Source organism: Bacillus sp. Marseille-Q1617 (assembly GCF_903645295.1).
Classification (GTDB): Bacteria; Bacillota; Bacilli; order Bacillales; family Bacillaceae_B; genus Rossellomorea.
Genome location: NZ_CAHJXM010000001.1, coordinates 1,348,026 through 1,405,070 on the forward strand (window position 1 = coordinate 1,348,026; position 57,045 = coordinate 1,405,070).

The window sequence follows — 57,045 nt, forward strand, 5'->3', positions numbered from 1 at the left end:
GGAATAAACGGATGTATGAACGGAAATGCCTCCGGCGAATTAGAAAATGTAGGTTTACTGGTTCCTGAAACAGTCAATGACGGAGTCTGGGGGACAAAAGGATACAAAGGGTTATTAAAAATACAATCAAATCACGATGTAGACGTATTTTATAAAGAGAGCATGAACAATGATACATCAATAGAACAGGCAATTCTGGAATATGAAAATGACGATGTTAACTTAGTTTTTGGTCACGGAAGTGAATATGCAGAGGTTTTTAATCGCATATCAAATGAATATCCGGATATCCATTTCGTGAGCTTTAATGGTGATGCTTCCGAAAAGAATACAACCAGTTTGAAGTTTAAAGGCTATTCCATGGGATTCTTCGGTGGAATGACAGCGGCCAGTCACACGAATACGGATAAAGTTGGTGTGATTGCTGCATTTGATTGGCAGCCTGAAGTACAGGGATTTATTGATGGAGCGAAGTATCAGAATAAGGATATTGATGTAATCGTTGAATACACAAGGAACTGGGATGACAAACCAAGAGCTTTGGATCGGTTGAATACAATTGCAAATAAAGATGCGGATGTTGTATATCCTGCCGGGGATGGCTATAATGTAGCTGTAATAGAAGAACTTAAAGAACGGGGTTTGTTTGCGATCGGGTATGTATCTGATCAGTCGGATCTGGGAGAGTCCACGGTCCTTACAAGCACCGTCCAGCATGCGGATAAGCTCTATGAAGTAGTGGCTGATAAGTATTCTAAAGGGGAGTTATCATCGGGGGTCCTGGAGTTTGATTTTAAAGACGGTGTTATTTCAATGGGGAAATTCAGCCCCTTGGTCCCGGAAGATTTCCAAACCACTATGAATCAGCATGTAAGAACCTATATTGAAACAGGAAAATTACCAAACGGGAAGGAAGCAAAGTAATGAATCAAGACAAATCGATGGAATTTATGCAGATCGCAATGAAGTATTTACCACAAGCTAAACAGACGCTGGATGAAGCGGGCATCGAACTATCCCCGGAAATGCTCCAGCCTTTTATGACTCTTTTCACCCAGGTAATGGGGGAAGCATATGAATTAGGCAAAAGGGATGCCGTACATAACGAACAATAGAGAAGAAGACTGCTCATTAGCTGGGCAGTCTTTTTTATGCTCTCTAATATGAATTTTAATCCTTCCTACATCATTATTAGTGACTCTATTTGATAAACTTCATTCAAAAGCGCAGCCATCTATTCACCTCCCGGTAAAGAGGCTTAAGTTTATCAAATGTCAATAAAATGGTATCAAGATGTGAAAATGGATCTGAAAAAGAATTACGCTCCTTTTTAGGGGCGCGGTTGACCCCTCCAGATCTGCGTTCACCATACATTAACTTATCCAGTGGATGCATCTCATTCGGCTCTCCCATCATTCCACCTCCTTCACTCAGTAATAATTTATGAAGAAAGGGATTGTACGAGTATGGACGTATGTGTAGATTTAAGGAAATCATAAAAACATTGCACAAATAACCGATTTTCGATAAAATTAGTACCAAGTCATAATAATTGATAATAAACTTATTGTATAGGGTGAACGAAAACTAAAGAAAGCAGGGGATGCCAGTATGAATACAGGAATAATCGGAATTGGGCGTTACCTTCCAGAGAAAGTTTTGACAAATGCAGATTTAGAAAAAATGGTCGATACTTCTGATGAGTGGATTCGTACACGTACAGGTATTGAGGAAAGACGTGTAGCCGGGGAAGGAATAGATACTTCTGATATGGCTTATGAGGCAGCTAAGAAAGCAATCGCTGATGCGGAGATCACTCCAGAGGAACTTGATTTAATTCTCGTTGCCACTGTAACACCGGATCAGCCTTTTCCTTCGGTAGCCTGCCTTTTGCAGGATAGACTGGGGGCCAAGAGAGCTGCAGCCATGGATATCAGTGCAGCATGTGCAGGGTTCATGTATGGTATGATTACGGCAAAACAATTCATTGATAATGGGGTTTATAAAAACGTTCTGATCGTCGGAGTTGAAAAGCTATCGAGGATTACAGATTGGGACGATCGAAATACCGCTGTATTATTTGGAGACGCTGCAGGTGCTGCGGTTCTTGGGCCTGTATCTGAAGGAAAAGGTATTCTTGCCTTCGAACTTGGAGCAGATGGTTCTGGGGCCAAACATTTGTATCAAGAAGAAAACATCGTCATGAACGGCAGGGAAGTATTCAAGTTTGCTGTCCGCCAAATGGGTGAATCCAGCGTAAATGTTATCGAAAAAGCCGGATTAAAAAAAGAGGACGTGGACTTCCTTATCCCTCATCAGGCAAACATCCGCATCATGGAAGCTGCCAGACAGCGTTTGGAACTTCCGGTTGAAAAGATGTCGAAAACGGTTAATAAATACGGCAATACATCAGCAGCTTCCATTCCCGTATCACTGGTAGAAGATCTGCAGGAGGGAAGGGTCAAGGAAGATGATATCGTAGTCATGGTAGGTTTCGGCGGCGGCCTGACGTGGGGCGCGATCGTCATGCGCTGGGGTAAATAAACTGTAACTCTTCTATAATTTTGCTTAAAAGGAGATGGATTCAATGAACAATAAACGAGTTGTCATTACTGGCTTAGGAGCTGTAACACCATTAGGGAATAATGTAGAAATAACCTGGAGCGGCATTTTGGAAGGAAAAACCGGAATCGGCCCATTGACCAGGTTGAACGCCGATGATTACCCGGCAAAAGTGGCGGCGGAGTTAAAAGATTTTGATATAGAAGAATACGTAGAGCGTAAAGAAGCAAGAAAAATGGACCGCTTCACTCACTATGCAGTTGCAGCTTCCGTGATGGCCGTCAAGGATTCGAAATTAGATATTACGGATGAAAACGCCCATCGGGTAGGGGTGTGGATCGGTTCCGGAATTGGTGGAATGGAGACATTCGAGAACCAATATGAAACCTTCCAAAAACGCGGTTACCGCCGCGTAAGTCCATTCTTCGTGCCGATGATCATCCCTGATATGGCAACCGGACAAGTTTCGATCATGCTGGGAGCCAAAGGCGTTAACTCATGTACCGTTACAGCTTGTGCAACGGGTACTAATTCAATCGGAGATGCGTTTAAAGTCATTCAGCGCGGAGATGCCGATGTCATGATTTCAGGCGGAGCGGAAGCACCGATTACAAAAATGTCCGTTGCCGGTTTCTGTGCCAACACAGCACTTTCAACCAATACTGATCCAGAGAAAGCTTCACGTCCATTCGATGCCAATCGAGATGGGTTCGTCATGGGGGAGGGAGCCGGAGTTGTGGTATTGGAGGAACTGGAACATGCTTTAAAACGCGGAGCAACCATCTATGCCGAAGTGGTTGGATACGGCAGCACGGGAGATGCCTACCATATAACAGCACCGGCACCTGCCGGGGAAGGCGGCGCCAGAGCAATGAAAATGGCACTTGAAGATGGAGGTGTTCGTCCGGAGGAACTTGATTATATCAACGCACACGGTACGAGTACTCCTTACAATGATAAATACGAAACGATGGCAGTCAAAGAAGTATTTGGCGAACATGCTTACAAGCTTGCCATGAGTTCCACTAAATCAATGACCGGGCACCTGCTGGGGGCTGCCGGAGGAGTGGAGGCCATCTTTACTGTATTGGCAATGAAAGATAGTGTCCTTCCACCGACCATCAACCTGGATACAAAAGATCCGGATTGCGATCTTGATTATGTAGCAAATGAAGCCAGAAAGCGTGAAGTGAATGTGGCGATGAGTAACTCACTTGGATTCGGCGGCCACAACGCCACACTGGTGTTCAAGAAATATACAAAATAATGGACTTGGGGAGCGCACGGATCAATATCTGTGCGCTTTTTATTATTTTAGGGACGGATTCATCGGTTACTAAATTCTCTTTTTCTTCATATATATTAAAAAAAGAGAAAGAGGGATGAATGTGACAATCGCTCCGACTGATGAATGGCTGGCCGAATCGCTTGATAATCCATTGGCGATTCTGAAGAAAACAAAACAAGGAAGATCTGACGATGTGGAATCCCTGTATCATTACCTCATGAAACATGGGATGTACCGTCCGGCAATGGCTGCTAAAAAGATCTATGAGTCGATGAAGGAAAACAAACTTTGGGATTTATATATGAAGATTGAAAAGCTGTACAGGAAAAGATGGGATGGACCCAATGTTCCTGTTTATCTACTGCCAGTGCAGGAGAAAAGAGGGCTTTTTCAATCTTCCATGAAGAAGTCAGGGGTGTGCTTCAAAGATGAAATTTATTTATTTTTGAAGGAACAGGAAGATATAAAAGAATATGAAGCGTTATTTGTTCATGAGTATCACCATTGTGTGAGGATGGACAGATTGAACAAGAAAGATGAAGACTACACGTTATTAGATTCGATCATATTTGAAGGGCTGGCTGAACATGCTGTTCGAGAGTACTGCGGACAAGAGTATGTGGCGGCATGGACAAAAGCCTATAGAGAAAAAGAACTTTCTCATTATTATGAAAAGTGGATTAAACCCAACCTTAACATTACGCGTGTAAATCCGCTCCATGATCATTTACTTCTTGGTCAAAAAAGCTATCCTAGAATGCTTGGTTATGCAGCAGGCTATTATCTGGTGGAAAAAGCCCGGAAGAATAAGAAAGAAGTGACGAATCTGTTCATAGAGAAGCCATCTGCCTTTTTTTTACCTGAAAAAAAGGTCCCGACCTCCATTGAATTGCAATAGGTAAATACCCGTTTTCGTCATATATCCTTCCGCTGCACATAAACTATAGTATAAAAGGACAAGCAAAAAGAGGGTAGAGGCGGAAGGCATGGTGTTTCGTATGTTCGTAATGTTTATTGGTTTTGGACTGGCTGTTTCCGGCGGGGTAAGCATGATCATCTATCTGAACCTCCTTACAACAGGAATGACCATGACTGAATACTTACTATTTATATGTACACGGGTGGAGTGTTATCTTTTCCTGGTCGGTATTCTCATCATTACCTTGACGATCTACTTACCTCGCAGGAAAAACAACAACTATCTATAAAAGGTGCAGGTTCAGGAATATTTTTACTCTTTTCTGCCTATACTGATTGACAAATAAGATTGTAGCAAAGCGAGGGGTCAATCATGTTATATCTTCATGATGTATGGGTAAATTGGTTCGAAGGCGAAGAAAATGGCTACAATGTGTGTCATTTTCACGAATGGAGAAAAGAGGATGTCATTGAGTTGTTAGATCAAGTCCCTTTAATTAAAGTGGATACTGCACTTTTTCACTACATCGAGAATGATTTATCAGAATTACCTCAACAACTGCTGAATGATGTATATCAAAAAGCTTATTTAAGAAAAAACCATGAGCGGATTCAGCTTGATTACTGCTTTATCGTCACGGATGGGACAGGGATAATGGCGGTCGATACAATCGGATATACCGTTCCAATCCGAAAGAGCAGACTTATACCAAGACAGGAACAGCTGGTTTATGAAATGGTGGAAGGTCACGAAGCGACTCGGTACTCTCTGGAACATGGCCAAAAACCTGAGAACGCCTATCATATTCTTTCACCGAGTCCACATATGATGAATGGTTTGACAAGGAAGGAAAGGCAGCTTAAACAACTGCTGTTCATGGCTCTTGATCAACTGCACGGTTCGAAAAACACGGCTGAAATCCGCTACTGGTATACAGAATGGGCACCTGAACAATATAGGGTCATTCAGGATATGGATTTTGAAGACGTATGGAATATGCTGTATGAAGAAACGAAATATGGATGGTCAGAAAAGCATCTCACCCTGTGTGAGAACCTGATTAAGGGGCAGCCATTCTTTGAAAAGCTGTGGGAAGTTGAGAATCGTCCTAAAGTGAATTGAGCCAGAATCCCCAAGTCTACTGTAGACTTGGGGTTTTTTTGTGCAGAAAAAATGCTGAAGCCTTAATTGGCTCCAGCACTTCATTTGTCATTTTCTTTTTCTTTCTTTACGGCCCAGTCCCATGGCCTTTTCCATTTTCTTTAGCATCTTGCCCGCAGCACGATTGGCTTTTTCAGCTCCCCTGTCGAGAATACCATCCAATTCATCGGAGTCGATCAATTCATAATAGCGGTCCTGAATCGGTTTGATGGCATTGATTACTACTTGAGCCAGGTCACCTTTGAACTCCCCATACCCTTTTCCATCATATTTATGTTCGAGCTCTTCTATTGTAGTGCCCTCGAGGATGGAGTAAATCGATAACAAATTCGAAACACCGGGTTTGTTTTCCCTATCGTATTTCACCACGCCGTCTGAATCCGTGACCGCGCTCTTGATTTTCTTCTCGATTTGTTTTGGATCATCAAGTAAAGTAATGAATGCTTTTTGATTGGAATCGGATTTACTCATTTTCTTTAACGGGTCCTGCAGCGACATGACGCGTGCGCCGACTTTAGGGATCCGGACTTCAGGAACAGTGAAGATATCATTGTATTTATTGTTAAAGCGCTCTGCCAGATTACGGGTCAATTCCAGATGCTGTTTTTGATCTTCGCCTACAGGTACTAAATCAGTACCATACAGCAGGATATCGGCTGCCATTAATGGCGGGTAAGTCAAGAGTCCGGCAGAGACAGCTTCCTTACCATGGGATTTATCCTTGAATTGTGTCATTCGCTCAAGCTCGCCGATATACGTTACACACTGAAGGATCCATCCAGCCTGTGCATGGGCAGGTACTTCAGACTGTATGAATAAAGTGGATTTTTCCGGATCGATTCCGCAGGCGATATAAAGCGCTGCAAGGCTTTTGATGTTTTTGCGAAGCTCCATTTTATCCTGTTGTACTGTAATTGCATGCTGATCAACAACACAGAAGTAACAGTGGTAATCATTTTGCAATTCTGTAAACTGCTTCATTGCCCCGATATAATTACCAAGAGTAATTGTACCGCTTGGCTGTATTCCGCTAAATATGGTCTTCATTACTTTTCCTCCTAAATTTACACAAAATAAAAACCCACTCATCCTTATAATATAGGGACGAATGGGATTGTATCCGCGGTGCCACCCTAAGTACCCATGAATAGGGGTCAGCTTAGTCCATGCCGCCAGCATGGAACCTCTTTAACGTGAGGTAAATCCGTTATTCGCTACTGACATTTCACAAATAAGGCTCAGAAGTCCATTCGCTAAAAAATGATTACTTGTTTACAGCTGCCACAAGCTCTCTTGAAATCACTTTTTAGTTACTACTCTTCATCTACGCCATGATATTAGTATCCCTATTATAGTGAATTAACAGTTTTAATTCAAGTGTATAGGAGATAGGAGAGACCCAAAGATATGACGAGGAGGGAACTTCCTATTATAAGAAGGGAGCGGGTAATCTTATATGAACGGACTACAGTAAATTCTTTGTGGGCTTCCTGCGTCGAATCGATATCATCAAACTGGGAAAGGAACTTCCCCTGGACGGTACTTTTTCGAAATCTCTTTAAAGCATATACAATCCCGTTAAAGAATCCTTTTTGAAAGATATACAAGAAAGCCCCGATTATTAAATAAATCATCCCTGTAATAAATAAGCTGTTAAGAATGGAAAGAATGACCGGATCACCCTGAACAAGTGAAAACACCAGTGAGATGATCAGGATCAAGCCTGCAATCAAATAAATAGTTAACATACGCTTCATAATACTCCTTTATACCTTTTTTTATAAAAGTATACATGAAGCGGACGATGAATTTCAATTGCATTTCATATATATACAATACCTGATACCTGTGCGGCTCAAAAACACAATCATCTGCAGCCAGTACACACTTTGAGGGCTGGTGGAATTCCTGCTCTATTTAAGAAAAAGAGACAAATTGTATATATATTATAAAAAAAGCAACAAAATTTATAATTATAATAGAAACAACTTTCAATCTAGTTAATATCAACAGGTATTGATGATGGAGGAAAATAAATGAAAACGGATTATTGTAACAATTGTAATAGGACAAACACCCTAAAACTTAATGTAAAAATCCTTATATATCAACGTTTTACTATCATATGACCTATTAATCTGATAATTTTGCAAAAAAACTGTTAAATTAATATTGCAAAAATATCTCTATCATGTATAATAAGTAACAAATCTTCTGAAAATTAGAAGATAAATAAATATGAGATTTACGAGGAGGTCAATTTCAAGATGAAGAAAAAGTTTTCATTCTTGCTGGTTCTTCTTCTGGCTCTAAGTACATTCTTAGCTGCTTGTGGCGGCAACGAAGGTGCTGAAGGCGGAGAATCAGGTGACAAAGGCGGCGACAAGCCTGCTGAAGGTAAAGAGCAAGTACTTAACTTGATCGAGAGTTCTGAGATCCCATCAATGGACTCTACACTAGCTACTGACTCTGTTTCATTCAACGTAATGAACAACGTATTCGAAGGTCTTTACCGTTTAGGTGAGAACGACGAAGCAGTACTAGGTATGGCTGCTGAAGAACCACAAATCAGTGAAGACGGTCTTACTTACACGTTCAAACTGCGTGATGCTAAATGGTCAAACGGAGATCCCGTTACTGCTAACGACTTCGTTTACGCTTGGCAAAAAGCTTTAAACCCTGACACTGGTGCAGAGTATGCGTACATCATGTACGATATCAAAAACGCTGCAAAAGTTAACGCTGGTGAAGTTCCAGTTGAAGAATTAGGTGTTAAAGCAATTGATGAGAAAACGTTAGAAGTTAATCTTGAAGGCCAAGTACCATACTTCAAAGCATTACTTTCTTTCGCAACTTTCTATCCTCAAAACCAAAAATTTGTTGAAGAACAAGGCGATCAATATGGTCTTGAAGCTGACAAAGCATTATATAACGGTCCATTCACACTTTCTGAGTGGAAGCACGAGCAAAGCTTTAAATTAACTAAAAACGATGGTTACTGGGATGCAGAAACTGTCAAGTTGAAAGAAGTTAACTTCAATATCGTTAAAGATACTGCAACTGCAGTTAACCTTTATGAAACTGAAAAAGCAGATGTAACTGGTCTTTCTGCTGAATTCGTTGACAAGTACAAAGATGATCCAAACTTCAAAACTCTAGCGGATACTGCTGTATACTTCCTTCGTTTGAACCAAAAGAACGAATTAATGGCTAACGTAAACGCTCGTAAAGCAATCGATGCTGCTTATGACAAGCAAGGTATGGTTGACGTTCTTATGAACAATGGTTCAATGCCTGCTTACTACCTAGTACCAAAAGATTTCGTTTCAGGTCCAGACGGAGCTGAATACCGTGAAACTGTTGGCGATTTCGGTGGTTACGATGTGGAAAAAGCAAAAGAACACTGGGCTAAGGCAAAAGAAGAGCTAGGTAAAGATACGTTCGAAATCGAACTATTAAACTATGACTCTGAAAGCTCTAAGAAAGTCGGAGAATTCATTAAAGAACAATTAGAAACAAACCTTGAAGGTTTAACTGTTTCAATCAAAGCACAACCATTCAAGCAAAAGCTTGAGTTAGAATCTAAAGGTGACTATGACTTCGCATTCGCTGGTTGGGGTCCTGACTATCCAGATCCGATGACATTCATCGACATGTTCGTTACGGATGGAGCTCATAACCAAATGGCTTACTCTAATCCTGAGTATGACAAGTTAGTTGAGCAAGCTAAAGGTGAACTAGCTGATGATTTAGAAGCACGTTGGCAAGCAATGATCGACGCAGAGAAGATTCTTTTCGAAGATCAAGCAATCAGCCCAATGTATCAAAGAGGTAGTTCTTACCTAGAGCGTCCATATGTTAAAGGTATCCTTCGCCATTCATTTGGTGCAGATAATTCTTACAAGTGGGCTTCTGTTGAGTAATTCATAGCTCAATGACAAACCTTAAAAAGGGAGAGTGTATGCATTGGCATACGCTCTCCTTTTCCACTGATTGTCGAAAAAAATCAAAAGATTAAAAATAGATTGAAAATTTGTCGAATATCTATATAATTATCTATGTAATAAAAAAATAGACAAAAAAGGGGGGCTAAAGAATGGTCAGATATACAATTCAACGACTCGTTTATATGATCATCACTTTGCTTATCATTGCTACCGCTACTTTCTTTCTGATGAAGCTCCTGCCTGGATCTCCACTACAAAATCAAGAAAGGCTGTCTCCGGAACAACAACAAATCATTTTGGATAAATACGGCCTGAATGATCCTCTGCCGGTTCAGTATGTGAACTATATGACTGGACTTGCTCAAGGTGATTTAGGTTTATCATTCCAATACGATAACCGCCCGGTTACACAAATCATTGGAGATCGTATTGGACCTTCCGCACTTCTTGGATTCCAAGCTATGGTATTAGGATCGTTTTTAGGTATATTAGTAGGAATCATTGCAGCTATCAGGCATAACACCTGGCTGGATTATGGTTCTACCATTCTCGCAGTTTTAGGGATATCCATTCCATCTTTCGTTTTCGCAGCTTTACTTCAATATTACGTCGGGGTAAAACTTGAGTGGCTTCCTGTTGCCTTATGGGGAGAATACAAACACACAATCTTGCCGACATTGGCACTGACGGTGGGCGTTGTGGCAACGATTGCACGTTTCATGCGTACAGAGATGCTTGAGATTTTAAGCTCTGATTATATTTTACTGGCAAAAGCAAAAGGGATTTCAAAGGTTGGGACAGTTGTAAAGCATGCGGTCCGTAACGCTATGATCCCGATTGTAACGATTTTAGGGCCTATGACTGTAGCCGTCATGACTGGTTCACTCGTAGTAGAACGTATCTTTGCCGTTCCGGGACTCGGTGAGCAGTTCGTACTTTCTATCAATATGAATGACTATACAGTCATTATGGGTATCACATTATTCTTTAGTGTATTATTCATTGCGGTAATTTTCCTGGTCGATATCCTTTACGGTATCATTGACCCACGTATTCGTTTGGCTGGAGGGAAGAAATAATGGAAACAAACAAAAGAAAACTAGACCAACTGAGTCCAGATCTCTTCCAGCAGCAAAAAGCTAGGGAAGACGAAGCTGAAAGAATTGAAAGACCCAGCCTGAATTTCTGGCAGGATGCCTGGATCAGGCTTCGTAAAAGTAAAGGTGCTATTGTCGGGATTATCATCACGGCGATCATTATCTTCTTTGCCATTTTCGGCCCGGGTATGAATGAACATAGTTTTAGTGATCAAAATATTCGCCATGCAAAGCTGCCTCCTAAAATTGAAGCGCTTTCAGGGATCAGCTGGCTTCCGTTTGATGGTAAAGATGCAGATGGCTTTGATATTTACGAATCAAGACAAGTTGAAGTAAATTACTGGTTCGGTACCGACGACTTGGGACGCGACCTTTGGACGAGAACATGGAGCGGGACAAGAATTTCCCTTTACATCGGTATTTTAGCAGCTATCATTGACTTCATCATCGGAATTTCATACGGTGGTATTTCCGCTTATTATGGCGGGAAAGTCGATGATGTCATGCAGCGTATCATTGAGATTCTTGTAGGAATTCCAAACTTGATTGTCGTCATTCTCTTTATCCTGATCTTTGAGCCCGGGATATTCTCGATCACCATGGCGATGGTTATAACCGGATGGACCGGGATGGCCAGGATCGTGCGTGGTCAGGTCCTCCAATTAAAGAATCAGGAGTTCGTACTTGCATCACGTACATTAGGTGCAAGCAGCAACCGCTTGATCTTTAAACACCTACTGCCTAACGTAATGGGTCCTGTCATCATTACAACGATGTTTACAGTACCTGCGGCAATATATACTGAAGCATTCTTAAGCTTTATCGGATTGGGTATCGCACCGCCAAGAGCTTCCCTGGGGTCTCTTGTAAATGATGGTTACAGATCTATTCAATCGTTTCCATATATGATGTTTGTTCCATCTGTGGTTATCTCACTAATTATCTTAAGTTTTAACCTGATGGCTGACGGACTTCGCGATGCATTAGATCCGAAAATGCGTAAGTAATGGAAGGGAGATAGAATAACATGTCAAAAAGAATACTGGAAGTGAATAATTTACACGTCTCCTTCAATACGCATGGAGGGGAAGTCAAAGCAGTCCGCGGTGTAGATTTTCATTTAGATAAAGGTGAAACACTTGCAATAGTAGGGGAATCAGGTTCTGGTAAATCAGTTACGACTAAGGCGCTTATGCGGCTGATCCCGAATCCTCCTGGTTTCATTAAAGATGGAAGCATCTTGTTTGAAGGGAAGGATCTTGCCAAGCTTCCTGAAAAACAAATGGAAAAAATTCGCGGGAAAGATATGTCGATGATTTTCCAAGATCCCATGACTTCCTTAAACCCGACGATGACAATAGGTAAACAGATCATGGAACCGCTTGTGAAACACCAAAATATGAGTAAGAATGATGCAAGAAAACGCGCTATCGAGCTATTGAAGCTAGTGGGACTACCTAGTCCTGAGACGCGCTTTAAGCAGTATCCGCATCAATTCTCAGGTGGTCAGCGCCAGCGTGTCGTCATCGCCATCGCATTAGCCTGCAACCCGAAAATCCTGATTGCTGATGAACCGACAACGGCACTTGATGTTACTATTCAAGCACAGATTCTTGAATTGATGAAAGATTTACAGACAAAGATCGAAACGTCGATCATCTTCATCACCCATGATCTTGGGGTTGTAGCAAACGTTGCTGATCGTGTTGCCGTCATGTATGGCGGTCAGATCGTCGAGTCGGGAACGGTGGATGAAATTTTCTATGATCCGCGCCATCCGTACACATGGGGATTGATCGGTTCTATGCCTACAACTGAAACAGAAGGGGAGCAGGAATTGGTGGCTATACCTGGAACGCCTCCAGATCTTTTGAACCCTCCTAAGGGAGACGCATTCGCATTACGGAGTGAATACGCAATGAAGATCGATTTTGAACAAGAGCCCCCGTATTATAAGGTCTCTGATACTCATTTCGTGAAATCATGGTTAATGCATCCAAGTGCTCCACAGGTAGAGCCTCCTGAAGCAGTTAAACTAAGACATCGAAAAATGCCGTCCAACTACACTGAGCCGGTACTTGTTGAGGAGGTTCGTTCATAATGGCTGAGAAATTACTTGAAATCAAAAATCTTAAACAATATTTCAATCCTGGTAAACCTAATATGGTCAAAGCGGTTGATGATATATCTTTTGATATTTATAAAGGCGAAACGCTTGGACTGGTTGGGGAGTCCGGCTGTGGGAAATCGACTACAGGCCGTACAATCATCAGGTTGTATGACGCGACTGACGGTCAAGTATTATTCAATGGCGATGATGTACATGGTAAGAAAAGCCGTTCCCAATTAAAGAAATTCAATCGTAAAATGCAGATGATCTTCCAGGATCCATATGCATCTTTAAATCCACGAATGAAGGTTGCTGACATCATCGCAGAAGGCATCGACATTCATGGCCTTGCTTCTTCAAAAGAAGAACGCCTGAGAAAAGTCCATGAACTTCTTGAAACAGTTGGATTAAATAAGGAACATGCCGGACGCTATCCGCATGAATTCTCAGGAGGACAAAGGCAGCGTATCGGAATCGCACGTGCTCTTGCCGTAGATCCTGATTTCATCATTGCAGATGAGCCTATTTCCGCCCTTGACGTTTCAATCCAGGCTCAGGTGGTAAACTTGATGCAGCAGCTGCAAAAGGAAAAAGGGCTGACTTACCTTTTCATTGCTCATGATCTTTCCATGGTTAAATACATCAGCGACCGTATCGGTGTTATGTATTTTGGTAAATTAGTAGAGCTGGCACCGAGTGATGCATTGTATAAGAACCCGCTTCACCCTTATACTCAGTCATTGCTTTCTGCCATCCCTCTTCCAGACCCTGAATATGAGCGTACACGCAGAAGAAAAGAATATGATCCTGCCGTTCATAATTATACGGAAGAAGATCAGCTTGAAATGCGTGAAGTGTCACCTGGACACTTTGTTTATTGCTCTGAAAAAGAATTTGCTCAATACCAGGCGCAATATAAAGCATAATGCTTTGATGAAGCCCCTTATTTCAGGGGCTTTTTCTTTTTATACCTTCCACATACAGCGTGGTATAAAACATCTTCTTTTTTTATTTGTACGACATATCTTATTAAAAAGACTCATCTGAACCTTTCACACAAATAATTGCTTGTACGATTAGGTTGATTTCCTCGGAAATCCAGACATTTTAGGTGTATATTCCCTTTTCTTAGAAGTTATTTCCTTGTTAAAATAGTAACAAGTGTTACAATTTTTAGTAGATAGTTATATTAAAAGAGGAGAGGTTAATGTTGAAATGGAGTAAGCTGGCGACATCTTTCTGTTTAATCACAATGTGCATATTGCCCATCCAGTCAGTGAGTGCTGAATCTGGAGAAAAACCAGTTGAAAATAATCATGAAAAGAGAACTCTATCCTTGAGCAAAAAGGAATTTCCTGCTTCTGCGCCGCGGTTTGTGTATGATTCAGGTTATTCGTTCAAGTATCCGGATGCCATCAGGGGAGTTTACGTAACCGGACATTCAGCCGGTGGGGAGAGATTCAGTAAATTAACGGATTTAATCGATTCAACGGACTTAAATGCGATGGTAATCGATATCAAGGATGATCATGGATATGTTACATATGAACCTGAAGCATCTTCACCGTACGCCGAGGTGGGGCAGCCTTATATCAAAGATCCTAAATCGCTGCTTGATACAATGGAAGAAAAACAAATTTACCCGATAGCCCGGATTGTTGTATTTAAGGATACTGTCCTTGCAAATAAAAAACCTGAACTTTCCTACAAAGATGGAGGTAAGGTGTGGAAGAACGGACGGGGAGAATCATTCGTGAATCCTTTCCTTAAAGAAGTATGGGATTATAATGTCGGAATTGCGATCGAAGCGGCAAAAATGGGATTCCAGGAAATCCAATTCGATTATGTGCGATTCCCGGAAGGATTTGAAAAGAGAGATAAAGAACTTGAATACAGTACCGGCGAATATACCGATGAAGGTAAAGACAATGTTCAGAAACGTGTGCAAGCTGTGACGGATTTTGTAGAATATGCTCACGAACAATTAGAGCCTTATGGTGTCAAAGTGTCTGTCGATATTTTCGGTTATACAGCCACACTTCCGGAGGCACCTGGAATCGGCCAGAACTTCTCAAAGATTTCTGAGCATGTCGATGTTATCTCCTCTATGATCTATCCAAGTCACTGGACTCCATACTTCGGTATTGCGAAACCGGATCTCGAGCCATATAAATTAGTGACTGAGTATGCAAAATTGGAGAATAAAAAATTGGCTGAGTTGAAAAACCCTCCAATTTCAAGGCCATGGCTTCAGGACTTCACTGCTTCCTGGTTAGGCGGGGGAAATTACAAAGTTTATGGCAAAGCCGAAATAGAAGCGCAAATCAAGGCCCTGAATGATCAAGGAATCAAGGAATTCCTATTATGGGACGCAGGCAACTCATATACAGAAGGTGTAGATTATACTCCTTAATAGTAAAAAATGCTGGGACAAAAGTGATTTAGACTAAGTAAAACCCGAACTAATTTGTGTAATATTACTCAAATTAGTTCGGGTTTTTAATTTGATCAAGTAGACATTTAGATTTAGTGCTATCCAGCGGTTGATTGGAGTGCAAGACGAAGACTCCTGCGGGAAGAGTAGCTTATGTGAGACCCCGCAGGCGAAGCCGAGGAGGCTCACGGGCTACCCGCGGAAAGCGAAGTCTTGCACGGAAATCATTAGCGGTATTAAGAGGATACACATAAATTGTTCGTCTTTATGAGGTGGTTTTTAGTTGTCCCAACCAATTTTAATATGGTTTGACCACTTCAGATCATTTTTTTAGTACCGTGGAGGCAGTGATATCATTTGACAAATCACCTCATATTGTTATGATTAAATTGGTAACATTAACCGCTTCCAACCACATACCCCCCTGAGCAGGGAGCAATGCCTGCCTAACCGTATTTAAATTAATTCCACTGAAAAGACTAACAACGAACATAAACCAATCAATTTTGAGAAAAATAGTTTTATCCCGTTAGTCAGAAAAAATTCATTTTAAGGAGTAGATCCATGCACTGGTATGAAAAGCTGAATCAATATTTCCCTGTAGAGGAAATGAAATCGAAAGAACACCTTGAAACTTTACTTAAGGAACGAAGTGATATTTATCATAAAGATGAAGGACAATATCACGTATTAATGTACGCGGAACTGGATGACTTCATATTTATTGATTATCTATTCGTTTCAAAGGATGCACGCGGACAGGGTCTAGGTCACAAGCTTCTTGAGAAGCTGAAGAAAAAGAATAAACCAATCATATTAGAAGTAGAGCCTGTAGACTATGAAGATACCGACACAGAAAAGCGTTTGAAATTCTACAAGCGTGAAGGATTCGAACATGCGGTAAGCATCGGTTATGCCAGAAGGTCATTGGCGACCAATGAAATCAACGAGATGGAAATTCTGTATTGGGCACCCAATGAAGAATCTGAAGATCTAATATTTGATTCCATGAAAAAAACGTACGAATTGATCCACACTTACAAAGATGAGAAGTTTTACGGTGCATCTTATCAACCAGTAGAAGAAGTCCTGAAACTTGATGAAGAACGGGAAGAAGATGTATTGAAAGATTTATGATACTAAAACGTATTCGTTCAAATTGTTCTAGCTGTTGATTGGAGTGGAGGACGAAGACTCCTGCGTGAAAAGCGGAACAGGTGAGACTTGTCTAGCAACGGGGCTTTTCCTGCCCGCAGAAGTGCAGCGACGAGGAGGGTAACCGGCCGCCAGCGGAAAACTTAGTCCTCCACGGAAATGACAGCGGTGATGAAGAGCACCCTTATTATCATAAAAAACACAGACAAAACCTTATTGTGATTCGCAATAAGGTTTTCTAAATGAAAATATTGATTCGCTAAAATAATGTTTATACCCGTAGTAAAGCGGGTAGATATGGAAATATAAATAGAATATATAGCTTATGTTAAACTAATGTGTAATAAGTTTGACAAATTCATTAAAAGTATATTCAACTTCTCGGAATTCATGTATAATACATAATAGAGATTTCTTATTTAAACTTATTTTAAATAACGCACTTTGTTTAAATATAAAATACTCTATATACTATTCACTACTATAAAATATTTAAGGGAGTGTGAATGACGTGGTTACATTATTCACTTCACCTAGTTGTACATCTTGTCGGAAGGCAAAAGCTTGGTTAGAAGAGCATGAGATTCCATATACAGAGCGCAACGTTTTTTCTGAACCTTTAAGCATTGATGAAATCAAAGAAATCCTTCGCATGACGGAGGATGGGACGGATGAAATTATTTCTACCCGTTCAAAGACTTTTCAGAAGCTTAATGTCGATTTAGAAACATTACCGCTTCAAGAATTATTTGAGCTTATCCAAAAAAATCCTGGATTACTTAGACGTCCGATCATCCTGGATGAAAAGCGTTTGCAGGTTGGATACAATGAAGATGAAATCAGACGTTTCCTTCCTAGAAAGGTCCGTACATTCCAACTTCTTGAAGCTCAAAGGATGGTTAATTAATAATCATTCACATTTCCTGCATTTTATCACTTTGCCGGGAATATACAATTAAAAGGGGCTAACCCTTAAAGGACGTTTTGTTTCCTTGCGGGTTAGTCTCTTTATTTTTCAATATATACCGAAATCTCATTCATTGTGATATGACGATAGTGCACGGAAATCAACAGCGGTGTTTAACTTTCCAACTAAGTATTATCACTTGAATTTTCTGCAAATATTAGCTAAAATGTCAAAAACACATAATATAGTCCAATCTGCTTAAGTGAAAAATGGGTGTTAATTTTATTCCATTTTCCGTGCTGATAACATAAAATAGAAGTACAAGGTACAAACTAACTAAAATGTATCTTCTGTCTTCACCAACAAGTCTGACACACCTGCTCAGACAGTCGGGCTTATGCAGCTCAGAGGGTGTAGTCCCTTCACTAATTTTATACAAGAAGGGAGAGGTGTTAAATGGAAATCGAACGTATTAACGAAAATACTGTGAAATTCTATATTTCTTATGGGGATATAGAGGATAGAGGCTTTGATCGCGAAGAAATTTGGTATAATCGTGAGCGAAGTGAAGAACTCTTCTGGGAAATGATGGATGAAGTTCATCAGGAAGAAGATTTTGGAATTGAAGGTCCCCTATGGATACAAGTTCAGGCATTGGACAAAGGACTTGAAGTACTTGTTACAAGAGCACAGGTTTCAAAAGATGGTCAACGATTTGAATTACCGATCCCTGAAGATAAATTAAAAGAGCTTCCTGTCGATGAACGTATTGAAGAGCTGCTTGATCAACATTTTCAAATCAAACAGGATCAAGAGGAAGATACTGAAGTTGCGCTTGATTTCACTTTAAAGTTCAGCGACTTCGAAGACGCGATCTCCTTATCTCAGCGACTCAGGGATTTGCCGGTTGAACATCTGACCACGAAGCTGCTCGCGTTTGAAGATAAATATTTTCTTTACATTAAGTTTTCAGAGGAGCACTTCTCAGAAGAAGAGATTGACAATATGTTAAGCATCCTGCTTGAATACGCTGATGAATCTAGAATGACCGTTCATCGTCTGGAAGAGTACGGGAAAATTGTTGTCGATCAAAACGTATTTGAAACACTAAGTGCATACTTTTCATAAGTTCGAATACCGGTTTCATCCTGAAATCGGTATTTTTTTATTACTAAAGGCTTTTCTTTTCAAAGTATGAAGTATTAATGAATAGGAATCATGGTTGTAAATACTCTTTAACACAATTAAACACAATAGAAAAATTGTTTAACCTTGAGTTCATGGGATGGTGTATTGGATGAAGAATACGGTGAGAGTGCTCTTGTTTATCTCTGTAATTGCAATCAGTTATTTTTACTTTTTAGATCAATACCTAGAAGGAATGTTGAAATACGTAAGCTTGGTTTTTACGTTTTCTGTCATCATCATAGGTTTTTTAATATTTATTGAAAATCGTCATCCTACCCAAACGCTTACCTGGCTGGTTGTCCTTGGGGCTTTTCCTTTTCTCGGATTTATCTTTTACTTGCTGTTTGGAAGAAACTATCGAAAAGAGAAAATGTATAAGAAAAAATACATTTTAGATAAGGAAACCTACAATAAGTACGAACCGGGACCTAAAGATATGAATCCAGAGATGTTTGGGTTGTATCAGGAAAAACACGTCCAGCTTGCTCAACGGATCGGCAATAGTGCGATTTCCTTTTCTAGTGAAACGAAGGTATTGTCGAATGGACAGGAAACGTTCGGAGAGATACTCCGCTGGTTAAAAACCGCAAAGCATCATATTCATATGGAGTATTATATCGTGCGTCATGATGATATAGGAAATCAAATAAAAGATGTTTTGATCGTACGAGCGAAAGAAGGAGTAAAGGTCCGTTTTCTTTATGATGCAGTGGGGGCTTGGCAATTATCAAATCAGTACATTAAAGAATTAAAAGAAGCAGGCATTGAGGTTGTCCCGTTTGGTCCTGTTAAGATTCCTTTTCTCAATAATAAATTCAATTTCCGGAATCACAGAAAAATCATTGTGATTGATGGGAACATCGGCTTTGTAGGAGGGCTGAATATTGGTGATGAATACTTGGGGAAGAATCCTGCTTTTGGATTTTGGAGGGACACTCATTTATTTGTCAAAGGTGAAGCGGTCCGAACTCTTCAGCTTATTTTTCTACAGGATTGGTATTATATGACCAATGATGATTTTCTTACGCCAGGGTATTTAAGTCCAGAGCCTGTCATTGAAATCAACGATGGCGGGGTTCAGATGATTGCCGGTGGTCCAGACAATGAACTTAGTGTGTTGAAAAACTTGTTCTTCTCCATGATCACCTCCGCTCAGGAGAGTGTGTGGGTGGCATCGCCATACTTCATCCCGGACGAAGATATTTTCTCGTCATTGAAGATTGCTGCTTTAAGCGGGATTGATGTCCGGCTGCTTGTACCTCATAAACCTGATAAACGGATCGTCTTTCATGCCTCCCGCTCTTATTTTCCGGAACTATTGGAAGCGGGAGTGAGGATATACGAGTATCAAAAAGGGTTCATGCACAGTAAGATTGTCATCGTGGACAATGAATTGGCTTCTATAGGGACGTCCAATATGGATATGAGAAGCTTTCACCTGAACTTTGAAGTGAATGCTTTCCTATATAAAACAAACAGCACAAAATCGCTTGTGGAAGAGTATTTGAATGATTTGGAGGATTCCTTCGAGCTTTCACACGAAGAGTTTCAAAAGCGGCATATGGGATACCGGATCTTGGAATCGACTTCCCGCTTGATGTCCCCGTTATTATAGTCGTAATGGTCCGTTGATTATAAGTCGTAAACGCCCAAAGGATTAGTTTTTCCTTTGGGCATTTTTATGCAGGAATTTTTAAATTTTTGTCGAATGATTAATTGGAGGAGGTGTTCCATGTTAACAGCTTTAAAAGATCAATTGCCTTTTACCACCATCCATCATACAAAGGAAGAATTATTGAAAATAAGGAAAAGCTCACCACAGTTTCTCTGCCCTTATTGCTCATCCCCATTAGTCCTTCGAGTCGGGAACATTAAGATTCCGCATTTCGCCCATATTTCAAAACTCCCTTGTTTGTATGAATCAAAGAAAGAAACAGCCAATCATGTGTTAGCCAAGATTCTATTATATGAAAGGCTATCGCAGCTTTTTGAAGAAGTGAAGCTTGAGTATTATGTAAAAGAGCTGCATCAGATCCCCGACCTGCTCATCTCCGTAAAAGAGGAACTTGTTGCCATCGAAATCCAATGTTCAACCATCCCGCTGTCAGAATTGAAGGATAGGACTGAAGGGTATAGGAGAGAGAATATACATCCCCTTTGGATCTTAACCCAGCCAGTATCAGCTTCGAGTATTCTTCTGAAATTAACAAGTTTCCAACAGGGTTTCATTCGCTTTTCTCAAGACCTTCACTATTTTCTTCTGCATTTCGATCCAGAAAAGAAATCATTTACGATTTTCCCTCACCTGACTCCAATTACGAAAAATACGTTTTTCTTTACAAAGCCGTTCACCATACCAATTCAACGTTTCACCCTGCCCATTTCAATACTCCCTGCTGAAGATACTACTTACCGTCTATTAGGAAGCTGGTTTCAATACAGAACAAAATGGATGCAAAACAAAATAAACTTCACCTCATCCCGCCCTGACAGATTCCTGGCTGATGTATATGAAGAAGGTGATACGTTTCTTTATTTACCCCTGTATATCGGCTTGCCTGTCATCCCGCATATGAATTTATGCAAAACACATCCTGTGGAGTGGCAATATTATCTGTGGAAGGATGTGTTCAAAAAGCATCCTTATTTTACAAGTGAGATGATTCATAGAGCCTTCATCCGGCGCCATTCAAAGGGAAATATTGAACTGAGGGCTTTCCCGCTTTCATCCGGCCCTGGCACGATTAAATTAATTGACGACTATCTTAAGATACTGGAAAAAATCGAAGTCATCCAAAATGGGGAGGGAAAAAGGTATAGGTTATCATACGCGTGGAATTGTCCCAAAAGCTTCAATGAATTCCAACAGCACGAACGTGATTTTTTTCCTAAGTGGAAGCATATATTAAAAAAGGACTATTAAAGCTTGTTTTCTTGCAGGAATATCCAGGATAAGAGAGAATGTAACTATAAGGAATAGTCTGTAGATTCAGAATGGAGGATGTATATGTCAAACGACACAGTAACCAAAAGTCTGCCAGCAAGAGATAAAGTGGAAGAAACTTTAACATGGCGACTTGAAGATATTTTTGAAAGTGATGAGGCTTGGGAGAAAGAATATAAAGAAATCAAAGGGTTGACAGATAAAGCAGAAGAATTCAAAGGAACATTAAGTCAAAGTGCTGAACAGCTCTATAAAGCACTAAGTTTTCAAGATGAGATCATGGAAAGGATGGGAAAGGTCTATACATACTCTCATATGCGCTACGACCAGGATACAACAAATTCACACTATCAGGGGCTGGATGACCGCGCAAAAAGCTTATATACTCAGCTGGGAAGCAAATTTGCTTATCTGGTACCTGAAATTCTTTCAATCGATGAAGGAAAACTACAGCAGTTTCTTGAAGAAAAAGAAGAATTAAAGAAATATAAGCATGCATTAGAAGAAATCAACCTTCAGCGTCCGCACGTATTATCAGCGGAAGAAGAGGCTCTGATGGCACAAGCTTCAGAGGTATTCAGCGCGGCGAGCAATACCTTTGGGATGCTGAATAATGCAGACCTCGAATTTCCAAGTATCAAAGATGAGAACGGGGAAGAAGTGGATATTACGCACGGACGGTTCATTCGTTTCCTGGAAAGCAGTGACAGACGGGTGCGCGAAGAAGCGTTTAAAAAAGTATATGAAACCTATGGGAAATTTGAAAATACGTTCGCTTCGACCCTTAGCGGAGCGGTGAAGAAAGATAATTTTGTGGCGAATGTAAGAAACTATGATTCAGCCCGTCACGCAGCCTTATCGAATAACAACATTCCTGAGCAGGTTTATGACAACCTGGTGGAAACGGTGAATAAAAATCTTCACCTGCTCCAGCGCTATGTAAAGCTGCGTAAGAAAGTACTGCAGCTTGATGAAGTCCATATGTATGATTTATATACTCCGCTTGTTAAGGAAGTAAAGATGGAGATCGGCTATGAAGAAGCAAAAGATATGATTCTTAAGGGCCTTGAGCCGCTCGGGCAAAATTACGCAGACGTTCTTAAGGATGGCTTTGAAAACCGCTGGGTGGATGTAGTGGAGAATAAAGGTAAGAGAAGCGGGGCTTATTCCTCAGGTGCTTATGGTACGAATCCGTATATCCTCATGAACTGGCAGGACAATGTGAATAATTTATTCACACTGGCACACGAGTTCGGTCATAGTGTGCATAGTTACTACACAAGGTCAGCACAGCCTTATACGTATGGCCATTATTCAATTTTTGTTGCAGAAGTCGCTTCTACGTGCAATGAAGCATTACTGAATGATTATCTATTGAACACGATTGATGATGAAAAGAAACGGCTTTATCTTTTAAATCATTACTTGGAAGGTTTCAGGGGCACGGTGTTCCGCCAAACGATGTTTGCTGAATTTGAACATTTAATTCATAAGAAAGCGCAAGAAGGAGAAGCGTTGACTTCTGATTTTCTCACGAAAGAGTATTATGCTCTTAATAAGAAATACTTTGGTGATGATATTTCAATCGATAAGGAAATTGGGCTGGAGTGGGCGCGTATCCCTCACTTCTATTACAATTACTATGTATATCAATATGCTACAGGCTTCTCAGCGGCAACAGCGCTGAGCAAACAAATCCTTCAAGAGGGAGAACCTGCTGTTGAACGTTATATCGAATTCCTTAAGGCAGGAAGCTCAGATTACCCGATCGAAGTATTGAAAAAAGCAGGCGTCGACATGACTACCTCCAAACCAGTGGAGGAAGCATGCAAAGTCTTTGAAGAAAAACTGAATGAAATGGAAGAATTATTGGAGAAGCTTCAATAAAACATAGAGACAGGGAGGAGTGGATAGTAACAGCTCCTCCCTGTCTTTATGATTTAAACCCTTTGAACTTCTTCCTGTTACCGAACGAATAAATAAAAATCAGCAGTGATAGAAATAAGATAGGGGCTGTGATCAACAGCGGTATGAGATTCATTAACCCCAGAATATGAATCAGAAAGCTGATGATGATCAGCAGAACCAAAATCAAGAATTTTACGCTTATTCTCATGATCGATCCCTCCGCGGACGGTTTATACACTATATGACAAGCCGAAGAGGTTCATACATGGATTTTGACAATATTGTGAAATACCATACAAACAACTTGCCAATACAAGTTCAAACATGATATATTATCAGTGTGAAGTTGATCACAAGCAAACATATACCCCTTTGTTTGACCGTGAAAAATTTCTCCCATCCCCTTTGTTCGTATTGAAAAACCGATGTTGGAAACAACATCGGCTTTTCTTGTTTATAGGGATTTTTATTATTTTACAATAGCTAATCAGCAATATATCTCCAAAACGTTCCATGCTTTGCAGGAATCTTTTTCACTTTCTGCTGCAGGGTCCATTTCTTCATTTGTCTTTCAACCTCTTCAATTGACAAGTCATATACTACTGCAATTTCTTTTGATGCCACCAGACGGTAATATTTCATGAAGTCTTCAAGTGTGGGCAATGGTTTTTTCTCGGGTTTTGTTGTCAGCATCTCTTCGATGATATGGACGTATACTTCGTAAGAATACAAACCAGTGACCTTTAACCCTTCATCTTCGATATTTTCATTAAAAAAGACCAGGGTCGGGATCTCATCGACTTCCATTTCCGTTGTGATTTTTATATCACATTGAAATGCTTTTGATGCTGAGTAGGAGTGAATATCACTCATAAACTCATTAAGGTCAAGTTTCGCTTCCTTAGCGCAATCCTTGAGTACATCAAAATTTGATATATCCTGCTTTTGAAGGAAAAGCCGCTCCTGTAAGAAGCGTAAAAATCGTATACCCGAATGCTTTCCTTGAAGCTCTGCGGCCTTAATGGCAAAAGAGGCTATATAAGGTGAATCAATGGGATTATCGATCCATAAACTTCCATCACAGGACATACCTGAACGGCTGGCAGTTTTCTCCCACTGCTGTGCCAGATCTTCTTGTTTTCGTTTTGTCGCAATATTCAACGAAGAAAGCTGGCCGCTAAGAATGTAACGGATGCGAAAATACTGCCCATACTCAATCCTGAGCTTTTTTAATATAGGCTCTAGTGCCCAGCATTCTGGACATAAAGGATCTACAAACATATATATTTCCAGTGGTTTCTTGTCAGCTCCACACGATTTAAGCGGATTTGAGTTATTTAAACTAGTCAATGTTGGCTCTCTCCGGTGTCTCCGTATTTACCATATGATGTGCGGTCAGAACAAGTCTGTGATAAAAGTCTTCTCTCACCTGGCCATCAAGCTCCACATCATCCATTGCCTCATGCATACAGCTCAGCCACGCTTTCGCTCTTTCTTCAGTGATCGGGAAAGGAAGGTGCCTGGCTCGCAGCATAGGATGGCCGTGTTCTTCGGTATAAAGAGAGGGGCCGCCTAAATATTGAGTAAGGAATTGCTTTTGTTTGCGGGCCGTCTCTGTTAAATCTTCCGGAAAAATAGGTGCCAACAAAGGGTGTTTAGACACTCTATTATAAAATGCATCAACGAGCATGGAGAGTTTCTTTTCGCCGATTAAGTTATAAGGCATTTTCGGTTTCTCGACCATAAGAAGGACTCCTTTTTACTTAGAATGTAAGTTTATTCTAGCAAGCATTCATGTATATCTCAAACAAATAGCCTTGATACCGCACGAATCCGTAAAGTTAGTGTTGCCAGATTGGTGTCGGTTATCCTGAAAAATCGAAGTGCGACCCGTGGGATTCTACCTTAATAACATGTAAGACAAGAGCCCTGCTGTACTTCAGCAGGGCTCTTGTTTCACTGACTTTTCATGTTGTACAAACAATCAGGCATAGAACGTATCCGTTACTTTTTTTACATATGCGTTTGTTTCCTTGAAAGGAGGTATACCATTATACTTATCTACATTCCCGGGACCCGCGTTATATGCAGCAAGTGCCATTTCAATGTTTCCGTTATATTTATCAAGCATTTGTTTTAGATATTTTGTTCCTGCAAAGACATTCTCTTCAGGGTCAAATATATTGGTCACCCCGAGGCCCCTTGCAGTGGAAGGCATCAGCTGCATCAAACCAGATGCCCCGGCAGGACTGACGGCATCTGGTTTAAATCCTGATTCATGCTGGATCACTGCCTGTATCAGCTTTTTAGGAAGGTGATACGTATCAGCCGCTCTGGAGATAATGTCGTCTATCGATTCAGGGGCCGCAAACTCGCTTTTATTTATGGCTGACAGGGATCTGGGGGGCTCTGAAACTGTAAAAGCGGGATGTGTTTCAAGCATGCTCTTTACGGCGCCAAGAGTATTGGAAGATGTTGTAAGGCCTCCGCCACTATTTAAAGCCTGGGTAAATAGCTGTTGAAATAAGTCATTGGTTTGGCCGGCAGCGTTTATAGTGGATACGGAACCCAGTTTATTGAGTGCCTGGAGTTCCATCATTGTTTTTAGTTGTTGAACATTCATTTTAATGGCTCCTGTCTTTGTAGTGGGTCTTTTCATCCTATATATCGGAAAAAATGATGCGTGTTTTACAATTGATTTCTTACTTTTTCCCGGTAAAAACGTTTTATTTTATTTTCCGTTTCCCTTTTGGGTATCCCGTGTTCCTTTAACAAATCAAAGAAGATTTTTTCTCCCTGATCATAGTCTTTCACTTCATATTCGAGTTCAAAGTCCACTTTATCAAAATAGGAACTTTCATCAAATACGAGCAAACCACCTTCAAAATCGATTTCAGCTCTCTTTGTGATTAAAGAACCGAAGTGTTGAATGTAAGGGGGAGATATATCAAGGCTTTCCAGAAATTCTTTTACTTCTCCGTCAGGAAAAACTCCGCGTTCCAACAGGTCGTCGGCTTCTTGTACAGTAAGGGGTTGATTCGTTTCAAGCAGCCCTTCTTCGACTGGTGTTTTCAATGTCAGCGTGAAGATCTTCTTCTTTAGCCGGATTCTTAAAGCAGATTGCTTATCCTTCAGTTGATAGTCAGGGGTATCGAAATAATGATTTTCCTGGGTTGTAAAATCTGTTTCTTTTATCTTAAAATGCTTGGTTAATTGCACGAATTCTTCTTCTGCTAACAGGTTCTTAAATTCGATTTCTATCTCTTGTGACAAAGAAAAGCATCCTTTCATTGCTTAATACTTGTATTATCTCTTTTCTGTAAATGAACTTCAATGTTTAGATGTAAATCGTGTCTTATGATAAAATAATACTGATTGTTTTAAGGAAGGATGAAAATAGCCATGAGAAAGATTGTACAATTCAATGAAGCAAAATTTGAAAATGGTGTTTTACACTTACATACGGAACAAACGGACTTGTTAAAAGGATTGAAGCCTGCTTGTCAAATCATTGCAGACTCTGACAGATTTGCCTTTGTTTATCTAGCAGAAAATGAAGAGGAATATGTCTACCTGTATTTAGAAGAAGGAATCTGGGGTGAGTTGAGAAAAGCACTTAAAGAGAATGCTTCTGTAATCGTCGAAAGTTCAGATGAATCATTAGAGCTTGATCAATTTAATGAAGAGCTAAACTATCTCATCAGCAATATAGAAGGAAACGGTAATTACGGCGACGAAATGGTTAAGAAGGTTGAATCCGTTTTTATCGATTCATAATCTTAAGCAGGCAAGAGTCCATTTTTTTACTTTCAAAACAACCAGCTTTTTATAACCCGAAAGAAAGAAACGAATTGATGTTTCAAATGAGGTGAGGGAATGTGAATCATTGGGAACAATTTCTGGCTCCCTATAAGCAAGCCGTAGATGAACTGAAAGTGAAACTGAAAGGAATGCGAGGGGAATATGAATTTCAACATACTCATTCTCCTATTGAATTTGTTACCGGACGAGTAAAACCGATTGCCAGCATCCTTGATAAAGCGAATCAAAAAGGGATTGCGCTTTCAGATATTGGGACCGAGATGCAGGATATAGCAGGTCTAAGGATGATGTGCCAATTCGTGGAAGATATACATGTGGTGGTGGAGCATCTGCGGGCACGCAAGGATTTCACCGTGATTGAAGAAAGGGATTATGTCACGAATAAGAAGCCGAGCGGCTACAGGTCCTATCATGTTGTCGTCGATTATCCAGTCCAGACGATCCAGGGAGAGAAAAACATCCTTGTGGAAATTCAAATCAGGACGCTGTCCATGAATTTTTGGGCAACGATTGAGCATTCTTTGAATTATAAGTACAGCGGCCAATTTCCTGAAAGAATTCGAATGAGGCTTCAAGGTGCTGCAGAAGCAGCTTTTCGTCTGGATGAAGAAATGAGCCTGATCCGTGAAGAAATCCAGGAAGCACAGGCTATTTTTACAAACAAAATGGAGAAAGATAAGAGGGGCAGCGGCACGACCGATAAAAGAATTCACAAACAGTGAGACGAAGGGGGTCAAAATGAATGAAGTTTGCTATTACGTCAAAAGGTGATTCCAAGTCCAATACCCTGATGCACAAAATGAGAACCTATTTACAGGATTTCAATCTAACATATGATGAAGACCAGCCTGACATCGTCATTTCGGTAGGGGGAGATGGGACGCTGCTTTATGCCTTTCACCGCTATCGGTCAAGACTTGATAAGACGGCCTTTGTGGGGGTACATACGGGGCATCTCGGTTTTTATGCAGACTGGGTGCCCGAAGAAATTGAAAAGCTTGTCATTGCGATTGCAAAAACTCCGTATCAGATTATCGAATATCCGTTATTGGAAACCATCATCCGTTATCAGCACGGGGGGAAGGAGACTCGCTATTTAGCCCTGAATGAATCTACTGTGAAGAGTGTCGAAGGAACCCTCGTCATGGATGTGGAGATAAGGGGGCAGCATTTTGAGCGTTTCAGGGGCGATGGCTTATGTCTCTCTACCCCTTCAGGGAGTACGGCGTACAATAAAGCGCTTGGGGGCGCCATCATCCATCCCTCTTTGCCGGCTATCCAATTCGCGGAAATGGCATCCATCAATAATCGGGTATTCCGCACAATCGGATCTCCGCTGATCTTACCGGCTCATCATACATGTATGTTGAAGCCTGTCAATGGTCCTGATTTTCTGGTGACGATCGATCATCTTTCCCTTCTTCATAAAGATGTAAAGTCTATTCAGTACCGTGTTGCAGATGAAAAAATCCGATTTGCCCGCTTCCGGCCTTTCCCTTTCTGGAAGAGAGTACATGACTCGTTTGTAGCGGATGAATAAAGGATATTCAATTCAATGGATCATCCCTTCACCGTTTGAAGGAAGGCTTTTGAGGGAATTTCTCGTTGATCAAAAGATTTCAAAGCGGACGCTGACCTCGGTCAAATTCGATGGTGGATCGATTTCCGTCAATGATTCGGAAGTGAATGTTCGTCATGTTCTAAAGGAAGGCGATATCGTCAAATTGGATTTTCCGCCAGAAACAGGCAGTGATAAATTACTCCCTGAGGATATGCCTTTGGAAATTGTATATGAAGACCGGGATGTCCTTGTTCTCGAAAAGCCATGGGGTATGTATTCAATCCCGTCTAAAGATCACAGCTCAGGCACTCTGGCGAATGGGATTGCAGGTTATTATAATAATCGTTCCCTTGCATCCGCTGTTCATATCGTCACCAGGCTTGACCGCGATACATCAGGATTAGTACTGGTGGCCAAGCATCGGCATGTGCATCATTTGTTCAGTCTTCAACAACAGGAGAGAGGCATTTCAAGGACCTATGAAGCTTTGGCTGAAGGGTACCTGACCAGTAATAACGGGTTCATCGAGCAGCCGATCGGCCGCAAAGATACAAGTATCATCGAAAGAGAAGTCCGGAATGACGGTCAATATGCAAAGACTGCCTATCGGGTATTGTACCAATACGCTGAAGCGGCTCATTTATCCCTGCGGCCCTATACAGGCAGAACACATCAAATACGTGTACATATGTCATCGATCGGTCACCCTCTAATGGGCGATGATTTGTACGGGGGAAAAGTAAATCTTATCAAGCGGCAGGCACTTCATTGCAAAACTCTTTCCTTTTATCATCCTATGAAAAAGGAATGGATGAAATTTGAGAGTCCCCTGGCAGAAGATATGAAAATGGTTTTGAGCCTTTTAGGTCAGAAAGAAAAAAGAGATTCCTCTTGTTGACTGCCTGGGGAATCTCTTTTTTTGTTCATCGTATTAGTAGATCGTACAACGTTTTTTAACGAAACTGAAAGTTCTCTGAATCCTCAAGGGAAGCTGCGAAATTTTTCTTCTGTTAATGGCATGTTTGAAGGTACGCTAATTAGTTCTATTTCTGGATAACGCATTGCAGTCAACTTTCCTCCAAATACAGCACCTGTATCGATATTGACCGTCTTGTTCATCATTCTGGGTTCCTTTACGGGTGTATGGCCATAAATGATCCACGCATCTCCCTTATATTCCTTTGCCCAATCTCTTCTGACAGGGGTGCCGTCCTCATTTACTTCCCCGGTAATGTCACCATACAGAACAAATGTTTTTACACGTTTATTGTCTTTTCCTATGTACTCTTCCTTGATCCCTGCATGTGCAATGATCAATTTACCCTCATCAAGGATCCGATAGAGGGGTGCAGCCTCATATAAATTGATAAACATAGTCTTATATTCGTTTCTTTCCCTCTCTGTAAGAGCACTTAATTCTGCTGTTGTCGTTTCAAGACCATGAAGGATCTTTACGTTGTTCCCTAAGAAATAACGATATAGCTTATTACAATGATTCCCGGGGACGTAGTAAGCTGCTTTTTCCTTCTGAAGGGAGGCAACAACCCGTATCGTTTGTAAAGAGTGCGGTCCCCGGTCAGTCAAGTCACCGACAAATGCAAGCTTTCTTCCTTCAGGATGGCGGGGCAGCCCGGAACTCCAACTATAACCGAGTTTTTCAGTCAGATTTCTAAATTCTTGTAAACATCCATGAATATCGCCTATTACATCAATCTTCATCTTAAACCTTCTTTCTTTTCAGGAGAAACTTTTTTCTTTTCATTTCATTCGATTTATGACATATTAATGTTTCAGTGTGTGAAAAAACCGGATGATTTATTCTTCATTTTAAATGGAACATCTTATATAAACATAATGAAGAGGACGGCCTATGTTAATGGGCGACATTTTCAAAAAGATTTGCTAGTATTATTACGACTATATGGGATTAACATAAGGGAGGGTGTGCCTTAATGAGTGAAGCAGTCAAAGAACAAAATAATGATAAAGATAAGCAGGACAAAGAAATGTATGATGAAGAGCTTCTCATAAGAGCCCTTCAGCAGGAAGATCTGGATCTGTTCAGGTCGGAATTCACTCAGTTACACCCCTATGATCAAGCTAAATTCTTTTCTAAGATCGAGGATGAACTGAGGATTCGCCTTTATCATTATCTATCTCCCGAAGAAATGGCCGAATTGTTTGAAAGTCTTGATATAGATGAAGAAGACTATCAGGATTTACTCGCAGAAATGAACCCATCGTATGCAGCTGAAATGCTTTCGAATATGTATGCTGATGATGCGGTGGATGTATTGAATGAACTTGATAAAGATCAGGTTGTCAGTTATTTAACCATCATGGATGACGACTCAGCCAGGGAAATTAAAGAGCTCCTTCATTATGAAGAATACACAGCGGGAAGCATCATGACAACCGAGTTTGTCGCAATCTCACAAAATCAGACTGTCCGGTCCGCCATGTATATCCTAAAGAATGAAGCCCCTAATGCCGAAACCATCTATTACATTTATGTGGTAGACGATGATAAAAAGCTTGTGGGAGTCATCTCTTTAAGAGACCTTATCATCAGTCATGATGACGTCATGATAGCTGAAATCATGAGTGATAGGGTCATGTCAGTGGGAGTGAGTGAAGATCAGGAAGCCGTTGCCAGGCAAATGAAGGACTATGATTTCCTTGCCTTGCCGGTTGTTGATTTCCAACATCACTTGCTTGGGATCATCACGGTTGATGACATAATGGATGTCATGGAAGAAGAAGCATCGGATGACTACTCCAAGCTCGCCGGTATTGCCGATTTGGATTCGATTGACAGGAACCCTTTTAATGCAGCAAAGAAACGCCTTCCATGGTTGATTGCTTTATTGTTCCTGGGGATGTTCACGGCGAGTCTCATCGGGCGATTTGAAGCGACCCTGGATAAAGTAGCCATCCTTGCTGTTTTTATCCCGCTTATCGCCGGTATGGCAGGGAATACAGGGACCCAGGCGCTTGCCGTGGCCGTAAGGGGGATCGCGACCGGTGATTTGGAAAAGGAAAATAAACTTGCCCTCATCATACGTGAAGCAGGAACCGGTCTCATTACCGGTACGACATGCGGGGTTGTGGTCAACATGATTGTGTATGTGTGGAAGGGAACATTTTTCCTCGGGATCCTGGTCGGGGTTTCAGTTATGATTTCATTATTTGTAGCTACATTGGCCGGTACTCTTGTCCCGCTATTGATGCATAAATTGAAAGTCGATCCCGCCGTGGCATCAGGCCCCTTCATTACAACGATTAATGATATTATTAGCATCTTAATATATTTTGGATTAGCTACATTGTTTATGAATTACCTTATATAGAAGAAAAGGGGGAGAGCATCATGGAACAGCATGCCTCTGTAACATCACTGGTGATCGTCATCATCGTCGCTTTTTTGACACCAATATTGCTGCACCGTTTTAAATTGAACTTTATCCCAGTGGTCATAGCCGAAATCATCATGGGATTGGTCATCGGTAAGAGCGGATTTGACCTCGTTCATCAAGATATGTGGCTTGAAACTTTATCGACCTTCGGCTTCATTTTCTTGATGTTTTTAAGCGGTCTCGAAATTGATTTCAAAGCATTCTCAAACAGCAAGAATAAGAAAGAAATCCTTCCGAGCGGTAAGGAAGAACCGAACCGTCTGAAAGTGGCGACCATTATTTTTATAGGGATATTCTTTGTTTCCCTCGGGCTTTCTTACTTATTTGTATTTTTTGGTTTGATAGAAAACGCCTTTTTGATGACCCTGATCATTTCGACCATCTCATTGGGGGTAGTCGTTCCGACACTGAAAGAGGCTCATATTTCACAAACCGCGATTGGTCAGATCATCTTGCTGATCGCCGTGATTGCAGACTTGGTGACCATGATTCTGCTTGCTGTTTTCGTTTCCCTTTACGGAGAAGGACAAGGCAATATGTGGCTGCTTCTCATTCTGTTTGGAGTGGGGGTCATCCTTTATCTATTAGGCAAGCGCATGAAAAATAATAATTTCATCAAAAGTCTATCGACAGGTACGGTCCAAATCGGGACGCGTGCTGTATTCACGCTCATCATCTTACTGGTGGCTGTGTCGGAAACGGTCGGGGCAGAAAATATCCTGGGAGCATTTTTGGCTGGGGTATTGGTTTCTTTACTGGCTCCCAACCAGGAGATGGTACAGAAACTCGATTCGTTCGGTTACGGATTTTTAATCCCGATTTTCTTTGTGATGGTCGGGGTGGAACTTGATCTTCAGACTTTGCTGAGCGACAAGAAAATGCTTCTTTTGATTCCATTAATGCTGCTTGCATTCCTGATTTCTAAGATACTGCCGGTATACTTGTTGAAGATCTGGTATGATACAAGAACCACTTTAGCTTCCGCTTTCTTGCTGACCTCCACTCTTTCCCTGGTGATTGCTGCTGCAAAAATCGCCGAAAGAATGGAGATTATCACCAGTCAGATGAGCGGTACCTTAATTCTGGTTGCAGTCATCGCGTGTATCATTACACCGATCGTCTTTAAAAAACTGTTCCCGCGTGAAAGCGCAAATGAAAAGAAATTGAAGGTGGTGTTCCTGGGGGCAAACCAGATGACCATGCCGGCTTCCAGAGAACTGCAATCCTCGTTGTATGAATCTGTTCTTTATCACACGATTCAAGATAAATCGGATAAGAACATCGCGGATTCGTTATTTAAAATCAACGAAATAGAAAATTATGATCTTGATACTTTAGAGGAGTTTAATGTGTTTGAGGCAGATATCCTTGTGATTTCGACCGGGGATGAAGAGGCAAACGCAACCCTCTCTATTGCTGCTAAAGATAGAGGCGTAGAACGGGTCATCGCAAGAGTTGAGAGTCCTGACATGCATGAAGCCCTAAGGGAGCAAGGGATTGAAGTGTATTCTGTGTTCCTCTCTACCAAAGCATTATTAAGAGCCATGATTGAATCACCATCAGTGATGAATATCCTCACGAACCAGGAAATGTCGCTGTATGAAATCAAAATGCTGAACAGCCAGTTCGAAGGGATGACCCTGAGGAAATTCCCGTTTACAGGGGATGTCATTTTTGTCCGTATATTCAGAGGCAAAGATTCCATCGTTCCACATGGTGACACAGAACTCCATATGAATGACCGGTTGATCGTGACTGGAACTAAAGAATATGTTGATGAACTGAAACGTGAACTCGAGTTCTGTGAATATTGTTAAAGAAACTCCCCGCTCTGCCGGGGAGTTTTCTTATGACAGTATAGAGGATTTTCATGGGCTAATACCTAATTAGTTATATAAGAAGAATTAGGAGATGATGAGAAATGTGGGAAACCAAAGTAATCGACATAAGGGAAAGACTGAAGAAAAGTCTGGAGGGAACGGCATTTGAAAAGTTAAATGAAAAACCTTCACCAGATGAGTGGAGTATAGCCCAAATAGTCCTGCATCTTGCAGGGGCGGAAACCCGCTTTTTGAAACTGGCATTAAAAGCTGCAGAGGATCAATCGGATACTAGTGGAGAAGCAGTGGACTTGAGTGTATTTGATGATAAAAGCAAGAAGCTTAAAGCACCTATTGATCCACCTGAAGAACCTCACACAAAAGAACAATTATTGAACGCCCTGCAAACATCCAGAAATTTAACAGAGGAGTTCATAGAAAAGTATTCTGAACATAAACTTGCCCAAAAAACCATGGAACATCACCGGTTTGGGATCATGCCGGTCTGGCAGGTCCTCGAGCTCCTTGGAAGGCATGAGGAGAGGCATATTGATCAGATTGAAGAGACGAAAAAGAAGATATCATAGAATTGAACCTTTTCTTTTTTTGTTGTTTCATGTAGAATTAGTAGCAGGTACTAATAACTTGTAACAATAGGAGGATTACAATGACTCTTTCATTAGAAGGCAAAACATTTGTCGTGATGGGTGTTGCCAACAAACGAAGTATTGCTTGGGGGATTGCCCGTTCCCTTCATCAGTCGGGTGCACGATTAATCTTTACATACGCAGGTGAACGTTTTGAAAAAGGTGTAAGAGACCTTGCCGATACACTTGAAGGCGGAGAAGACTCACTGGTACTTCCGTGTGACGTAACCAGTGACGAAGACATTGAGAAATGCTTCGCTGCAATTAAAGAGGAAGTGGGAGTGATTCACGGGCTTGCGCACTGTATCGCTTTCGCCAATAAAGAAGAGCTTGCCGGTGATTATATGAATACGACAAGGAACGGTTTCCTCCTTGCACATAATATCAGTTCTTATTCTTTGACGGCAGTTGCAAAGGCTGCGAAAGATTTAATGACCGAAGGTGGAAGCATCGTCTCCATGACCTATTTAGGCGGAGAAAGAGTGATGCAGAACTATAATGTAATGGGCGTTGCGAAGGCATCGCTAGAAGCGAGTGTCAAATACCTTGCGAGTGATTTAGGTAAGCACGGGATCCGTGTAAACGCCATTTCTGCCGGTCCGATCCGTACACTTTCTGCTAAAGGGGTAGGGGACTTTAACTCCATCCTTAAAGAAATCGAAGAGCGCGCTCCGCTGCGCCGCAATACAACCCAAGAAGAAGTCGGAGACACTGCCGTGTTCCTATTCAGCGACCTCTCAAGAGGAATCACGGGAGAAAACCTTCATGTTGATTCAGGGTATCATATTCTTGGTTAATGAAATGAACTAAATATAATTGAGATCCCGCTGGCGCAATTAGCTGGCGGGATTTTTGATTTTGCTATGCTAATGAAAATTACGGAAATCAACAGCGGTATTTAAAGCACAAAGAAAATTCCTCCCAAAAATGAAACTGACATGCACCTTTTGCATACATATAAAAGTGGAGATGAATTGGAGGTGTGCTTCATGAAAAAAGAAAAAGCATCTAGCAAGGAACCCTTGTTATACATTCAGCAGCCAAAGCTGCAGGAAGTCAAAGGAAATATGCAGGTAACATATCGGTCGACAAAATCAAAAGAGAAAAAAGAAAAGCTTCCAACCAAACCAATCCAAACTCAAATAGAAAAACCTCATGAGGAAGCAGAGTCATCAAGATTAAAAAAACCTGAGATCGAGTCTAAAGAGCAAGCTCAACCTCATCAAAAGCCTTCAGGGGAGGAATCCCAGTCTGCTATCCACTCTTTCAGAAGGCTGAAACCATTCAAAGAACTGACCCTGGACGAAAAGCTTGAGTATATTACTGCCAGCATCAACGGTAAAGTCCCTTTTCCGTGTGAATTCGGTACTGAAACCGCTACTTATAAAGGCGTGCTTATCTCTATGGACGAATCCACTATTAAAATCAAAACATTCCGCGGCGATGAAGAAACGATTGCAAGGGACTCTTTGAAATCGATTAAGATGATAGGGTTACAATAAAAGAAGCCAGGCGGGATCTCCCGGCTGGCTTTTCTTACAGGTTCAGTCAGACACTGATCCCTGAGTATTAATCTTCACATAATTCGACAAATACGTCTTTGATACATTGAATCGCACAGAAGCAATCCAGGTCAACCGTGACGCAATCGCCTGTAAGTTCCCAATCATCCATCGGGTCGTTTGGATCATCGTTCTTATTCGGTCTTACTACTTGTAGAGTAGCACAGCAGTTGTCAAAGATTTCTTTTACCCGGAAAAATGGTGATTTCGACTTGCTTCCTTTAACATGAACTTCGAATGTATCACCGTTTTTCAGGTATAACTTGAAGACACGGGTGTTAACACGGTTAGCAGGACTAACCATCGATCCCAGCGGCTCAAGGAAACAGTCATTTCGGCATTCGTTGCACTCGTCACCAGCGTCTTGAATATCCTTAATAGCGCGAACTGCTTGACATACACAGCCGAGATCTTTTTTTCCAAAATCTCTATCTCTTCCGCAACCCATATAAAGTTCCTCCTTAAAATAAATTTCATTTACATTACTAACATATTGTGGTGTAGGCGATTAGGTAACGGACATCTGCCCTCTTTTAGAAATTTGGGCTTGTATATATTTATTAAAGGAGAAAGGAAGATCGAATTGGAGTTCACTTTCGTTCAGCTAGCAACTCTTGGTTTTGCTATTTTTCGACTGACTCATTTGATCGTTTTTGATAAGATAACTGAATTTCTAAGATCGCCTTTCTTTGATGAAATCGTGGAGGAAGAAAACGGGGTGGAAGATATTTACCTTATTCCGAAGAAGGAAGGTTTCAAAGGCTTTGCAGGGCAGCTGTTATCCTGCTACTGGTGTACTGGGATATGGGCAAGTATGTTTTTGTACGGTGGTTACGTATGGTTTCCTTCTTTTTTTGCACCAATTATTACCCTGCTCGCTGTCGCAGGTGTAGCAGCCGTCATTGAAGCGGCAGTCCAAAATTGGAATGGATCGAATTAGTAGGTAATTAGTGGAAACAAGCATGCCCCTTATCACATATAATGAAATATCCACATGTGAAGGAGGCCGGGAAATTGATTAAATACACTGGGAATAAAGTGATTAAACCAACAAAAACCACCTCAAATTATAAAAAGAAAAATGACTGCGGATGCGGTTCGGGTTCAAAGAAAAAATAGATTGCTCATCAAGAGCGATCTTTTTTTTTACATAATTTTAGACTTTAAGAAAAAAATAAGGGGTGAGTATATATAAAAATGAGGGATGTTGAATGAAGAAATATTTATTTGCGGGTTTTTTAACCTTTTTACTGGCTGCCGGCTGTTCCAATAAAGAAGACGGAAAGGACAGCAAAATTGCGCTCCTGAAAACAACCGATCCTCCTCCGATCGAATTGGTGGATCATCCTGAAACAGACAGCTTTGGACATGCTATAAAAAAGAAGCTGGCTAAAAAGAAGGAACTGTATGATGTTGCTGTCATTCAAAGTAAAGACGAAACATTGGTCGTTTATAAAGTAAAGCATATGCAGAGATTCAAAATGAAGAAAATCGAAAAAGATATGGAGAAATATCTCGAGGATGAATATGCCGGGGAGGATTTCATCTTATCAAGTGATTATAAAATTTTTCTTGAGACCGTTCGTTTAAAAGAGAGGATCCAGAACAAGTCCATAACCAAGAAAGAGGCTGAAAAGAAATTCAAGGATATCATCGAGCTTCAAAAGGAAAAGACATAGGAGGAATACTTTGTGGGAAAGACACCGAAAACACCCGAACAGCAAAAGTATGAAAATCTGGAAAAGCAGTATGAAACGAAAAGACCCCTTTTAAAGAATGTGATTAAGGCGTTCTTTGTCGGAGGGGCGATTTGTCTGGTGGGCCAGGCAGTAAGTTATTTCTATATTTACTTTTTTAATTTCACAGAACAGACAGCTGGGAATCCAACAGTGGCCACTATGGTTTTCTTTGCGATGATCCTCACCGGATTTGGCATCTACGACCATTTAGGGCAGTTTGGGGGAGCGGGGAGTGCCGTCCCTGTCACAGGATTCGGGAATGCAGTCATTTCCGCAGCGATCGAACATAAAACGGAAGGCTATGTCCTGGGTGTGGGAGGAAATATTTTTAAATTGGCCGGATCCGTTATTGTGTTCGGCGTATTTTCCGCGTTTGTGGTTGCGCTGATAAAAACGCTATTAATTCGATGGGGAGTGATTTGATGCTTAAGGGTTCGAGATCATGGGTCTTCCCTGCACAGCCTGCGATTCTTTCTACGGGGGTGGTCGGGGGTCCATTTGAAAAAAAGGGAAAACTGGCAACTGAATTTGACCGGTTTTACGACGACTTATGGATGGGTCAGGATACGTATGAAAAAGCAAATCGGGTGCTCATTGAAGATGCGGTAGAGATTGCACTTGAAAAGCAATCACTGAAGAAGGATGATATCCAATTCTTCTTGACTGGTGACCTGATCAATCAGATCACCCCTTCCAGTTTTGCTGCAAGATCATATGCCATTCCTTATTTCGGATTATTCGGAGCATGTTCTACATCCATGGAGGGGCTTGCCCTTGCAGGATTTTTAGTCAATTATCAAGGAGCAGAAAAAGTGATCACAGGCGCTTCGAGTCATAATTCCGCCACCGAAAAGCAGTTTCGTTACCCGACTGAGTATGGCGGGCAAAAACCGCCGACCGCTCAATGGACAGTGACAGGAGCAGGTTACGCAGTAGTGGGGAATGGTGCCGGACGTACAACTCCTTCTCCTCGTATTACATCTGCGACGATTGGGAAAGTGATCGATATGGGTTTGACGGACCCCTTTAATATGGGGGGGGCAATGGCACCGGCTGCGGTTGATACGATAGCCGGACATTTTCAGGATTTGGGCAGGGACCCTTCTTATTACGATTTGATCGTAACAGGAGATCTTGCTTCAATCGGGAGGCAGACAGCCATGGAAATGCTGAAGGAAAAAGGCTATACCCTGACCGACAAGCAATATCAGGACTGCGGTTTACTTATATATGGAAAAGACCAGCCTGTTCAGTCGGGGGCAAGCGGCCCGGGCTGCTCTGCAACCGTACTTTATGGACACTTATTGAATGAAATGAAAAAAGGGACTTACAAGCGGATATTAGTGGTGGCAACAGGAGCGTTATTATCGCCTCTTACTTTTCAGCAAGGAGAAACGATACCTTGTATCGCCCATGCTGTGTCCATTGAATTTTTATAAGTAAAGGAGGAAGCATAAAAATGATTGCGATGTTCTTTTGGTCATTTGTCATAGGAGGAATCATCTGTGTCATTGGACAATTGATGTTTGATGTAGCGAAATTGACACCGGCCCATACCTTAAGTCTATTGGTGGTGGCAGGCGCTATACTCTCAGGCTTTGGGTTATATGAACCTTTGATCGATTTTGCAGGTGCGGGAGCGACCATACCGATTACGAGCTTTGGGAATTCGCTTGTAAACGGGGCGATGCAGGAATCACAAGAGCACGGGCTGGTAGGTGTATTGACAGGCATGTTCGAAGTAACTAGTTCTGGTATATCAGCGGCGATTGTTTTTGGATTCATAGGGGCACTCCTTTTTAAACCAAAGGGATAATGGGAGGAAATATAAATGCCTGAATACTTGCAAGTAGCGGTTAGAAGCCTTTTCATCCTTCTTTCTTTGTTTTTTATCACAAAATTACTCGGGAAGAAACAACTGTCCAAGCTATCGTTTTTTGAATATATTACGGGTATTACCGTAGGAAGCATAGCAGGGACACTTTCAATGGACCTGGGCCTGCCTTTGAGTGAAGGTCTTATGAGCATCTTTCTGTGGTTTTTATTTCCTCTGTTGTTTTCTTATCTTTCCCTGAAAAGCAGCAAATTCAGAAGGTTTGCGGAAGGGAAGCCATCCGTCTTCATTAAAGATGGAAAAATAGACGAAAAAGCGCTGAGGAAAGAACAATACTCCATAGATGAACTTCTTGAACAACTAAGGAAGAAAGATGTATTTCGTGCTGCGGATGTTGAATTCGCCACTTTAGATACAAATGGAGATCTGAGTGTGCTGCTGAAAAAAGAAAAACAGCCGCTGGTAAGGGAAGATCTGATGGCTGATTACCAACGTTCGACTCCTCCGCAAGCCGTTATAGGAGACGGCAGAATCGATGAAGCGGCTTTAAAGGAAGTGGGCTATACCAGACAGTGGCTATTAAGAGAACTCTCAAAAAGGAAGCTCACTGCAGAATCAATCTTTTTGGCCCAATTGGACAGTGAGGGTAATCTGACATTCGACCTGTACAATTGGACAAACACACAACAAAATTAACAAAAGCCCATACGGAACTTCCCTCACCTACATATGTTATAAGTGACTAAAGGTAAAGTGAGGTGATGCTGAATGCCTTACGGATATGGATATGGTTATGGCTGCGGATACGGCGGGGGTTATGGATCTACATTTGTATTAATCGTCGTCTTATTCATCTTGTTAATTATCGTTGGAGCCAGCTTCTGCTAATCAAGAAGCAAAATTAAGGCAGAATCCTCGTAAAGAGAGATCCTGTCTTTTTTTATATGATTTATCACGCTCTCCATTTTTTCACATATGATGCTTATAGTTAAAAAGGAGGCGGTTTACTCATGAATAACAACTTTTTTAAGAATCTTGAGCAGAAGACAGGCGTCAACATGAACGAGGTGTTTGAGCTTGCCAACTCATTACAAAATGCTAACTTCAAAGATGAAGCAACTGTAAGAAGTGTCATTAAGCGTGTTTCTAAAATTGCGAACAAACCTGTGAATAAAGAAATGGAAGACAAAATTGTTAAGTCGATTGTGAATGACGGTAAGCAGCTGGATTTCGGGACGATTTCCAATATGCTCAATAAAGGGAAAAAATAACTTTCTTGAAAGAGAATGGACATAAAATGGCGTGAAGACACGTATTTTATGTTAATTCTCTTTTTTGTTTCAACTTAATTAAGGTACGGGTAAAACAAATAAAAGGAGGTCATCACATGGGATACATTGCTCCAATTCCTCATCATCAATATAAACAGTATCAGGAAAGGGAAATCAAAGTAGACAAACACCCTTTTCAATTCATTCCGGTACAGCCTATTAAAGCATTGAAAAATAAATCAAAACAAACCGACCATGAAGAAATGAGCAGTTATCCGCTGTATGAACAGGATAAATCAATGATTATCCACACAAGGAAATCTCATAAAAGTCCCATTCCACCAGAATTATTAGCCAGAGTAACAGGAAAAGGCACCCATTTTAACGAATATGTATAACGAAGCCTAAAGGGTCTGGCCAGCTGTATATTAGAAAGCGGGAACGGTTTGATCAGTCCGGAAGAGCTTAGGACAACCCTTCCTGAAAGGAATGAGGAATTTGAAACTTCAACAGTTTACCGATCATTGCTTTGCCTTCACCGGGGCAGTGAACATCGGCTATTGTCAGAAAGGTGGAAAGGGACTGCTCATTGATACAGGACTGGACGAGTCATCTATAAAGAAAGTTTTAAAAATAGTAAATCAACATTCCCTGCCTTTGGATTATTGCATCATTACCCACGCCCATGCAGATCATTTCGGGGGAGCGGCCTATTTAAAGAGAGAACGGGATATTATTCTGTATGCACCTGGTCTGGAATCTTCAATTATGGCACACCCGGTTTTGGAACCGATTTACCTTTTCAATGGAGCGAATCCCATTGAGGAATTAAGAAATAAATTTCTGGAGGGACCTTCAGTCGAGGTGGATGGCGAAATAATGAGCGGGAATAATATAATAGGACCATTTAATATTCATGCCCTGGATTTGCCAGGACATTCCTATGCTCAGAAAGGATTGCTGATTGAAGAAATCCTATACGCCGGCGACGGTTATTTTGGCGGGGAGGCCCTCGATAAGCATGTGATTCCTTTTATCATTGATGCAGACCAAACTATATCCTCATTGGAAAAACTCCTTAACATTCAATGTAAAGGAGCAATACCGGGTCACGGCATATTTGAAGAAAACTTTCAAGATACCATACGGCAAAATCATAAGGTACACACTGATAGACTCTCTGCCCTCTATGAGCTGATTGAAGGTAAAGAACATGGCGTATCCTTAGAAAAGCTTACTAAGGAATTTTTAACATTACATAACTTAGATGTGAAAAGCCTGGGGCAATGGCTGTTATTTCGTACTTCCGTGACTGCATATTTAGCGAGTCTGGAGCGTAAAAAACGGATAAAGTTCATTGTCAGGGATAATGAGCCAAGAGTGGCGGCTGCTGATTAATATCCTTGTACCAATAGACTTTCGCCTTCTTTCCATTCAGCATAAAGAACGTCTTTATGCGATTGGAAGCCGTATTTCGTAATTTCGTTCAGCAGCCAATCTTCCTGCTGATGCACGATTTTCAGGTTATCATACACAATTTCACCGTCAACAATCAAGGACAATGGAAGGCTTACATGGTCAGGCTGAATGTTTAAATCAGCACGCTGAACATTTTCAAACATAGGCTTTTTAAGAACGCTCAGTGTTCCGTTGGATTCAAGCAGGGCATACTCACATTCGCGTACCGAAAAAATGTCCTTCGCCCGAAGTAAATGCTGAAGTTGATTTAAATCCAAGTGGTTCTTCTTTAATTGTTGGAAATCTATCTTTCCTTTATTGATTACAATCGCCGGAGTGCCTTCCATTATATGGCGGAAACGTCTGGATTTTTGAGTGAAGTATTCTGTAGTGAATATCAAGGATCCCCAGATGAAGATAGCTGCAAGGATGGGCCAGACACTGATATCTTTATCATATAGTGAATTCCCTACTAATTCCCCCAATATTAACGCAGATATAAAGTCAAAAGCGGATATCTGGGTTATTTGTGTTTTTCCTAATACTTTCGTTAAAATCAAAAGGGCAAAATAGCCGACCACGAGTTCTACGGCTATTGACATGATTTCCATAGGTATCCCCCTCTCCATATACTCTTACATTATCGTCCAGTTAACAACTGTTTATACTCAGGGTGAATAGTATTCTTTCCATAAAAAAAAGATCAATCCTCTGCCTAAGAGCAGTGATTGATCTTTTTTATATACAAGAACTTGACTACGATAGTGTTTTTACCATTGTCTTATGAGGAATTCCCGCATCCATGAATTCCTCAGAGACGGTTTGATAGCCCAATCCTTCATAAAAAGGTATGGCATAGGTTTGAGCGTTTAGTTTAAGTTTGGAGATGGAATGATTATATGCATATTGTTCGATGGCCAGCATGAGTTCCCTGCCGGCACCTTTTCCGCGAATATTTTTCAGGACGCAGATTCTCTCCACTTTTCCGACCCCATCCAACACACGAAACCTGCCGGCACCTGCAGGCTGATCATCCTCATACAAGATGAAATGGATCGATTGATTTTCAAACTCATCAATTTCTTCTTCCAAAGGGACATTTTGTTCATTCACAAATACTGTTTTCCTCACTTGAAAAACTTCTTCCAACTGGGATTCTGATTTAGCGATTACAACTTTCAACGGTCCTTATTCCTTTCCAAGCCGGAATGTTTCATACACAGTCCAGGAGCCATTCTCAAGCTGATACAAAAGGTGGAAGCGGTCGACCGTTTCTTCATAGTCTACACCGAGCATGCTGAGGGAACCGTAAATATCCGAATGTTCATCATTTGAAAGTTTTTGTGCGATAGTGATATGTGGTACAAATGCAAATTCAGGCTCATCGTTTAAGACTTCCCTTTTATGCATATCGTGGTGAAGGCCTTCTAACTCGGGCGTAGGCTCAACCTTGAAATAGATAACATTATTAACAGGCTGAAACGAGCTTACTTTATATACCTTCAAGTTGAACGGATCGTAGTTTTTTGCAACATTTCTCAGTTTATCGGCGATATCTTTAATTTGATCATCATCAGCTGAAAACACATTTTTGAGGGTCAAATGTGGTGGAATCAAAGCGTAATGAGGATCGTAACGTTTACGATACGAATTTGCTAAATCCTGAAGCTTTTTTGATGGGAAAATGACAACACCATAATTCATTTTCTTCAATCCTCCTCTATATATCACTTATAAAAACTTTTAATATATTATAGTATAGCAAATTTTTCAAAAATTTAATATAGGACGAACGGAAGGGAAGATCTCCCACATTTAAGTTTTCAAACTAAAAGTGTTTAAAACATAAAAATAGGAGAAACCCACAGTGTAGAGTACCTGTATTAGAATCAGCCAAACATCATTTTTAATGCACGTTTTAAATCGGGCTGCCAGTGTTTCCAGGTGTGGTCGCCGTCGAACTCTTCGTAGAAGGCCGAGAATTTCTTGTCGGTGAATAGTTCGTGAAGCTGGCGGTTGGGTGTTAAAAAGTCTTTCACTTTTCCATCGGTTGTTTTCACTTCTGTTTCTTTGTTTCCGATTATATGATAGATATTCAATAAGTGAGGCTGTAAGAAATGATCAACTTCGTCCAGTACTTTTTCATTTACCAAAGGTGACTGAAGAATCACTTTGCCAAAGGTGTTCGGATATTTTAAAGCTGTCATTAGCGAGACGGTCGCTGCTAACGAATCTCCGATGAGGGCTCTTCCCATACCCATATGATATGTTGGGTAATGCTCATCCAGATAAGGAACGAGTTCATGAGCTAAAAAACGGATGTAAGCATCGTTTTCTTCTCCGTGGGGGTGATACTTCCTTCTTCTATCTTCTACATCTTTATAAGGGACGCCCACGATGATCATGTTTTCTATCTCTTTATTACCCAATAATTCATCTGCAAGACGGGGGATCCTTCCCAGTTGAAAATAGTCCTTGCCGTCCTGGGCAATCAACAATGAATATTTATAAAGAGGGGAAAATGTGGCAGGGAGATAAACCAGCATTTTCATATCCTCATTTAATTCTTTACTGTAAAGGTTTAATTCGTTGATGGTGCCTCTATTTACAGTCATACATAACCCTCCTGTTTCTCTCGATAACGTTTACAAAAAGATTGTATCACAATCTTCCTTGTAAATCCTTTAAGCAGATTAGGATACGAATATTCGAAAAACTGTTATAATTATTACAGAAGTCAAGCCGGAAAGGGGTACATACAATGCATAAGCCGATTCATTCAAAAGAAGTGACGAAAGCTGCCCTTCAGAAACTTCAGGATAGAGGGGTTACAATAGAAGATATTGCGGAAATCGTGTATGAAATGCAGTTTCCCTATCATTCTGAGTTGGAAATGGAGGACTGTATCGATAGCGTAAAGAAAGTGCTCCTAAAAAGAGAAATTCAGCATGCCATTTTAGTTGGGGTGGAATTGGATCAGCTCGCTGAAAGAAAAATGCTGTCCGAACCCCTCCAGTCGATCGTAGAAACCGACGAAGGCCTGTTCGGGGTAGATGAAACCATCGCCCTTGGTGCTGCACTGGGTTACGGTAGCATAGCGGTCACTACTTTCGGCCACTTGGATAAAAACAAGATAGGGATCATCCACGATCTGGATACAAAAAGAGGGAAAGGGATTCATACCTTCCTTGATGACATCGTGGCAAGCATAGCGGCAAACGCTTCCTCCAGGATTGCGCACAGCTTAAGGGATAAGGAAGAAAATATTTCAAGCGAAGATAAAAAGCAATTCGAAGATGAAGAATTAATCGGGTGAATATTTCTGATATATAACAGGTTGACTGAAGGAACTATGAGTTTCTTCAGTCTTTTTTATGTGGACATTCATCTGTTCCGGGTGAATGGTAATGAGTCAACCTGAAAACGCTTTATACATTTTCCATGCATTTTACAAATCGTTGACATGTTGAAAAGATAGGGTAAATAAGATGTTTTATAGATTTGTTGTATGACGCTGAGGTTTTTTTATGAAAAATTTTATAAGTTTATGTAACCCGTTTGACAAGAATGTTACAGTTTGTGATACAATTGATTACGGGAAAGTAGAAAATTTAATAGGGGGATTAGATTATGAAAAAACGCAGTTTATTCTTAAGCACTGCCCTTCTTCTCATTCTATCTGCCGTCCTGGCAGCATGCGGAGGCGGAGCCGGCGGAGGAGACGGTGATGAGAAAGTTGACTTCATCGGAATTGCCACAGGTGGAACAGGAGGTACATATTACCCGCTGGGAGGTACCTTTGCAAAAATTATTGAAGATGAAACCGGCATCAAAGCATCTGCTTCAACTTCAGGTGCATCAGCCGAAAATATGGCTTCAATCAAAGACGCTAAAACTGAAATTGCTTTTACACAAACAGATATAGCTTCATACGCTTCTGAAGGTACACAAATGTTCTCTGATAATAAAGTAGAGAACGCACGCGGAATCGCTACTTTATATCCTGAAACAATCCAGATCGTGACAACTAAAGATTCAGGTATCAAATCGGTAGAGGATCTTAAAGGCAAAGTTGTTTCTGTAGGTGAAGCCGGTTCAGGTACTTTACTTAACGCCGAGCAAATCCTTGAGATTCACGGAATGAAACTTGAAGATCTTGAAGCACGCAATTTATCTTTCGATGATTCCACAACAGGTATCCAAGATGGAACAATCGATGCAGCATTCATCACTTCAGGTACTCCAACAGGGGCGGTTGAAGGCTTGGCTGCAACTGAAGATATCACAATCGTTCCGGTTGAATCTGCTAAAATTGCAGAGCTCATCGAAAAATATCCATACTATGCTGAAGATGAAATTCCAGCAGGTACTTACAGTAAAGTGGAAGAAGCTGTAACAACCGTTGCAGTCCGTGCAATGTTGGTAACGAATGCAGACATCTCAGAAGATGTTATTTACGATGTGACAAAAGCAATATTTGAAAATACAGACCAGATCACTCATGCCAAAGGGAAACTGATCAAAGCTGAAAATGGCTTAAAAGGTATGGGTATCGAATTGCATCCGGGTGCAAAAAAATACTTTGATGAAAAAGGTATTTCAGCAGAATAATTGATACACCCCGAGATGGAACAAAGGATAGGCCGCTAATCACGGTCTATTCTTTTGTTTTGAAGAAACGGAAAGGGGAGAGTACTTTATGAAAAAGAAATATTTAATAGTGGCGACTCTCCTCTTTCTTTTTTTCTTATCCATCATCTTTCTTCCTTTACAATCATTCCTGGTCATAGAGCCGAGGGATGCTGCTGGAAATCCCGCTTATTTCTCAATCAGTAAAAATAAGGTCTTTTCTATCCGCTATACTCATTCCATTCACCTATCAGAGGTAGAGGAGTTCTATCGCCAGACATCTTCTAATAAAATTCAGCAAACAAAACTATTGTATGAAGATACAGCAATTGGAATGCCTTCAAATGCAGAACGCGAAGAAGTATTCGAGAGAACAAAAGATGGCAAGTATCTTATTTCGAATATGAACAGAAGATTTTCTTACATCGATATCCGCATCGGGGAAGTGGTTGCCAATCACCGGCTTGTATATAAAGGTGACGTGTTTCCACTGAAAAAGTATTTTGATGAAGGATCCGTGGTGAGAGTACAGTTTAAAAAAGTTTCGTTATTCAGCCAATGGAAAGGAGTGACTGTTGTTGGACAAGGATAAAAAGTTTGACTCGCTTACTGCAGAACAACAACAAGAATTATTAGAAAAGTACGATCCTGAATCTTCAACAAGAAAATTGGAACATGGCATGTTTAAGTGGGTCATATTTTTTGGCCTGTTAGCATTCTCATTATTTCAATTAACAGCATCGATTTTTCAATTCATACCGAGGCAATTATTGCTATCTATTCATTTAGGATTTGCATTATCCCTTGTATTTCTTCTTTTCCCTGCGAGGAAAAAGAATGTGAAATTGAATAAGCTGGCTTGGTATGACATCGTGCTGGCGGCAATTTCTGTAGGGATCGGTGCTTATTGGCCGATTATGCAGGATGATATCGTCAGCAGAGTAGGACTTATGACAAGTCTGGACTTTTATGTCGGGTTGGCGGCCATCCTATTGGTTTTGGAAGCAACAAGACGTGCCGTCGGATTGCCGATTACGATTATTTCCTCAGCCTTCCTTCTATATATGTATTATGGAAGACAGATGCCGGGATTCCTTGCGCATCGCGGATATGATCTGGATGACATTGTAAAGACAATGTTCTTCACTTCCGAAGGGATACTAGGAACGCCTTTATACGTTTCTGCTACATTTATCTTCTTATTCCTGTTGTTTGGAGCCTTTTTAGTGAAAACAGGGGTAGGTCAATATTTTAATGACTTAGCTGTTTCGATTGCAGGTAAGCGTACGGGAGGACCTGCGAAGGTTGCCATCTTCTCGAGTGCTTTGCAGGGAACAATCAGCGGGAGTTCAGTAGCTAACGTGGTAACATCGGGCTCATTCACGATACCAATGATGAAAAAGCTTGGCTATCGAAAAGAGTTTGCAGGAGGCGTTGAGGCAGCCGCTTCGACTGGGGGTCAGCTTATGCCGCCGATCATGGGGGCTGCAGCCTTCCTGATGGTCGAATTCATCGGCGGAATCTCTTATTGGGATATTGCTAAAGCTGCGGCTATTCCAGCCGTTCTCTATTTCACAGGTATTTGGATTATGACTCATTTTGAAGCAAAACGTTTAGGGTTGCGTGGTCTTTCTGATGAAGAGATGCCGAATCGCAGGGAAGTGCTTAAGAAGATTTATCTGCTGCTTCCTATATTGACAGTCATTATCCTTCTGGTAAGCGGAATGAGTGTCATGAGGGCGGCACTTTGGTCGATCGTTGCCACCATCGCGATCAGTGCAATCAGGAAAGACACTAGAATTGGGTTCAAAGATGCTGTCGATGCACTAGTGGATGGTGCGAGAACCGCCTTGTCAGTAGCAGTTGCAACAGCAGCCGCTGGTATTATTGTCGGTGTTGTAACAAAGACAGGATTAGGCTTGACATTAGCTAATGGTCTGGTTGATTTAGCAGCTGATTTAACCAACTCAGCTCAAGGAAAACTTCTTTTGACACTATTATTTACCATGATTGCATCGATTGTGCTTGGTATGGGTTCTCCGACAACTGCCAACTACGTCATTACATCAACCATAGCGGCACCGGCAATTATCTTACTGGGTGCGCCTGAACTTTCAGCTCACTTATTCGTTTTCTATTTTGGAATTATTGCGGATATCACGCCTCCGGTTGCTCTCGCAGCCTTTGCGGCAGCCGGGGTATCAGGCGGGGAACCGATACGGACCGGTGTCAATTCAGCGAAGCTGGCTATCGCTGCTTTCATCATTCCGTATATGTTCGTGCTGTCACCAGAATTGCTTATGATCGATACGACCATACCTCAGTTGTTATGGGTTGTATTCACAGCGATAACTGGTATGATTGCTATCGGCGCAGGTATGATCGGTTACTGGTTCCGCAGATTGTACGTGATAGAACGATTCCTTTGTGTGGCAGCCGGGATCATGCTGATCTACCCTGAAGGGATGAGTGACATCATCGGCTTGGTTTCATTTGCCGTTTTATTAGCCATTCAGTTCTTCATTAAAAGGGAAGATAAACGTCCAAAAGAAGCGACTGCATAATGAAAAACAGAGGATAACCACATAGGTCATCCTCTGTTTTTTATTGGCTATGTGAACGACTTTGTAGATTGATTAGCGGGTAAGCAGCTAAAATACATTCGATACGAAAAGTCCGGAACTGTTTTCGAAGGAAGCAATAGGCAACGACAGTGTCCAGATTCATTTTCTTAATGATGATTTTTCTTTTAGTAGGTTTATTAGTGCTGGCAATATAAATGATTTCAATCGGCAATTGTTCAGTTAATGAACGGGTAAAAAGTTTGTTCATCCTGATCATCCTTTCAGGCAGGGTATTAATAGTCTATGCGAACATTCGTTCTCTTATACAGTTACTCTATAAAATTTTCGACAAAATTTCCATAAGAACTTATTGACATTCCTTCCATCCGCGATATAATAATAAATGTAGTTTAAATCGATCTGTTAGCTCAGCTGGGAGAGCATCACCTTGACAGGGTGGGGGTCGGGGGTTCAAGTCCCTCACAGGTCATAAATTGAAATGTCCAGACAACCTGCGCGCTGGAGATAGACAAAAAGCCGCTGTCCATTCAAAAAATGGACAGCGGCTTTTTTATCCAGTCATACCGAAATATAAAAAGTAAAAAAGCTGCAGATTAATCGGTCTGCAGCTTCAGGCTATTATTCACCTTTGGTTAATTCCTCTTCAAAGAAAAACGTACCTGGATGTTCTTTGACAATATATGAGTAGCGTTTCATGTTTTTTACGTACTGGGATTTCAGGATGGTGACCGTTTCCCCGGTTTCTTTAATCGTGACAGCAGATCCATTGCTAAACTGACTTTTAGTGGATTTCATATGACACTTCCTTTCAACTTCTTTCATTATACCACATAAAATCTCAAGAATTTGCTGAAACAGTAGCGGCAATTTATGCGACTTTTTTCATCAAGTTAATCGATACGAAATAGTAAGTCGTCTGACTTTATCAAGTGGGCTTTTGTTTACTTGATTATTTTCGAGAATCCTGTTATTCTATAGAAGAATTATTTTTGTCCGGTATACGAGGGAAGAACAAGATTTGGTTTTCACCTGATATCGCAAGAATAGTAATACATTGTGTGGTAAGCACACACTAGGAGGCATTTTTCATGGAAAATGGTAAAGTAAAATGGTTTAACGCAGAAAAAGGTTTTGGATTCATCGAAGTAGAAGGTGGAGACGATGTATTCGTACACTTCTCAGCGATCCAAGGTGAAGGTTTCAAATCACTTGACGAAGGTCAAGAAGTTTCTTTCGACATCGAACAAGGTGCTCGTGGACCACAAGCAGCTAACGTTGTTAAGAAGTAATTGATTTTAAACTTCCAAAACAGGCTCATCATTTGATGGGCCTGTTTTTTTGTGCAAAAAAAGAGTTCATGACAAAAAGCATGAACTCTTTTAATGGATGAAATATTATTTCTTTAAATCCTTCTTTGTTATTTCACTTCGGATGCCGGTTTCCTTAGAGAACTCAGCATCCGATTTCTTATTATTGGGATATTTATTTTTGCGTTCACGATTATCGTTTTTATTTGTCATGAATGTCCCTCCATCCGATTCCTTATTTGATGCATTCTTATCTTGTTCAATTATGGTAAGGAATATGAATCCTGATTAATAAACAGAATCTTCCTAAAATTATTTCTTTTTGGTTCATTCACAGATAAAATAAAGATAGTACGTTATTTGGGGGATGAAAAAATGAAGATCAAGGATTGTATAGCGATTGTTACCGGAGGTGCATCAGGCTTAGGTGAAGCCACTGTCCGAAATCTTATTGAAAAAGGGGCAAAGGCTTTCATATTAGACACCAACGAGGAAAAGGGAAGGATGTTAAAGCAGGAATTAGGCGACAGGGTCGGTTTTCGTTCTACGGATGTGACCAACGAAAAAGACGTAGAATCGGCCTTAATGAATGCGATCGATTCGTTTGGAAGCATCAATATGGTTGTGAATTGTGCCGGGATTGCTCCACCTTCAAAAGTAGTTGGCAGGAAGGGTGTTCACTCCCTTGAGCGATTCTCCAAGGTGATTCAAATCAATTTAATCGGCACATTTAATGTCATTCGGTTAGCGGCTCAAAAAATGCAGAGCAATCAAGAAAATGAATATGGTGAGAGGGGACTAATCATTAATACAGCTTCCGTGGCGGCTTTCGATGGGCAGATCGGTCAGGCAGCCTATAGTGCTTCAAAGGCCGGGGTTGCAGGCATGACGCTTCCGATAGCAAGAGAACTTGCCCGGGATGGAATCAGAGTGATGACAATCGCACCTGGATTATTTCATACGCCAATGTTCGACTCATTGCCTGAAGAGGCAAGAACTTCTTTAGGGAAGTCGGTCCCATTTCCACAAAGGCTTGGCTATCCGTCTGAGTATGCACAGCTTGTGGAAGCGATCATTGAAAATCCGATGCTGAACGGGGAAACGATCAGATTGGACGGCGCCATTCGTATGCAGCCAAAATAGATAAAAAACAAAAAACAAATATGAATGGACAGTCATTCATTTTTCAATTCAGCACTTAAGAAAGGGGAGAATGGTGTGGATCATCCATATCTGACGGAAGATCACGAAATATTTAGAAGCTCTCTTCGAAAATTTCTGCAGAAAGAGGCCGCCCCTAATTATGAACAGTGGGAAAAGGACAGGATTGTGCCGAGATCCTTTTGGAAGAAGATGGGTAGTCAGGGCTTTCTGTGCCCGGACGTTGATGAACAATTCGGAGGCAGCGGTGTTGATTGGGGTTTCTCTGTCATCATTAACGAAGAATTGGAGCGCGTCGGGTCTGGTTTAATCGGGTTAGGCTTACACAATGATATTGTCGTACCTTATATAAGCGAGTATGGAACTGAAGAACAAAAGAAACGCTGGCTGCAGTCATGTACAAGTGGTGATATGATAACAGCCATTGCAATGACTGAACCAGGTACGGGATCTGACTTGGCCGGGATCAATACGACTGCCAAACTAAATGGTGACCATTATATCGTGAATGGCCAAAAGACATTTATCACCAACGGTATTCATTCTGACTTGGTTATAGTGGCATGTAAAACGGATACGGGAATCGTTCCCCCTCACAAAGGAATCAGCCTCCTGGCTATTGAAAGAGGCGCAGAGGGGTTCTCGAGGGGAAGAAAGCTTGAAAAGGTCGGCCTTCACTGCCAGGATACGGCTGAACTTATTTTTGAAGATTGTAAAGTGCATAAACAGAATCTAATCGGTGAGGAAGGTAAAGGGTTTCAATACCTTATGAAAAAGCTCCAGCAGGAACGACTGGTCGTGGCGATAGCGGCTCAAGTATCTTCTGAACATATGTTTTCACTGACAATGGACTATATTAAAAGCCGCGAAGCTTTCGGCAAAGCAATAAGTCAATTTCAGCATATTCAATTTAAAATGGCGGAAATGGCAGCAGATATTGAGATGGGGAGAGCATTTCTAGATGGATTGATTGCTGAACACATACAAGGAAAAGATGCAGTGACTAAAGTTTCAATGGCGAAATTCAAACTTACTGATATGTCCAGGAGGATTGCGGCAGAATGCATGCAGCTTCATGGTGGATATGGCTATATGGAGGAATATGAAATTGCCAGGAGGTATAGAGATGTGCCGGTCGCAAGTATTTATGCAGGTACAAATGAAATCATGAAGGTGATCATTGCAAAGAATCTGGGGCTATAGAGGAGGAAGGTTATGAGGGAAGTTGTCATTGTAGAAGGGATACGATCAGCAGTCGGCAGAAGGAACGGTGCGTTAAAAAGTATGCGTCCGGATGATTTGGCTGGTGAAATCCTTAAAGGTTTAATGAAAAAATCAGGCGTCGACCCGGGGAGTGTGGATGATGTCATTCTTGGGTGTGTAACGCAATCGGGAGAGCAGGCCGGCGATATAGCCAGAGTGGCTGCTTTAATTGCTGGATTTCCAGTCGAGGTCCCGGGAACGACCATTGACCGTCAATGCGGGTCCAGCCAGCAGGCTGTTCACTTTGCGGCACAAGCCATTCTATCGGGAGACATGGACATTGTCATAGCTGGCGGTGTGGAAAATATGTCCAGGGTGCCTATCGCTTCCAATTATGGAAAAGCAGGCTTCAGTGAAAAACTAAAAGAACAGCACGAAATTATCCATCAGGGATTATCGGCGGAAAGAATTGCGGAAAAATATGGTTTCAGCCGTGAGGAATTAGATCGATTCGCAAGTCAAAGTCATCAAAAAGCTTTACAAGCCCAGGAAGATCAACGGTTTGAAGGAGAAATCCATCCGATTGATATTCCAACCGAAGAAGGAGGTACTTTCATCTTCAGTAAAGATGAAGGACCAAGGCAAGGTACAACTGTCGATGTCCTTTCAACATTAAAGCCTGCATTTAAAGAGGACGGAATCATTCATGCAGGAAATGCCAGTCAAATCAGTGACGGAGCAGCTGCGCTCCTTCTCATGAGCCGTGAAAAAGCGGATGAACTTGGATTGAAAGCAAGGTTCAAAGTACACACCCGGGTGGTAACAGGTTCCGACCCAACTTTAATGTTAACCGGCCCAATTCCGGCGACAAAAAAAGCTCTTAAGAAATCAGGTTTATCCTTGGAAGATATCGATGTCTTCGAAGTGAATGAAGCATTTGCGCCGGTCGCCTTGGCATGGTTAAAAGAAATGAGAGCCGACCCGGCCAGATTAAATCCGAATGGGGGAGCGATTGCCCTTGGTCACCCCTTGGGTGCAAGCGGGGCACGCATCATGGTAACGATGATGCACGAACTCGAAAGGACAGGGGGCCATTTTGGACTTCAAACGATGTGTGAGGGACACGGGATGGCCAACGCCACCATCATTGAACGATTGGAATCGTAGCTTTTTATCTATCTTTTTTAGGGCGGACCCTTTCAGGTTCGTCCTTTTCATTTCTCCATTGCTGATCAACTTTGAATTGAATAATATCCATAAGGAAAGAATGAATACTATCTAAACCGAAGTCATCATGGAATCGGGAAGCGGTTTTAATAAGTGCAATTTATAAAAAATCGTCATTAGAAGAAAGTTTTTTTATGAAAGTTCAGCATGAAAATTTATTTCGTATTATAATGGTTACGGTGAAAAAATGTTTTGTAAGCAAGGAAAGGAAGGATAGATATGGCTACACAACAAATCGGTGTGGTTGGTGTAGGAGTAATGGGGAAAAGCCTTGCTCTGAATTTTGAAAGCAGAGGGTACTCAGTCGCCATTTATGATGTAACTGAGGAAAAAGTGAATGAAATCTTAGAAGAGCATAGTGGTAAACACTTTACGGGTACAAGCAGTGTGGAAGCATTCGCAGCATCCTTGGAAACACCAAGGAAAATACTCATGATGGTGCCTGCAGGTAAAATTACGGATAAAGCAATTGATTCCCTGCTGCCACACTTAGATAAAGGGGACATCCTGATTGATGGGGGAAATGCTTACTTTGAAGATACGATCCGACGGAATAAAGCTCTTGAGGAAAAAGGGATCAATTTTATTGGAGCGGGTGTTTCAGGTGGAGAAGAGGGTGCATTATACGGACCTGCCATCATGCCAAGCGGACAAAAAGAAGCTTATGATTTGATAGAACCGTTCTTGACAGCTATTGCAGCGAAAGTAAACGGTGATGCTTGCAGTACATATATCGGACCGGATGGTTCCGGTCATTATGTGAAGATGGTTCACAATGGAATAGAATACAGCGATATGCAGCTCATTTGTGAAGCGTATTACTTAATGAAAAACGTCTTGGGAATAGAAGCACAAGAACTTCATGAAATTTTCAAAGAGTGGAATGAAGGGGAGCTTGACAGTTATTTGATCGAGATTACGGCTGATATCTTTACTAAAGTTGATGAAGAAACAGGTAAACCCCTGGTAGAAGTCATCCTGGATACAGCAGGACAAAAGGGCACTGGTAAATGGACCAGCATATCCGCCCTGGAGCTTGGGGTGCCTCTGTCGATTATTACTGAATCTGTTTTCGCCCGCTTTATTTCGGCTATGAAGGAAGAACGTGTAAAGGCAAGCAAGATTTTAAGAGGACCTAAAAACAACGAATTCAACGGAAATAAGGAAGAGTTTGTTGAAATGATCCGTAAAGCATTGTATTTAAGTAAAATCTGTTCCTATGCTCAAGGATTTGCACAGTTACAATCAGCGTCGAAGGAATATAATTGGAATCTCAAGCCAGGTGAAATCGCCATGATTTTCAGAGGGGGATGCATCATCCGGGCAGGATTCCTGCAAGAAATCAAGAAAGCTTATGACCGGGATGCAGGATTGACGAATTTACTATTGGATCCGTATTTTAAGGAAATCGTTGAAAATTATCAGGACGATGCACGTGAAGTGGTGGCGACGGCCATTAAATTGGGAATACCAGTACCAGGGCTTGCAAGTGCACTAGCTTATTATGACAGCTATCGTTCGGAATCGCTGCCGGCAAACCTTTTGCAGGCTCAGCGTGATTATTTCGGAGCCCACACTTATCAACGGACGGATAAAGAAGGAACCTTCCATACCAATTGGCTAAGTAAATAAATGGATGAACAAGGAAGCCGCAGTACAATTTGAATGTACTGCGGCTTTTTTCTTGTTGAGCGGCTTACTCTTCGCTCGAGGAATCATCTTTTGTATGATGTTTCTTTTTTTCTTCCCGTTGTTCTTTCTTTAAATCCTCTAAGGGGATCGGATCTACGTTTTGTTCACTTTCATGTTTATCAAGGATTCCTTCATGATCCTTATTTACTTGTTCAGGGTTATCGTTTGAACGTTTATTCATGTATTTCATCTCCTTTATTTACTAGTGATTTGTTTTCAATGCCGCTGGTGATTTCCGTGCAAGACTTCGCTTTCCGCGGGTGACCCGTGAGTCTCCTCGGTCGTACCTCCCTGCGGGAAGAAAAGCGGAGGCGGCTCGCTCAGAGTCGACAAGCATAAGACAGGTCAGCCATAAAGGCGTTTTGCCTTTTTGGATGGCATGGCTTATGTCTCGAGCCTCTAGCCGCCGGAGCTGGACAAGTCTCACATCAGTCACTTCTCCCGCAGGAGTCTTCGTCTTGCACTCCAATCAACAGCTAGAAAAAAGTAAT

64 protein-coding genes, 1 tRNA gene and 1 other annotated feature (1 of these 66 cut by a window edge) are annotated in these 57,045 nt (G+C 41.3%); of the genes, 48 read left to right on the forward strand and 17 right to left on the reverse strand.

What is annotated here, in order from left to right; translation table 11 throughout:
- Positions 1–924 carry the 3' portion of a BMP family ABC transporter substrate-binding protein gene (locus HWX64_RS06720; protein WP_175988405.1) on the forward strand. Its footprint begins 45 nt before the window's first position, so 924 of the gene's 969 nt are visible here — the last part of the coding sequence; its start codon lies off the left edge, out of view; the stop codon is at positions 922–924.
- A complete protein-coding gene (locus tag HWX64_RS06725; protein ID WP_175988407.1) occupies positions 924–1,115 on the forward strand; it encodes a ComZ family protein in 192 nt (63 codons plus the stop codon). The genes HWX64_RS06720 and HWX64_RS06725 overlap by 1 nt, the downstream gene beginning before the upstream one ends.
- Positions 1,116–1,218: 103 nt before the next feature.
- Here the strand turns inward: HWX64_RS06725 and HWX64_RS06730 are convergent, their stop codons facing one another.
- Complete coding sequence (locus HWX64_RS06730) at positions 1,219–1,416, reverse strand: hypothetical protein (RefSeq protein WP_175988409.1); 198 nt, start codon at positions 1,414–1,416, stop codon at positions 1,219–1,221.
- 195 nt (positions 1,417–1,611) lie between these two features.
- Here HWX64_RS06730 and HWX64_RS06735 point away from each other — a divergent pair, with 195 nt between their 5' ends.
- From HWX64_RS06735 to HWX64_RS06755, 5 genes are all read left to right on the forward strand, one after another.
- Positions 1,612–2,544: a beta-ketoacyl-ACP synthase III gene (locus tag HWX64_RS06735; RefSeq protein ID WP_175988411.1), complete on the forward strand. Its 933-nt coding sequence runs from the start codon at positions 1,612–1,614 to the stop codon at positions 2,542–2,544.
- A gap of 43 nt (positions 2,545–2,587) precedes the next feature.
- Complete coding sequence (gene fabF, locus HWX64_RS06740; protein ID WP_175988413.1) at positions 2,588–3,829, forward strand: beta-ketoacyl-ACP synthase II; 1,242 nt, start codon at positions 2,588–2,590, stop codon at positions 3,827–3,829.
- Positions 3,830–3,944: 115 nt separating this feature from the next.
- On the forward strand, positions 3,945–4,748 hold the full coding sequence (locus HWX64_RS06745) for a DUF2268 domain-containing protein (protein ID WP_175988415.1): 804 nt from the start codon (positions 3,945–3,947) through the stop codon (positions 4,746–4,748).
- Between the two features lie 100 nt (positions 4,749–4,848).
- Positions 4,849–5,058 (forward strand): hypothetical protein, encoded by a 210-nt coding sequence (locus HWX64_RS06750; RefSeq protein WP_254871056.1) that lies wholly within the window; start codon positions 4,849–4,851, stop codon positions 5,056–5,058.
- Between the two features lie 83 nt (positions 5,059–5,141).
- A complete protein-coding gene (locus HWX64_RS06755) occupies positions 5,142–5,891 on the forward strand; it encodes a YjbA family protein (protein ID WP_175988419.1) in 750 nt (249 codons plus the stop codon).
- Positions 5,892–5,978: 87 nt separating this feature from the next.
- Here HWX64_RS06755 and trpS read toward each other — a convergent pair whose 3' ends face one another.
- The gene (trpS, locus tag HWX64_RS06760) at positions 5,979–7,019 is read right to left on the reverse strand and encodes a tryptophan--tRNA ligase (protein WP_254871057.1); all 1,041 of its coding nucleotides are present in this window, start codon (positions 7,017–7,019) and stop codon (positions 5,979–5,981) included.
- An 8-nt stretch (positions 7,020–7,027) separates the two neighbouring features.
- Positions 7,028–7,266, reverse strand: a binding site (T-box leader).
- Between the two features lie 37 nt (positions 7,267–7,303).
- Entirely contained in the window at positions 7,304–7,687 is a 384-nt protein-coding gene (locus HWX64_RS06765; RefSeq protein WP_175988423.1) for a DUF3899 domain-containing protein, read from the reverse strand.
- 510 nt (positions 7,688–8,197) lie between these two features.
- On the opposite strand from HWX64_RS06765, the gene HWX64_RS06770 reads away from it, so the two are divergent.
- From HWX64_RS06770 to pepF, 12 genes are all read left to right on the forward strand, one after another.
- Positions 8,198–9,853, forward strand: coding sequence for a peptide ABC transporter substrate-binding protein (locus HWX64_RS06770; protein ID WP_175988425.1), 1,656 nt, complete (start codon positions 8,198–8,200; stop codon positions 9,851–9,853).
- Positions 9,854–10,026: 173 nt separating this feature from the next.
- Entirely contained in the window at positions 10,027–10,956 is a 930-nt protein-coding gene (opp3b, locus tag HWX64_RS06775) for an oligopeptide ABC transporter permease (protein WP_175988426.1), read from the forward strand.
- Positions 10,956–11,981 carry an oligopeptide ABC transporter permease gene (opp3C, locus tag HWX64_RS06780; RefSeq protein WP_175988428.1) on the forward strand — a complete coding sequence of 342 codons (1,026 nt, stop codon included), beginning with the start codon at positions 10,956–10,958 and terminating at the stop codon, positions 11,979–11,981. The genes opp3b and opp3C overlap by 1 nt, the downstream gene beginning before the upstream one ends.
- A gap of 20 nt (positions 11,982–12,001) precedes the next feature.
- Complete coding sequence (locus tag HWX64_RS06785) at positions 12,002–13,075, forward strand: ABC transporter ATP-binding protein (RefSeq protein ID WP_175988430.1); 1,074 nt, start codon at positions 12,002–12,004, stop codon at positions 13,073–13,075.
- On the forward strand, positions 13,075–14,010 hold the full coding sequence (locus HWX64_RS06790) for an ABC transporter ATP-binding protein (RefSeq protein WP_175988431.1): 936 nt from the start codon (positions 13,075–13,077) through the stop codon (positions 14,008–14,010). Before HWX64_RS06785 ends, HWX64_RS06790 begins: the two co-directional genes overlap by 1 nt.
- Positions 14,011–14,291: 281 nt before the next feature.
- On the forward strand, positions 14,292–15,497 hold the full coding sequence (locus HWX64_RS06795) for a putative glycoside hydrolase (RefSeq protein WP_254871058.1): 1,206 nt from the start codon (positions 14,292–14,294) through the stop codon (positions 15,495–15,497).
- Positions 15,498–16,082: 585 nt separating this feature from the next.
- Positions 16,083–16,655: a GNAT family N-acetyltransferase gene (locus HWX64_RS06800; protein ID WP_175988433.1), complete on the forward strand. Its 573-nt coding sequence runs from the start codon at positions 16,083–16,085 to the stop codon at positions 16,653–16,655.
- Positions 16,656–17,184: 529 nt separating this feature from the next.
- Entirely contained in the window at positions 17,185–17,580 is a 396-nt protein-coding gene (gene spxA / locus HWX64_RS06805) for a transcriptional regulator SpxA (protein WP_032089161.1), read from the forward strand.
- 456 nt (positions 17,581–18,036) lie between these two features.
- Positions 18,037–18,708, forward strand: a complete 672-nt coding sequence (gene mecA, locus HWX64_RS06810) for an adaptor protein MecA (RefSeq protein WP_175988436.1) — start codon at positions 18,037–18,039, stop codon at positions 18,706–18,708.
- A 169-nt stretch (positions 18,709–18,877) separates the two neighbouring features.
- Positions 18,878–20,383, forward strand: coding sequence for a cardiolipin synthase (cls, locus tag HWX64_RS06815; protein WP_175988438.1), 1,506 nt, complete (start codon positions 18,878–18,880; stop codon positions 20,381–20,383).
- 117 nt (positions 20,384–20,500) lie between these two features.
- Positions 20,501–21,691, forward strand: a complete 1,191-nt coding sequence (locus HWX64_RS06820; protein WP_175988439.1) for a competence protein CoiA — start codon at positions 20,501–20,503, stop codon at positions 21,689–21,691.
- A gap of 84 nt (positions 21,692–21,775) precedes the next feature.
- Positions 21,776–23,599, forward strand: a complete 1,824-nt coding sequence (pepF, locus tag HWX64_RS06825) for an oligoendopeptidase F (protein WP_175988441.1) — start codon at positions 21,776–21,778, stop codon at positions 23,597–23,599.
- A gap of 46 nt (positions 23,600–23,645) precedes the next feature.
- On the opposite strand, the gene HWX64_RS06830 is transcribed toward pepF, so the two are convergent.
- The 5 genes from HWX64_RS06830 to HWX64_RS06850 all read right to left on the reverse strand — a co-directional run bounded on the left by HWX64_RS06830 (position 23,646) and on the right by HWX64_RS06850 (position 26,893).
- Positions 23,646–23,828, reverse strand: coding sequence for a hypothetical protein (locus tag HWX64_RS06830; RefSeq protein WP_175988443.1), 183 nt, complete (start codon positions 23,826–23,828; stop codon positions 23,646–23,648).
- 275 nt (positions 23,829–24,103) lie between these two features.
- On the reverse strand, positions 24,104–24,970 hold the full coding sequence (locus HWX64_RS06835) for a ClpXP adapter SpxH family protein (RefSeq protein WP_254871059.1): 867 nt from the start codon (positions 24,968–24,970) through the stop codon (positions 24,104–24,106).
- Positions 24,963–25,364 carry a globin gene (locus HWX64_RS06840; protein ID WP_175988445.1) on the reverse strand — a complete coding sequence of 134 codons (402 nt, stop codon included), beginning with the start codon at positions 25,362–25,364 and terminating at the stop codon, positions 24,963–24,965. The genes HWX64_RS06835 and HWX64_RS06840 overlap by 8 nt, the downstream gene beginning before the upstream one ends.
- A 240-nt stretch (positions 25,365–25,604) precedes the next feature.
- Entirely contained in the window at positions 25,605–26,243 is a 639-nt protein-coding gene (locus HWX64_RS06845) for a lytic transglycosylase domain-containing protein (protein ID WP_175988447.1), read from the reverse strand.
- A 65-nt stretch (positions 26,244–26,308) separates the two neighbouring features.
- Entirely contained in the window at positions 26,309–26,893 is a 585-nt protein-coding gene (locus HWX64_RS06850; protein WP_175988449.1) for a CYTH domain-containing protein, read from the reverse strand.
- Between the two features lie 129 nt (positions 26,894–27,022).
- On the opposite strand from HWX64_RS06850, the gene HWX64_RS06855 reads away from it, so the two are divergent.
- The 4 genes from HWX64_RS06855 (at position 27,023) to HWX64_RS06870 (ending at position 29,901) form a co-directional block, all read left to right on the forward strand.
- The gene (locus HWX64_RS06855) at positions 27,023–27,397 is read left to right on the forward strand and encodes a hypothetical protein (RefSeq protein ID WP_254871060.1); all 375 of its coding nucleotides are present in this window, start codon (positions 27,023–27,025) and stop codon (positions 27,395–27,397) included.
- Positions 27,398–27,498: 101 nt separating this feature from the next.
- Positions 27,499–28,164: a GTP pyrophosphokinase family protein gene (locus HWX64_RS06860; protein ID WP_175988453.1), complete on the forward strand. Its 666-nt coding sequence runs from the start codon at positions 27,499–27,501 to the stop codon at positions 28,162–28,164.
- Positions 28,165–28,184: 20 nt separating this feature from the next.
- Positions 28,185–28,982, forward strand: coding sequence for an NAD kinase (locus HWX64_RS06865; RefSeq protein ID WP_098352856.1), 798 nt, complete (start codon positions 28,185–28,187; stop codon positions 28,980–28,982).
- 49 nt (positions 28,983–29,031) lie between these two features.
- Positions 29,032–29,901, forward strand: a complete 870-nt coding sequence (locus HWX64_RS06870; RefSeq protein WP_368495573.1) for an RluA family pseudouridine synthase — start codon at positions 29,032–29,034, stop codon at positions 29,899–29,901.
- A gap of 83 nt (positions 29,902–29,984) precedes the next feature.
- Here the strand turns inward: HWX64_RS06870 and prpE are convergent, their stop codons facing one another.
- Entirely contained in the window at positions 29,985–30,722 is a 738-nt protein-coding gene (prpE, locus tag HWX64_RS06875) for a bis(5'-nucleosyl)-tetraphosphatase PrpE (protein WP_175988457.1), read from the reverse strand.
- A gap of 233 nt (positions 30,723–30,955) precedes the next feature.
- Between prpE and mgtE the strand changes: the two genes are divergently transcribed.
- The 5 genes from mgtE to HWX64_RS06900 all read left to right on the forward strand — a co-directional run bounded on the left by mgtE (position 30,956) and on the right by HWX64_RS06900 (position 36,388).
- Positions 30,956–32,353 carry a magnesium transporter gene (gene mgtE / locus HWX64_RS06880; protein WP_175988459.1) on the forward strand — a complete coding sequence of 466 codons (1,398 nt, stop codon included), beginning with the start codon at positions 30,956–30,958 and terminating at the stop codon, positions 32,351–32,353.
- Positions 32,354–32,373: 20 nt separating this feature from the next.
- Positions 32,374–34,236, forward strand: coding sequence for a monovalent cation:proton antiporter family protein (locus HWX64_RS06885; RefSeq protein WP_175988461.1), 1,863 nt, complete (start codon positions 32,374–32,376; stop codon positions 34,234–34,236).
- 104 nt (positions 34,237–34,340) lie between these two features.
- Complete coding sequence (locus HWX64_RS06890; RefSeq protein ID WP_175988463.1) at positions 34,341–34,826, forward strand: DinB family protein; 486 nt, start codon at positions 34,341–34,343, stop codon at positions 34,824–34,826.
- 80 nt (positions 34,827–34,906) lie between these two features.
- On the forward strand, positions 34,907–35,683 hold the full coding sequence (gene fabI / locus HWX64_RS06895) for an enoyl-ACP reductase FabI (protein WP_175988465.1): 777 nt from the start codon (positions 34,907–34,909) through the stop codon (positions 35,681–35,683).
- 192 nt (positions 35,684–35,875) lie between these two features.
- Positions 35,876–36,388, forward strand: a complete 513-nt coding sequence (locus tag HWX64_RS06900; RefSeq protein ID WP_175988467.1) for a CotO family spore coat protein — start codon at positions 35,876–35,878, stop codon at positions 36,386–36,388.
- Positions 36,389–36,455: 67 nt separating this feature from the next.
- Here the strand turns inward: HWX64_RS06900 and HWX64_RS06905 are convergent, their stop codons facing one another.
- On the reverse strand, positions 36,456–36,896 hold the full coding sequence (locus HWX64_RS06905) for a CotY/CotZ family spore coat protein (RefSeq protein ID WP_175988469.1): 441 nt from the start codon (positions 36,894–36,896) through the stop codon (positions 36,456–36,458).
- A 135-nt stretch (positions 36,897–37,031) separates the two neighbouring features.
- Here HWX64_RS06905 and HWX64_RS06910 point away from each other — a divergent pair, with 135 nt between their 5' ends.
- The 10 genes from HWX64_RS06910 to HWX64_RS06955 all read left to right on the forward strand — a co-directional run bounded on the left by HWX64_RS06910 (position 37,032) and on the right by HWX64_RS06955 (position 42,690).
- Positions 37,032–37,388, forward strand: coding sequence for a DUF1360 domain-containing protein (locus tag HWX64_RS06910; RefSeq protein WP_175988471.1), 357 nt, complete (start codon positions 37,032–37,034; stop codon positions 37,386–37,388).
- 271 nt (positions 37,389–37,659) lie between these two features.
- Positions 37,660–38,127, forward strand: coding sequence for a sporulation protein (locus tag HWX64_RS06915; protein ID WP_175988473.1), 468 nt, complete (start codon positions 37,660–37,662; stop codon positions 38,125–38,127).
- 12 nt (positions 38,128–38,139) lie between these two features.
- Entirely contained in the window at positions 38,140–38,610 is a 471-nt protein-coding gene (gene spoVAC, locus HWX64_RS06920; protein WP_175988475.1) for a stage V sporulation protein AC, read from the forward strand.
- The gene (gene spoVAD, locus HWX64_RS06925) at positions 38,610–39,626 is read left to right on the forward strand and encodes a stage V sporulation protein AD (protein ID WP_175988477.1); all 1,017 of its coding nucleotides are present in this window, start codon (positions 38,610–38,612) and stop codon (positions 39,624–39,626) included. Before spoVAC ends, spoVAD begins: the two co-directional genes overlap by 1 nt.
- Positions 39,627–39,646: 20 nt before the next feature.
- Positions 39,647–40,003 carry a stage V sporulation protein AE gene (gene spoVAE, locus HWX64_RS06930; RefSeq protein ID WP_175988479.1) on the forward strand — a complete coding sequence of 119 codons (357 nt, stop codon included), beginning with the start codon at positions 39,647–39,649 and terminating at the stop codon, positions 40,001–40,003.
- Positions 40,004–40,018: 15 nt separating this feature from the next.
- Entirely contained in the window at positions 40,019–40,717 is a 699-nt protein-coding gene (locus tag HWX64_RS06935; RefSeq protein ID WP_175988482.1) for a DUF421 domain-containing protein, read from the forward strand.
- A gap of 72 nt (positions 40,718–40,789) precedes the next feature.
- A complete protein-coding gene (locus HWX64_RS06940; protein WP_175988484.1) occupies positions 40,790–40,909 on the forward strand; it encodes a YjcZ family sporulation protein in 120 nt (39 codons plus the stop codon).
- A 122-nt stretch (positions 40,910–41,031) separates the two neighbouring features.
- Positions 41,032–41,292 carry a stage VI sporulation protein F gene (locus HWX64_RS06945; RefSeq protein WP_175988486.1) on the forward strand — a complete coding sequence of 87 codons (261 nt, stop codon included), beginning with the start codon at positions 41,032–41,034 and terminating at the stop codon, positions 41,290–41,292.
- A 116-nt stretch (positions 41,293–41,408) separates the two neighbouring features.
- Positions 41,409–41,690: a hypothetical protein gene (locus tag HWX64_RS06950; protein ID WP_175988488.1), complete on the forward strand. Its 282-nt coding sequence runs from the start codon at positions 41,409–41,411 to the stop codon at positions 41,688–41,690.
- A 100-nt stretch (positions 41,691–41,790) separates the two neighbouring features.
- Positions 41,791–42,690 carry an MBL fold metallo-hydrolase gene (locus tag HWX64_RS06955; RefSeq protein ID WP_175988490.1) on the forward strand — a complete coding sequence of 300 codons (900 nt, stop codon included), beginning with the start codon at positions 41,791–41,793 and terminating at the stop codon, positions 42,688–42,690.
- On the opposite strand, the gene HWX64_RS06960 is transcribed toward HWX64_RS06955, so the two are convergent.
- The 4 genes from HWX64_RS06960 to HWX64_RS06975 all read right to left on the reverse strand — a co-directional run bounded on the left by HWX64_RS06960 (position 42,687) and on the right by HWX64_RS06975 (position 45,365).
- Complete coding sequence (locus tag HWX64_RS06960) at positions 42,687–43,361, reverse strand: DUF421 domain-containing protein (protein WP_175988492.1); 675 nt, start codon at positions 43,359–43,361, stop codon at positions 42,687–42,689. The genes HWX64_RS06955 and HWX64_RS06960 overlap by 4 nt on opposite strands.
- 145 nt (positions 43,362–43,506) lie before the next feature.
- Positions 43,507–43,932 (reverse strand): GNAT family N-acetyltransferase, encoded by a 426-nt coding sequence (locus HWX64_RS06965; protein ID WP_175988494.1) that lies wholly within the window; start codon positions 43,930–43,932, stop codon positions 43,507–43,509.
- A 6-nt stretch (positions 43,933–43,938) separates the two neighbouring features.
- Complete coding sequence (locus HWX64_RS06970; protein ID WP_175988496.1) at positions 43,939–44,454, reverse strand: YjcG family protein; 516 nt, start codon at positions 44,452–44,454, stop codon at positions 43,939–43,941.
- 185 nt (positions 44,455–44,639) lie between these two features.
- Positions 44,640–45,365, reverse strand: a complete 726-nt coding sequence (locus HWX64_RS06975; protein WP_175988498.1) for an esterase family protein — start codon at positions 45,363–45,365, stop codon at positions 44,640–44,642.
- 146 nt (positions 45,366–45,511) lie between these two features.
- On the opposite strand from HWX64_RS06975, the gene HWX64_RS06980 reads away from it, so the two are divergent.
- The 5 genes from HWX64_RS06980 (at position 45,512) to HWX64_RS07000 (ending at position 50,433) form a co-directional block, all read left to right on the forward strand.
- On the forward strand, positions 45,512–46,066 hold the full coding sequence (locus tag HWX64_RS06980) for a phosphatidylglycerophosphatase A (RefSeq protein WP_175988501.1): 555 nt from the start codon (positions 45,512–45,514) through the stop codon (positions 46,064–46,066).
- A 314-nt stretch (positions 46,067–46,380) separates the two neighbouring features.
- A complete protein-coding gene (locus tag HWX64_RS06985) occupies positions 46,381–47,361 on the forward strand; it encodes a TAXI family TRAP transporter solute-binding subunit (protein WP_175988503.1) in 981 nt (326 codons plus the stop codon).
- Positions 47,362–47,449: 88 nt separating this feature from the next.
- Positions 47,450–47,971, forward strand: a complete 522-nt coding sequence (locus tag HWX64_RS06990; RefSeq protein ID WP_175988506.1) for a DUF1850 domain-containing protein — start codon at positions 47,450–47,452, stop codon at positions 47,969–47,971.
- Positions 47,958–49,943: a TRAP transporter permease gene (locus HWX64_RS06995; RefSeq protein WP_175988508.1), complete on the forward strand. Its 1,986-nt coding sequence runs from the start codon at positions 47,958–47,960 to the stop codon at positions 49,941–49,943. Before HWX64_RS06990 ends, HWX64_RS06995 begins: the two co-directional genes overlap by 14 nt.
- Positions 49,944–50,360: 417 nt before the next feature.
- Positions 50,361–50,433 (forward strand) — tRNA-Val (locus HWX64_RS07000).
- Between the two features lie 149 nt (positions 50,434–50,582).
- Here HWX64_RS07000 and HWX64_RS07005 read toward each other — a convergent pair.
- Positions 50,583–50,759 (reverse strand): hypothetical protein, encoded by a 177-nt coding sequence (locus HWX64_RS07005; protein WP_175988510.1) that lies wholly within the window; start codon positions 50,757–50,759, stop codon positions 50,583–50,585.
- A 293-nt stretch (positions 50,760–51,052) separates the two neighbouring features.
- Between HWX64_RS07005 and cspD the strand changes: the two genes are divergently transcribed.
- Entirely contained in the window at positions 51,053–51,253 is a 201-nt protein-coding gene (gene cspD / locus HWX64_RS07010; protein WP_032089110.1) for a cold-shock protein CspD, read from the forward strand.
- Between the two features lie 105 nt (positions 51,254–51,358).
- Here the strand turns inward: cspD and HWX64_RS22080 are convergent, their stop codons facing one another.
- Positions 51,359–51,484 (reverse strand): hypothetical protein, encoded by a 126-nt coding sequence (locus tag HWX64_RS22080; protein WP_303049464.1) that lies wholly within the window; start codon positions 51,482–51,484, stop codon positions 51,359–51,361.
- Between the two features lie 162 nt (positions 51,485–51,646).
- On the opposite strand from HWX64_RS22080, the gene HWX64_RS07015 reads away from it, so the two are divergent.
- From HWX64_RS07015 to gndA, 4 genes are all read left to right on the forward strand, one after another.
- On the forward strand, positions 51,647–52,414 hold the full coding sequence (locus tag HWX64_RS07015) for a 3-hydroxyacyl-CoA dehydrogenase (protein ID WP_175988512.1): 768 nt from the start codon (positions 51,647–51,649) through the stop codon (positions 52,412–52,414).
- Positions 52,415–52,489: 75 nt separating this feature from the next.
- Positions 52,490–53,635: an acyl-CoA dehydrogenase family protein gene (locus HWX64_RS07020; protein WP_175988514.1), complete on the forward strand. Its 1,146-nt coding sequence runs from the start codon at positions 52,490–52,492 to the stop codon at positions 53,633–53,635.
- A gap of 12 nt (positions 53,636–53,647) precedes the next feature.
- The gene (locus tag HWX64_RS07025) at positions 53,648–54,802 is read left to right on the forward strand and encodes a thiolase family protein (protein ID WP_175988516.1); all 1,155 of its coding nucleotides are present in this window, start codon (positions 53,648–53,650) and stop codon (positions 54,800–54,802) included.
- A 279-nt stretch (positions 54,803–55,081) separates the two neighbouring features.
- Positions 55,082–56,494 carry an NADP-dependent phosphogluconate dehydrogenase gene (gene gndA / locus HWX64_RS07030; RefSeq protein WP_175988519.1) on the forward strand — a complete coding sequence of 471 codons (1,413 nt, stop codon included), beginning with the start codon at positions 55,082–55,084 and terminating at the stop codon, positions 56,492–56,494.
- A 64-nt stretch (positions 56,495–56,558) separates the two neighbouring features.
- On the opposite strand, the gene HWX64_RS07035 is transcribed toward gndA, so the two are convergent.
- Complete coding sequence (locus HWX64_RS07035) at positions 56,559–56,735, reverse strand: hypothetical protein (RefSeq protein WP_341986256.1); 177 nt, start codon at positions 56,733–56,735, stop codon at positions 56,559–56,561.
- Between the last annotated feature and the right edge of the window lie 310 nt (positions 56,736–57,045).

Bases quoted from the DNA above. Each gene is read 5' to 3' on its own strand.
- HWX64_RS22080 (WP_303049464.1), bottom strand. From the start codon at position 51,484: ATGACAAATAAAAACGATAATCGTGAACGCAAAAATAAATATCCCAAT.
- gndA (WP_175988519.1), top strand. From the start codon at position 55,082: ATGGCTACACAACAAATCGGTGTGGTTGGTGTAGGAGTAATGGGGAAA.
- cls (WP_175988438.1), top strand. From the start codon at position 18,878: ATGAAGAATACGGTGAGAGTGCTCTTGTTTATCTCTGTAATTGCAATC.
- HWX64_RS06935 (WP_175988482.1), top strand. From the start codon at position 40,019: ATGCCTGAATACTTGCAAGTAGCGGTTAGAAGCCTTTTCATCCTTCTT.
- HWX64_RS06755 (WP_175988419.1), top strand. From the start codon at position 5,142: ATGTTATATCTTCATGATGTATGGGTAAATTGGTTCGAAGGCGAAGAA.
- HWX64_RS06885 (WP_175988461.1), top strand. From the start codon at position 32,374: ATGGAACAGCATGCCTCTGTAACATCACTGGTGATCGTCATCATCGTC.
- HWX64_RS06970 (WP_175988496.1), bottom strand. From the start codon at position 44,454: ATGAATTATGGTGTTGTCATTTTCCCATCAAAAAAGCTTCAGGATTTA.
- HWX64_RS06745 (WP_175988415.1), top strand. From the start codon at position 3,945: ATGAATGTGACAATCGCTCCGACTGATGAATGGCTGGCCGAATCGCTT.
- cspD (WP_032089110.1), top strand. From the start codon at position 51,053: ATGGAAAATGGTAAAGTAAAATGGTTTAACGCAGAAAAAGGTTTTGGA.
- HWX64_RS06800 (WP_175988433.1), top strand. From the start codon at position 16,083: ATGCACTGGTATGAAAAGCTGAATCAATATTTCCCTGTAGAGGAAATG.
- pepF (WP_175988441.1), top strand. From the start codon at position 21,776: ATGTCAAACGACACAGTAACCAAAAGTCTGCCAGCAAGAGATAAAGTG.
- HWX64_RS06960 (WP_175988492.1), bottom strand. From the start codon at position 43,361: ATGGAAATCATGTCAATAGCCGTAGAACTCGTGGTCGGCTATTTTGCC.
- HWX64_RS06765 (WP_175988423.1), bottom strand. From the start codon at position 7,687: ATGAAGCGTATGTTAACTATTTATTTGATTGCAGGCTTGATCCTGATC.
- spoVAD (WP_175988477.1), top strand. From the start codon at position 38,610: ATGCTTAAGGGTTCGAGATCATGGGTCTTCCCTGCACAGCCTGCGATT.
- HWX64_RS06730 (WP_175988409.1), bottom strand. From the start codon at position 1,416: ATGATGGGAGAGCCGAATGAGATGCATCCACTGGATAAGTTAATGTAT.
- HWX64_RS06975 (WP_175988498.1), bottom strand. From the start codon at position 45,365: ATGACTGTAAATAGAGGCACCATCAACGAATTAAACCTTTACAGTAAA.
- HWX64_RS06830 (WP_175988443.1), bottom strand. From the start codon at position 23,828: ATGAGAATAAGCGTAAAATTCTTGATTTTGGTTCTGCTGATCATCATC.
- HWX64_RS06945 (WP_175988486.1), top strand. From the start codon at position 41,032: ATGAATAACAACTTTTTTAAGAATCTTGAGCAGAAGACAGGCGTCAAC.
- trpS (WP_254871057.1), bottom strand. From the start codon at position 7,019: ATGAGTGGGTTTTTATTTTGTGTAAATTTAGGAGGAAAAGTAATGAAG.
- HWX64_RS06795 (WP_254871058.1), top strand. From the start codon at position 14,292: ATGTTGAAATGGAGTAAGCTGGCGACATCTTTCTGTTTAATCACAATG.
- HWX64_RS06980 (WP_175988501.1), top strand. From the start codon at position 45,512: ATGCATAAGCCGATTCATTCAAAAGAAGTGACGAAAGCTGCCCTTCAG.
- HWX64_RS06865 (WP_098352856.1), top strand. From the start codon at position 28,185: ATGAAGTTTGCTATTACGTCAAAAGGTGATTCCAAGTCCAATACCCTG.
- fabI (WP_175988465.1), top strand. From the start codon at position 34,907: ATGACTCTTTCATTAGAAGGCAAAACATTTGTCGTGATGGGTGTTGCC.
- HWX64_RS07025 (WP_175988516.1), top strand. From the start codon at position 53,648: ATGAGGGAAGTTGTCATTGTAGAAGGGATACGATCAGCAGTCGGCAGA.
- HWX64_RS06790 (WP_175988431.1), top strand. From the start codon at position 13,075: ATGGCTGAGAAATTACTTGAAATCAAAAATCTTAAACAATATTTCAAT.
- HWX64_RS06890 (WP_175988463.1), top strand. From the start codon at position 34,341: ATGTGGGAAACCAAAGTAATCGACATAAGGGAAAGACTGAAGAAAAGT.
- HWX64_RS06940 (WP_175988484.1), top strand. From the start codon at position 40,790: ATGCCTTACGGATATGGATATGGTTATGGCTGCGGATACGGCGGGGGT.
- prpE (WP_175988457.1), bottom strand. From the start codon at position 30,722: ATGAAGATTGATGTAATAGGCGATATTCATGGATGTTTACAAGAATTT.
- HWX64_RS07015 (WP_175988512.1), top strand. From the start codon at position 51,647: ATGAAGATCAAGGATTGTATAGCGATTGTTACCGGAGGTGCATCAGGC.
- HWX64_RS06750 (WP_254871056.1), top strand. From the start codon at position 4,849: ATGTTCGTAATGTTTATTGGTTTTGGACTGGCTGTTTCCGGCGGGGTA.
- HWX64_RS06840 (WP_175988445.1), bottom strand. From the start codon at position 25,364: ATGGTCGAGAAACCGAAAATGCCTTATAACTTAATCGGCGAAAAGAAA.
- mecA (WP_175988436.1), top strand. From the start codon at position 18,037: ATGGAAATCGAACGTATTAACGAAAATACTGTGAAATTCTATATTTCT.
- HWX64_RS07035 (WP_341986256.1), bottom strand. From the start codon at position 56,735: ATGAATAAACGTTCAAACGATAACCCTGAACAAGTAAATAAGGATCAT.
- HWX64_RS06985 (WP_175988503.1), top strand. From the start codon at position 46,381: ATGAAAAAACGCAGTTTATTCTTAAGCACTGCCCTTCTTCTCATTCTA.
- HWX64_RS06785 (WP_175988430.1), top strand. From the start codon at position 12,002: ATGTCAAAAAGAATACTGGAAGTGAATAATTTACACGTCTCCTTCAAT.
- HWX64_RS07005 (WP_175988510.1), bottom strand. From the start codon at position 50,759: ATGAAATCCACTAAAAGTCAGTTTAGCAATGGATCTGCTGTCACGATT.
- spoVAE (WP_175988479.1), top strand. From the start codon at position 39,647: ATGATTGCGATGTTCTTTTGGTCATTTGTCATAGGAGGAATCATCTGT.
- mgtE (WP_175988459.1), top strand. From the start codon at position 30,956: ATGAGTGAAGCAGTCAAAGAACAAAATAATGATAAAGATAAGCAGGAC.
- HWX64_RS06905 (WP_175988469.1), bottom strand. From the start codon at position 36,896: ATGGGTTGCGGAAGAGATAGAGATTTTGGAAAAAAAGATCTCGGCTGT.
- HWX64_RS06735 (WP_175988411.1), top strand. From the start codon at position 1,612: ATGAATACAGGAATAATCGGAATTGGGCGTTACCTTCCAGAGAAAGTT.
- HWX64_RS06915 (WP_175988473.1), top strand. From the start codon at position 37,660: ATGAAGAAATATTTATTTGCGGGTTTTTTAACCTTTTTACTGGCTGCC.
- HWX64_RS06900 (WP_175988467.1), top strand. From the start codon at position 35,876: ATGAAAAAAGAAAAAGCATCTAGCAAGGAACCCTTGTTATACATTCAG.
- opp3b (WP_175988426.1), top strand. From the start codon at position 10,027: ATGGTCAGATATACAATTCAACGACTCGTTTATATGATCATCACTTTG.
- HWX64_RS06770 (WP_175988425.1), top strand. From the start codon at position 8,198: ATGAAGAAAAAGTTTTCATTCTTGCTGGTTCTTCTTCTGGCTCTAAGT.
- HWX64_RS06725 (WP_175988407.1), top strand. From the start codon at position 924: ATGAATCAAGACAAATCGATGGAATTTATGCAGATCGCAATGAAGTAT.
- HWX64_RS06845 (WP_175988447.1), bottom strand. From the start codon at position 26,243: ATGAATGTTCAACAACTAAAAACAATGATGGAACTCCAGGCACTCAAT.
- HWX64_RS06950 (WP_175988488.1), top strand. From the start codon at position 41,409: ATGGGATACATTGCTCCAATTCCTCATCATCAATATAAACAGTATCAG.
- HWX64_RS06855 (WP_254871060.1), top strand. From the start codon at position 27,023: ATGAGAAAGATTGTACAATTCAATGAAGCAAAATTTGAAAATGGTGTT.
- opp3C (WP_175988428.1), top strand. From the start codon at position 10,956: ATGGAAACAAACAAAAGAAAACTAGACCAACTGAGTCCAGATCTCTTC.
- HWX64_RS06820 (WP_175988439.1), top strand. From the start codon at position 20,501: ATGTTAACAGCTTTAAAAGATCAATTGCCTTTTACCACCATCCATCAT.
- fabF (WP_175988413.1), top strand. From the start codon at position 2,588: ATGAACAATAAACGAGTTGTCATTACTGGCTTAGGAGCTGTAACACCA.
- HWX64_RS06990 (WP_175988506.1), top strand. From the start codon at position 47,450: ATGAAAAAGAAATATTTAATAGTGGCGACTCTCCTCTTTCTTTTTTTC.